Below are 40,521 nucleotides of genomic sequence, written 5' to 3' on the forward strand. Positions count from 1 at the left end.
GAGGTCGTCCGTGGCAACACCCGCAACGATTGGTGGACCTACCTGCCCGACCTCGACGGGTACATGCCGAACATCTTCTTCGAGTACCCGGACAACAGGCTGCCGGACGTGCCCATCTGCACCTGAGCGACAGCAGCGCATCGCTCAGAACCTACCGAAGCCGAGCGCTTGGTGTCAGCAACCAGCCGAGCCAGGCGGCCCAAACTCGCTGTGTCCGCTGGTGCCAGTCACGCCCGCCCGGGCATCGCCAGCGACCACTGCGGTGCCGGGCGCACAGCACGCTCGACCATGGCACCGACGGCGGGTCGGCGTCCACCGCCGCCGGGCCCTTGCCCGCCGGAACGCCCGCCGGCCCCGTCGACGTGCCGACGCTCACCGGCGTTGCGGCACAGCGCGGCCTGCGCACCGTGATCTGCGGCCGACCCGGCTACGCCGGTTCGCCCCCCGGCCGCAGCGTCGCCGACGTGGCCGGCGACGTGACCGCGGTCCTCGACCACCTCGGCGCCGACCGTTTCGTCACGCTCGGCTGGTCCGGCGGCGGCCCGCACGCCCTCGCCTGCGCGGCCCTGCTCCCCGACAGGTGCGCCGCCGCCGCGACCCTCGCCGACGTGGCACCCTTCGACGCCGACGGCCTGGACTGGCCGGCCGGGATGGGCCCGGAGAACGTCGAGGAGTTCGGCGCGGCCGTCGCCGGCCCCGAGGCGCTCGAGGCCTACCTGTCCGGCGCGGCGGCCGAGCTGGCCGCGGTGACCGCCGAGCAGGTGGCGGAGGCGCTGGGCGGCCTGGCCTCGCCGGTGGACGCCGCCGCCCTCACCGGGTCGTTCGCCGAGTCCCTCGCGGCGGGCTTCCGGGCGGCCCTTTCCAGCGGTACCACGGGCTGGCGCGACGACGACCTCGCGTTCGTGCGCCCATAGGGCTTCGACCTGTCCGCGATCACCGTGCCGGTCTCCGTGTGGCAGGGCGGCGAGGACCGCATGGTCCCACCGGCGCACGGCGCCTGGCGCCTGGCTCGCCGCACACGTGCCCGGCGCCCGCGCCCACCTCGACCCTGCCGAGGGCCACATCTCGCTGGTCAGCGCCGCCGGCCGCATCCTCGACGACCTGCTCACCACCGCCGCCGGGCCCGCCTGACCGACGCCGGGCCCGCGGCCGCTACGAGGCTTGTCGCCGCCGGGCCCGGTGAAACGGTAGATCTCGAGGCCGGGGGGTGCAGCGGTGACGGCGGAGTGGGTTCCGGCATGCGGGTCCTGGCGTACCGGCCCGACCATAGTTGTCCCGTGAGCGGTGTGGCCATGTGGAGCGCCGGTCGCGTTGCGGCTTAGGGCGGCCGGTAATAGGGCGTGAACTGGTCAGTAGATCGGTTCGGGGAGCAAGCGGGCACGGACATCAACGATCATGTGAGTTCTCTACGTTCCGTGATCGACAAGGTTGCCCGTGCCCGCGATCCCATCATCGCTGTTGGAACCCGTCTGGGTCGAGTTCACCGCGCAACTGCCGCAGCGCGGCGAGTTCGACCGAGGTGTTCGAAGACCATCCGCTCGGCTGTCACCGGCGCCGGATTCCCGACCGGGTGGTCTTCGAACACCTCGTTGCCGCGCTGGTGCACGGGTCGGGCTACGAACCCGTGGCCACCGCCGCCTGCTCGGATTCCACGATCCGCCGCCGGCTCAAGGACTGGGCCGCCGCCGGTGTCACCGAAGCCGTCCACGCTGTGGTCCTCGCGGCCTACGACCGCACCCTCGGGCGGCAACTGGCGGACGTCTCAGTGGACGGCTCTATCACGAAAGCCCCATGCGGAGGCGACAAGGCCGGACCGTCCCCAGCGGACAGACGCAAAGATGGCCTGAAACGGTCCACCGCCACCGACGGCGCCGGTGTTGCCCTCGGCATCGTCTCCGCGGGCGCCAACCGCCACGACTCACCACTGCTGTGCCCAACTCTGACCGCGGCCACCATCCAGGTCGGTGCGTCCTGGCCCGAGGACGTGACCGTGCACCTCGACTCAGGCTACGACTCAGGTGTGACCCGCGCCCTGCTCGACGGGCTCGGCCTGCACGGTGAGATCGCCCGCAAGGGCATCCTCACACCAATCCAGGCCAGCGAACGCTGGGTGTGCGAACGCACCACGCCTGGATGAACAGCTACGGCAAGCTCCGCCGCTGCACCGACCGCGACGGCAAGATCGTGGACTTCTTCCCCTACCTCACCGCCGCGTTCGTCACCGTCCGTGCACTGATCCGCGGAGCCCGAACCCGCTACCGCTGGGACACCCGGCCCACCACCCGCCGCCTCAAATGTCCCCTATTGCCGGTCGCTCTTAGTTCCAGGGGCAGACCTTGCTTCCACCTTGGCCGTCAGCGGGTTGCCCAGTGATCTTGCAGATCGTTACGCCGGCGCCAGGCGTGTACGACTGCAACTGCTGGGTGTACCCCCAGCGGACCTCCGCGCCCTGGGGGACAACGACGGACTGCCCGTATTCAGCAGATCCAGAGTCGAAGCCAGCCGCCTCGTACGTCATGGCGTAGCGACCCGGGTCGGGATGTGAAACGTTGACGTAGACGCAGTCGCCCGGGATGGAGATACTGAACACTGCGACGGGCCCGGCCGACGCTCCGATGTTGTAGCTTGGGTTGCAGTTGGTGTAGCTGGCACCGGGAACGTTTTCATCGTTCCACAGAAAGACGCCCGAATAGCCCGCTCCTGGGTAGCTGGACATGTACATTTCCTGGATCTCGGATGTCCACGTGTCAAGCGGGTCGATATAGCCGCGCCGCTTGGTCGCATAGTAGTTGTAGCTGCTGTTGCCGTCGTACTTAATCACCCATCGCTCCCAGGTGGCGTTCATGAGAGCCTTGCCGGCGACCTCGATCCGGTAATTCCCCGCGGCGGTCCTCAGGGGGTACGGCTGTGTGGCTACAGCAGCGCTTCCCTCCGCGAGCAGTGCCTGCTCGTTGGCGGGGACGTACGGGGAGTCCTCAACGTACGCCTCGTAGCCATCCTCGTAGACCTTGAGGCTGATCTTCTTGATCTCAACATCGCGGGGAGCGTACATCCGGAGGTCCGGGCCGAGTTCGAGCAGGTCAACATCTGCGGGCGCGTAGGTTTTCCCTGTTGCGGCTGCGGTGTCACGAACAAACTTGCTGCGCTTTTCCTGACGATCGTCTGCGTCGGCCTGGGACAGGCTACGGGTATGGGCCTTGAGGTCCTTCTCGCGCGAATCCTTGATTTTGGCCTTGATGCGGTTGCTGTCGAAGGTGAGCTCCCCGAGGAGAGCGCCCTTGTCTTTTTTGCTCGCCGGCTTGGGTGCCGCCGCAGCGGGCGTGGCAGCACCCGCTCCCACGGTAGCCAAGGCCAACACCAGGGTCACTAGCCATGCTCGGGTTTTGCGCACGTGAAATCCTTTCGTGAGGGGTATTCGCCGCGGAGTAGTGCCAACCCGGTCGAGCGTTATGCCGCCTAGTACGACAGCCCGGATTCGTTACGTTGACACTTGTTAATGGATAACGTGTCCTCGGCGTCGGTAGTGACTGGTCTTGGCGCGGGCATGGCGCACCTCCGTCGATGGGCTCGTACGCCGAGCACGTTTGTCCCGGCCGGTGTCACCTTGACAGCGGACCGTGGTCGGAACGTGGACGAAACATGGACGTGTTCCTATCCAATTTCCGACCGAAGAGGAGCGACCACAGGAGTTACCTCGCAGGATGGCGTCCAATGGTCGGCTGTCCGGGGGGAGGCACCGTGGAGTTCCGGGTCCTGGGCCCATTGGAGATCTACGATCAGGACCAGATGTTGGCGCTCGGCCAGCCACGTACGCGTGCTGTATGCGCGCTCCTGCTGGTCCGGCCCGGCAGTCTGGTCAATGTGGAGCAGTTCATTGACGAGTTGTGGCCCGACCGGCCTCCAGTGGATGCTCGGGCGTTGGTGCGCGGCTATCTCTCCCGGCTGCGCCGGGCGCTGCGACAGGGCCCGTCCGGGTCGATCGGGGCCGATCGCCTGGTCACCCACAAGCCCGGCTACCGGATTCGCGTCAATGACGGCGAGCTGGATCTGCACCGGTTTGAGCGCTTGGTCGCCGACGCCCGCAAGGCCAGACAGGCCGGTCAGCCGCAGCGCTGCATCGAACTGTTCGGCCAGGCCCACCAGCAGTGGCGCGGGGACCCGTTCGCCGACGCACCACGTACTGCCAGCATCGCTGCCGCGGCCGCCCGACTAACGGAACTGCGACTGGCGAGTTTGGAGGAACAGTTCGACGCCATCCTGGCGGCAGGACACGACGCGGACAATATCACCGAACTGACCGCGCTCGTCGCCGCGCACCCACTCCGCGAGCAGTTCGTCGCTCTGCTCATGCTGGCCCTGTACCGCAAGGGCCGTCAGGCCGACGCGCTGCAGTACTACCAGCACCTCCGGCTGCTGCTCGCCGATGAGTTGGGCGCCGACCCCAGCCAGCCGCTGCAGGACCTGTACCAGAGGATCCTGCGCGACGACCCAGCGCTAGCCTCCTCCGGCCGAGCTATTGTTCGCGCCGCGCCGGGAACTGCACAGATGCCCGTGCCGCACCAACTGCCAGCCAGGCCACCCCTGTTCGCCGGGCGGACCCACGAGTTGGCCCAACTCACCCAAACCCTCGACGCGGGAGCCCATCGGCCTGGCACCGTGGTGATCTCAGCAATTGGAGGCGCTGGCGGAATCGGGAAAACCTGGCTGGCTCTGCGTTGGGCCCACGACCACCTCAACCAGTTCCCCGACGGCCAGCTGTACGTCAACCTCCGCGGGTTCGACCCGTCGGACCAACCCGTACCGCCGACGGTCGCAGTACGGAACTTCCTTCAGGCCCTTGGCGCGCAACCCGCCGCGATACCCACCGAACTCGACGCCCAGGCCGGGCTATATCGCAGCATCGTCGCCAACAAGCGCATGCTGATCTTGCTGGACAACGCCCGCGACGCCGAACAGGTCCGCCCACTGCTACCCGGCTCGGCCGACTGTGCAGTCGTCATCACCAGTCGCAACAGCCTCACCAGCCTCATAGCCGCCGAGGGCGCCTACCCGCTGAACCTGGACCTACTCACCGCAGCCGAGGCGCGCCAACTACTGGCCCACCGCCTCGGCGACGACCGCGTTGCCGCAGAACCGGACGCGATAGACGACATCATCGCCAGGTGCGCGCGGCTGCCCCTCGCACTGGCCATCGCCGCCGCCCGCGCCACGACCCAACCCAACTTTTCCCTCACGACCCTCGCCGACCAGCTACGCACCGCCCACGACGGCGATGCCCTGGACGCGTTCGACGGCGGTGACGCCAGCACCGACATCCGGGCAGTGTTCTCCTGGTCCTACCGCGCTCTCAGTGCCGGCGCCGCGCGCCTGTTCCGACTCCTCGGCCTGCACCCCGGCCCGGACATCTCCGGACCCGCCGCAGCAAGCCTGGCAGGCATCCCCCTGCGCCAGACAAACTTGCTACTAGCCGAGCTGACCCGCACAAACCTCCTCACCGAACGCAGCCCAGGCCGGTACACCTTTCACGACCTGCTTCACGCCTACGCGACTGACCTGGTCAACACCGATGGCCACGACATCGGACAGCAGGCCGCGCTGCACCGGATGTTGGACTACTATCTCCACACCGCCCACGCGGCGGCCAAATTGCTGGACCCACATCGAGACCCGATTTCTCTAGCCCCACCCCAACCCCAGATCTGTGCTGAGACCCTCGCCGACTACGGGCATGCACTGGCCTGGCATACCACCGAACACCCCGTCTTGCTTGGCCTCGTCGAGGTGACAGACCGGTCCGGTCTCGACCAGCACACCTGGCAACTGGCCTGGGCGCTTGACACATTCTTCGACCGACGTCAGAACTGGCAAGGCTGGTCCACCACGCAGACTGTCGCCCTCAGAGCCGCCCAACGACTTTCACACCGGGACTGGCAGGCACACAGCCACCGCGCCCTCGCCCGCGCCACCATCCAAATAGGCCGCTATGACGCCGCCCACAACCACCTACAGCAAGCCCTCGACCTCTACGCCGAACTCAACGACGAGGTCGGTCAGGCCCACACCCATCTCCTGTTCAGCTGGCTCAATGACGCCCTCGGCCGCCACCGGGAAGCACTCCATCATGACCAGCTCTGCCTCACCCTGTATCAAGCCGCCCGCCACCAAAGCGGGCAAGCCAACGCACTCAACAACATCGGCTGGCACCACTCCCAGCTCAGCGAATACCAAGAAGCCCTTACCCACTCCCTGCAGGCTCTCGCTCTGCAACAAGAGATCGGCAACCGGGTCGGTGAATCCACCGCTTGGGACAGCGTCGGCTACGTGCATCAGCAACTCGGTGACTACCAGCAGGCTGCCGACTGCTACCGGCACTCCATCAAACTTGCCCACGAGCTTGGCCACCGTTTGAGCGCAGCCGAAGCGCTCACCCACCTCGGCGACGCCCACCACGCCACAAGCAACCCCGATGGCGCACGCCAGGCGTGGCAGGAAGCCCTGAACATCCTCAAGGAACTCGACCATCCCAACGCCGAAGACGTCCGCGTGAAACTCCGTACTTTGGATCTCGACCTCGGAGGGCATTCGAAGATCTAAAGTCCCCGATTTTTCGGCTTAGTCCGTCGTCCTGATCGCCCGATTTGACCAGTCTGGGACGATGTGTTCATCGCCTAGAAGGCGGGCGGAGTTGGCTACCCATCACCGCGGACGGGATCGAGGACCGGCGATAGCGGCCATCCCCGTGACCCGCTACCGCTGGTGCGGCACACGATCCCCAGCCCCTGGCCTGCAACCGACAACGCCTAACGACAGAAGCCGTGGAGAGCCCGTTGCGTGGAGACGCGCACGGCGGGTTCGGCGAGCGGCCTGGAGAAACGGACCAGCGGCAACACTGACACCGCACTCCAGGCCGACTCAACTAGCCCAACAGTCTGTAGCCACAGGCCACAGCCTTGATCAACGCATTGCAGAGGTCTGATTCCGACCAGATTTGTGGTTTGTTGTCGCGGTGACGCGCGACGACGGACTGCCCTTTCCCTGGGTGCCGCGTGTGGAATGACAGCATGGTGACTGACCAGGACTCTGTTGCGTTCGCCGATCGGCAAGATCGAGGCAGGCTTGAGCGGCGAAGCTTCCAAGCCGACGGCCGCCCTCGCCATCGCAGCCCGCATTCGTCGGGTTCCGGTTCCCGCCAGAGATGATCATGGTGGCGGTCCGGTGGAATCTGCGGTACGGCCTCTCCTACCGCGACGTCGAAGAACTCCTCCTCGAACGTCCGCCGCAGTCGCGGCGTGCAGGACGAAGGGGTGACCCCCACGCAACGTCCTCGGCCAGCTCGACGGTACCGGCAACCCGGCACCGGGCAGCCCGGTGTTCGCGGGTGCGGTGTGGACCGACGCCGGACCCGCGTGGTTGCACGGCGGGACGACGGTGGTGCCGCGTCGGCACCGGGCGGAGCCGGAGCAGTGGGATGCCGCGGACACCGTCGGCAAGGAGTTCGCCGCCGGCCGTCGGCTATCCGACGGCGCGCCGCTCACCAGCCAGCGAGAGCTGGACAAGCCTGACTTCAACGTGAAGAACGCGCTCGGGTTCCCGGTCATCTCCGAGTTTTCGCATGTCGCCCGGTCCCAGGTGAGCGAGGACCGGCTGCGGATCTTCCGTCGGCCGTACAACTACGACGAGCCACCCGGCCCGGACGGCACCGCCGACAGCGGACTGGTGTTCGCCGCGTACCAGCGCGACATCGGCGAACAGCTCATCCCCATCCAACGCAAGCTCGCCGAAGCCGACCTGATGAACGAGTGGATCACCCCGATCGGCTCCGCGGTCTTCGCCGTTCCGCTCGGCTGCGAACCGGGTGGCTGGATCGGTCAGGGCCTGCTCGGGTGACGGCAGCGCAGCCTGCTACCGCTCGGCGTCGGTAGGCTGCGGAGCCGGCCGCTGCACACCTGTCCGGCGAGCAGCTGCAGCGGGTCTTCCTGGCCCGAGCACTAGGCGCGGCCGCCGCTGGCGCGCAGGTGCTTCTCGCCGACGAGCCGACCACCGGTGATGAGCGTGCCGCGGGCGCCGAAGACGACCACAGGGTGGTGCTCTGGACGGCGTCGCCGTGGTGATCGTACTGCGGACAGCTGGGCGACGGACGCCTCGAAGGTGCCGGAGCGTTCGCCGTCGGGGCGGTCGCCGCGGTGGGCGACCAGTCCTGCGAGCTGTGCGCTGGCGCGTGTCAGCAGTGCGAGCGACTCATGTGGTTGTGAGCTGGGTGCGTACCAGGTGGGCGAAGCGTCCGTCGCGGGTGAGGAGTTCGTTGGGTTGTCCCTCCTCGACGATCTGTCCGTGTTCGAGCATCACCACCCGGTCGGCGGTGCGGATCGTGGTGAGGCGGTGGGCGATGACGAGTGTGGTGCGGCCGGTTTTGGTGGCGGTGATCGCGGCGGCGAGGCGTTGCTCGCTCTCGGTGTCCAGGTTGGACACTGCCTCGTCGAGGACGAGGATGGGTGTGTCGGCCAGCAGTGCGCGGGCGATCGCGAGGCGCTGGCGCTGGCCACCGGAGAGCAGGTTGCCCAGTTCGCCGGCGACGGTGTCGTAGCCGTCTGGCAGGTCGGTGATGAACTCGTGTGCCTGTGCGGTACGGGCGGCGGCCTCGACCTCCGCCGGGGTGGCGCCGGGCCGGCCGAGTCGCAGGTTGTCGGCGATGGAGATGTTGAACAGGTGCACGTCCTGCGGTACGTAGGCGATGAGCCGACGCAGGTCGGTATCGGCGACCGTACGGATGTCGTGGCCGCCGATGGTGATCACACCCTCGCTGACGTCCCAGAGGCGCAGCAGCAGGTGTGCCGACGTGGATTTGCCGGCGCCGGAGTGGCCGACGAGCGCCACGGTCTCGCCGGGCTCGATGGTGAAGTCGATGCCGCGGATCGCGGGTGGCAGGTCCGGTCCGTATCGGAAGGTGACCGTGCTGTACCGGACGCGTGGCTGGATGTCGCGGATGTCGGTGGGCTGGTCCGGGTCGGGGACGGCGCGTGGTACGGCGAGCAGGTCGAGCACGCGGACGGCCGCGGCGGCGACGATGCCGACCTCGCGGGCCACGTCGACGACCGCGGTGACCGGGGAGAGCGAGAAGGCGGCCAGTACCACCGCAGCGGGCAGCAGGTCGGCCGGAAGGCTTCTGGCGGCGACCAGCGAACCGGCGGTGACCAGGGCGGCGAGGACGCCGAGCGTGACGATCGCGTCGGTGGCGGCCAGCTCGATGCCGGCGCGACGGCTGTGCGTCGTACGGGCGTCGTCCAGTGCGCGGGCGCGGTCGCGCAGGCGTCGGGCCTGGGCTCGGCCGGCGCCGAAGGTGAGCACCTCGCGCAGCCCCTCCAGCGCGTCGACAGCTTCGGCGTTCAGCTCGCCGGCGGCGGCGCGTACGGCGGTACCGTCCGCCTCGGCGCGGCGGCGCAGCCAGATCGGGACACTGGCGAGCGCGAGCAGCACCGGCAGCAGCGCCAAAGCGAGCCACGGGTCGAGGAACGCGAGCGCGACCAGCGCGCCGGTCGGCACGACGGCAGCGGACACCAGCGGGCTGAGCGTGTGCGCGAAGAAGGTCTCCAGCAGCTCGACGTCGCTGATCGCTGTGGAGCCGAGCTCGCCGGAGCGGCGGGACAGCAGGTCGCCGGGCGACATCCGGGCGAACGAGTCGTACACGCGACCGCGGACGTCGACCAGCACACGGAACGCGACGACGTGGGCGAGCTGGGTCTCCGCCCAGGGTGCGACGACGAGCGGGATGACGAGGGCGAGCAGCAGCAGGAACCCGCCGCGCAGGTCGGCGGGAGGGGTGCCGGTCAGCGCCCGGCCCACGAGGATCGCGCCGAGCACCGCGCTGGCGATCGTGAACACGTGGTTGGCGATGCCGGAGAGGATCGCGACCGCGATGATGCGGCGATGTCCGCGGAGCAGCCGCAGCAGTGGGAGCAGGCGGGTCATGCCGATGCCTCCTTGGGTGGGCCGCCGGCGGCGACCAGGCGGGCGAACGCGCCGGAGCGGGCCAGTAGCTCGGCGTGGCTGCCGGTCTCGGTGATCGAGCCGCGGTCCAGGACGACGATCCGGTCGGCGGCGCGCACGGTGGACAGCCGATGTGCGATGGTCAAGGTGGTGCGTCCCTGGGCCGCGCGGTGCAGTGCCTGCGCGATGGAGTGTTCGTTGGCACTGTCCACACTGGAGGTCGCCTCGTCCAGGATGAGCACGGGCGCGTCAGCCAACAGCGCGCGGGCGATGGACAGCCGCTGGCGCTCGCCGCCGGAGAGTTTCATGCCGCGTTCGCCCACCACCGTGTCCAGGCCGTCGGGCAGGGCGTCGACGAACGTGGTGGCGTTCGCGGCCTCGAGGGCCTCGCGCAGTGCCGCGTCGTCGATGCCGGGGCGGGCGAGCGTGAGGTTGTCGCGTACCGAGCGGTGGAACAGGTAGGTGTCCTGCGACACGACGGCGACGCGGTGTCGCAGGTCGTCCAGCGGCCAGTCGGTGACCGGCACGCCGCCGAGGTGCACGGCGCCGTCCTGCGGGTCGAACCAGCGCAGCAGCAGCCCGATCAGTGTGGTCTTCCCGGCACCTGAGCGGCCGACGACGGCGACGTGCTCGCCCGCGCCGATTCGCAGTGTCAGGTCGCGGATGGCGGGTGCCGTGCGGCCGGGGTAGGTGAACGTGACCGCCTCGAAGTCGAGTGCGGCCGGACGGCCGGACGGCGTGCGCGGGTGGGTGGGTTCCTTGACCGGCGGGTCGGCGTCGAGGATCTCGAAGATGCCGGTGGCGGCGGACAGGGCGGGGTAGCCGGCGTGGAAGGCGTTCTGCAGGTCGCGCAGCGGCCGGAAGCATTCCCGGGTGAGCAGGAGGATCATCAGCAGCGACAGTGCGGGCAGGGCGCCTTCGGCGTGGCGTATCGCGCCGAGGCCGGCGGCGAACGCGGTGCCGAACCCGACCGCGAGCCCGACCACGCCGACGTAGAGGACGGTGATCGCGCAGAGCCGGATGGAGACGCGGCAGAAGTCCTTGGCCCGCTCGGTCAGCTCCCAGCCACGGCGCTCGGCGGCGCCGAACACCTTGAGCGTGGCCATGCCCTGGATCGCGTCGAGGTTCTCCGCGTACAGCGCGCGGTAGGCGGCCATCCACGGGTCCATCCGGCTGGCCAGAACCTTCTGCGACAGCTGCGGTACGAGCGGGACGACCAGCGCGCAGGCCAGCACGACCGTGCCGACGACGGGGTCGAGGGCGAGCAGGAAGCCGGCGACCGTGGCCGCGCCGATGACGGAGGCGATCGCCTGCGGCAGGAACCGTCCCACGTACGCGTCGAGCGCCTCGACGCCGTCGGCCAGGGTGGACTGTACGGCGCCGGTACGGCGGCGGCGCACGTCGGCCGGGCCGAGCCGGAGCAGTTGGGCGTACAGGTCGGCGCGGACGGCCTCCTTGACCGCCGCGGCCGCGCCTGCCGCGGCCACCTCCCGCCGCCACTGCGCCGCGGCCCGGGCGGCCTGCACCGCGACGAGACCGACCAGTGCGGGCACCGAGCCGCCGAGGCCGGCGCCGTTGATGACGTCATCGACGACGACCGCGAGCAGCAGGCCCTGCGCGGCGTACGTGGCGGTGATCGCGACGCTGAGCGCGACGAGCTCGGCCATCCGCCGCCGGGCCCGCAGCGACCAGCGCAGCAGGCGGGCGTTGGTGCTCATCGGACGGCTCATCGGACGGCGAGGAGGACCCGGTCGTCCAGGTCCTGCCAGATCGTGGCGATCTCCCGGAAGCCGGCCTCGGTGAGGGCGGTCACGTGGGTGGACAGTGAGGTGAGCCGGTCGCCGTCGCGAAGCCCGTACCGCTCGTCGGCCCGCGCGCGGCGCTCCTGGCGCTCCCGTGCCTCGTCGGCGAGCGCGTCGGCGGCCTGCGTCCACCACCGGTCCCAGTCCGGCACCCCGGCCACCGTGAACGCCTCGTGCGCAGCCCGCTCGTTGGCCTCATTGGCGAGCCGCTCGTGGATGGCCTGGCCCGGGTCGTACGGCATGTTGTCGCCGTTGAGCAGCACGCCGCCCGGCCGGACCAGCCGGCCCACCCGCTGGTACAGGGTGAAGAGCGCGCCGGGGTCGAGCCAGTGTAGTGCGGTGGTGGAGACGGCGGCGTCCACCCGCTCGACGCCCAGCCGCTCGGTCCACGACGGATCGCGCAGGTCGGCGTCGACCCAGCGCAGGCGTTCGCCGTACCCGATCAGGGCGTTGCGGCCGAGCCGCAGCAGCAGCGGGTCGGCGTCGACGGCGACAGCGGTCGCCTCCGGGTAGGTGTCGAGGATACGCCGCGAGAGCGAGCCGGGGCCGCAGCCGAGGTCCACCACGGTGAACCGGCCGCCGAGTACGGCGCCGAGTGTCCGGACGATCGCCGTGAAGCGCTCCTCCCGTCGTGGCAGGTATCCGGTCTGCTGGGCGTCCCAGGTGGACATCAGGTCGTGCCAGCGCGGTTCGGTGTCCACAGTGGTCATCTGGGTGCTCCTTCGACAGGGTGAGCGGTTGCGGGCTGGTAGCGGAAGAAGTCACGGGCGGCGAGCAGGTCGCGGGTGACCGGATGACGGTCCGGGCCGGGAGGCGCGCCGGGGCGCAGCTCGTCGACGATCCGGCCGGCGTGCATGATGAGGACCCGGTCGGCGACCCGTTCGACCACGCCGAGGTCGTGGGAGATGAGCACCATGCCCGGGCCGCGCAGCTCGCGCAGCAGGTTGACGAACTCGGCGCGGTGGACCGAGTCGAGCGCGCTGACCGGCTCGTCCAGGATGAGCAGGTCGGGGTCGCTGGCCAGGGCACGAGCGAGGACGGCCCGCTGGCGCTCGCCGCCGGAGAGCTGCCACGGCCGCCGCCCGCCGTGCGTGCCGGTGAGGCCGACCCGGCCGAGCAGTGCTGTGCGTCGCGCTGGCGCGTCGGCCCGCGGTACCCGGTGAAGATGCAGCGCCTCGTCGAGCGCGTCGCCGATGGTCTGGCGCCGGTCCAGCGCGGCGGCCGGGTCCTGGAAGACGAGGTGTACCCGCTGTGGTCGCACCGGCTGGCCGTCGAGCGTGACGGTGCCGCGCAGCCGCGGTTCCAGGCCGGCGAGGGCGCGGGCCAGGGTGGACTTGCCGCAGCCGGAGTTGCCGATGACCGCGACGACCTCCCCGCGCCGTACCGTCAGGTCGATCCCGGCTAGGGCGGTGACCGGCGGGCGGCGGCCGCGGCCCGGATAGGTCACGCGCAGCTCGTGCGCCGCCAGCAGCACCGGCCCGGACGGTACCGACGCGGCGGCCGCTTCAGGCAGGTCGGCGGCGGCGACCAGGCGTCGCGTGACCGGATGCTCCGGCCGGCTCAGCACCGTGGCGGCCGGGCCAGCTTCCACCACCTGGCCGGCGTCGAAGACCGCGATCGTGTCGGCCAGCCGCACCGCCATCCCGAGCTCGTGGGTGATGATCACCAGCGTCGTGCCCAGTCGGCGCTGGATCCGGCCGAGCAGCTCGACGATGCCGACCGCCGCGGTCGCGTCCAACGCGCTCGTCGGCTCGTCGGCGATCAGCACCTGGGGCCCGCCGGCGAGGGCAAGCGCGATCAGTACCCGTTGCCGCATCCCGCCGGAGAGCTCGCCGGGGCGCTGCCGAGCGACCCGGGCCGGTTCGTCGATGCCGACCAGCTCCAGCAGCTCCGCCGCGCGGGCGGCCGCGGCGGCGCCACGCGCCCCGTGGTGCAGGGCGATCGCGGCGGCCAACTGGGCGCCGACCCGCCGCAGCGGGTTGAGGGTGCTGCCGACGTCCTGCGGCACATAGGCGACGGCCCGGCCGCGGACCGCGCGCAGGCCGGCCTCGCCCAGACCGACCAGCTCGCGGCCGGCGATGACCGCCGAGCCGGACACCCGTGCGGTCAGGTGCGCCGGCAGCAGCCCCAGCGCGCCGAGCACGGTCAGCGTCTTGCCGCTGCCGCTCGGGCCGACGATCGCCAGGGTGCTGCCGGCCAGCGCGGTGAGCGTGGCGCCATCGACGATCCGGGCGCCGCTGACCTCGACCGACAGGCCGGTGATGCGCAGCCCGCCGTCGTCCGGCGCCGAGGCCGGTACCGCCGCAGCGGCAGTGTGGCCCCTGTGCCGGGGACTGGCGGCGCCGTGCGTGAACCATCCGCCGAGCCGGTCGGCGAGCAGGTTGCAGGCCACGGCGACGGCGATGACGGCGGCGGCCGGCGCGAGGAACAGCCATGGTGCCGCGGAGAGGTAGCGGCGTGACTCGACCAGCATCGAGCCCCACTCCGGGATCGGCGGCTGAGCCCCGAGCCCGAGGAAGCTCAGGGTCGCCACCGCGACGATCACCTCGGCGGCGGTGATGCCCAGCAGCACGACGACCGGGCCGCCCAACGACGGAACGATGTGGCCCAGCAGGATCCGGGCGGGCCGGGCGCCGAGCAGCCGCAGTGCCTGGTTGCTCGGCTCATCCCGGCGCAGGCGTGTCTCGGTGCGGACCACGCGGGCGTACGGCGGCCACAGCGTCAGCCCCAGCGCGAGGGCGACCTGCCACGAGCCGCCGCCCAGCAGACCGGCGAGGACCAGTCCGAGCAGCAGCGTGGGCACGCTGGTCACGATGTCGACGAGCCGCAGGACGACCCGGTCGAGCAGGCCGCCGTACCAGCCGGCGACCACGCCGATGCCGCCGCCGAGCAGCAGGCACATCAGCAGGACGACACCCACCGCGATCACCGAACCGCGCGCACCCGCCACCACTCGGGCCAGCTCGTCCCGGCCCAGGTGGTCAGTGCCGAGCCAGGCACCGAGGCCCGGCGGGAGCAGTGCCCGGCCCAGGTCGGTCTGCCGTTCCCGGCCACCGGTCAGCAGCGGCCCGGCGACACCCGCCAGCACGAACCCCGCCAGCACGAACCCCGCGACCGTGGCGGTCGTGAGGAGGTGCCGGGGCCTCATGCCGTGCTCCGGGCGCGAGGATCGACCAGCGCGGCCAGGGCCAGGCTCGCGCCGCGGGCGACGATCACCACCACGCACAGCAGCAGGACGCTGGCCTGCAACGGCTGCCAGTCCCGGAAGCTCAGCGCGTCGATCAGGTACGAGCCGAGGCCGGGCCAGCCGAACACCTCCTCGACCACGAGCGTGCTCGTGCCCAGCGCGGCGAGAACGTTGCCGGCCACGACCAGGCTGGTGACGGCGGCGTTCGGCAACGCCCAGCGCAGCAGGCACGCGACCCGCGAGAAGCCCTGAGCCCGGGCCATCACGAGGTACGGCTCGGCCATCTCCTCGCGCAGTCGACTGGACAGCACCCGGCCGAGCGCGGCCCCGGCCGGCAGGCCGAGCACCAACGCCGGCAGGATCAGCGCCCGCAGGCCGCCGGCCATGCCCTGGGTGGGAAACCAGCCCAGCCGCACCGAGAACTGGGCAACCAGCGCGAACGCCAGCGCGAACGCCGGCACCGACACCAGCACCAGGGACAGCCCACGGGACACCGACGGCAGCAACCGGCCGGTGGACGCGTTCTCCGCCAGCCCGACGATCAGGCCCACCAGCAGCGCGACAAGGCTGCCGGCGACCGCGAGTGTCACTGTCGGCGCCAGCCGCTCGGCGACCTCGCCGGCGACCGGGCGCCCGGTGCGGACCGACACACCGAGGTCGCCGGTCACCGCACGGCCGAGCATGTCGACGTACCGCTCGTGCGGGGGCAGGTCGAGGCCAAGGCGGTGCCGCTCGGCGGCGATCCGTTCCTGCGTGACCGGACCGCCCTGCTGCCGCACGACCGACGTCGCCGCGTCGCCACGGGCCAGGCTGAGCAGGGCGAAGCTGACCAGCGACAGCACCAGGACCAGCGCCGCCATCTCGGCGACCCGGCCGGCCACCGCCGCCGGACCGCCCCACCGCCCCCACATCGCTACCGGGCCACGCCGACTCTGGTCAGCGGCAGGTCGTACTCGGTGACGCCGAGTGTGAAGCCCCGGACGGCCGGGCCGACCGCCCAGACCCGGGGCAGCTCGACGACCGGGGCCACCGCCCAGTCGTCGTTCAGCCGGCTCCACACCTTCTGGTAGGCGGTCGCGCGCGCCTCGTCGGTCGTACCGGCGAGCGCGGTATCGATGAGCCGGTCCAGATCGGGCGCGGTGTAGAGGAACGTCGGCTCGGTGCTGCGGAAGTTGGCGTTGAGCATCGCGAACGGGTCGTACGGCGGGCCGTAGGTGAGGTAGAAGAGCAGGTCGTAGCCACGCTTGGCGGCGGTGTCCAAGTAGGCGGCCGAGTCGAACTGGTCGATCGTCACCTGGATGCCGACCTTGCCGAGGTCCGCCTGGATGGCCTCGCTGAGCGTGCGTGCCTGCGGCAGCATCTGCGGATCCAGGATCAGCCGCAGCATGAGCTTCGGCTGCCCGGCCTGGCTCAGCAGGTCCTTCGCTTTCTGCTGGTCCAGCGCGATATCGCGGGACTGCTGCGGCGCGTACGGGATGGACGGCGGAAACACCTGCGTCGCCGGCTTCGCCAGGTCGTGGAAGAGCGTCTTCGCGTACGCGCCGCGGTCCAGTGACCGGTTGATCGCCTCCCGCACCCGAGGGTCGGCCAGTGCCGGGTTGCCGGTCGTGGTGTTGAACGCCAGCAGCAGGTTCGTCGACGACGGCTCGGTCAGCAGCTTGATCCCCGACTGCCCATGCAGGTCGAGTGTCTCCTCCGGCGCCAGCGGGGCCAGGTAGTCGCCGCCGATGACGTCGACCTCGCCCGCCTTCAACGCCGCCAGCCGCGCCTGCGAGTCCGGCATCACGGCGAAGGCGACCCGGTCGAGGTTGGGCCGGCCACCCCAGTACGTGTCGTTGCGCACCAGCACGATCTCGGTCTGCGACGACGACTCCAGCTTGTAGGGCCCGGTGCCGATCGGCTTGACGAAGTTGCCCGCGGCGTCGAACGAGCCCGGGCTGCGGAACCGGACCGGCCGCATCAGCGTGAGCTCTTGCAGCGCCGGATAGTACGGGCCCTTCAGCCGCAGGATCAGTGTCCGCTCGTCAGACGCCTCGATCGACCGGGTCTGCCGCGAGATGCCGAGGAACGGGGTGTCGCCGATCCACCGCTCCATGTCGGTCCTGGCCAACGGAGCGGTGAACGCCACGCCGTCGGAGAACGTCACGCCGCCGCGCAGGTGGAACGTCAAGGCCAGCCCGTCCGGGCTCACCTCCCAACGCTCGGCCAGCCCGGGGAGGATCTCGCCCTTCGGCCCGTACCGCACCAGCGGCTCGTAGATCTGGTCGAGCACGTTGAACGAATGTGTCTTGTACTGCAGCCCGTTGAGGTCCGCCTCCGGCTGACCCAGCGCCACCCGCAGGGTGCCGCCCACCGGCACGGTCGTGTCGCCGGCTGCATCATCCCGGCCGTCACCGCTCCCGCACGCCGCAAGCGACAGGACCAGCGCGGCGCATGCCACCGCCGCCCGCCAGCGCCGTCGATCCCGACCACCCACGACCATCGCAGCCTCCGCCAGCTTGTTGAAAATGAAAACCGTATGCTGTTGCTGCACGGTAGCGGTCGATGGCGCCCGCCGACAAGATCCGAAGAAGCTGTTGATAACGATTGGCTATTGCCAGATAGTTGCAACTAGGCGGTAGGCTAGCCGTCGCGGATCACGGTGGACAACCGTGCGGTGAGCCAGATCACGCTCCACCTGGTGGGGTGGCCCGCCGCCATGAAGGGTCGCTCCGTGACCGGCGTGCCGTTCGTCGGTGTGGCCCGGCGCCTCGGCGCCGCCCGACCGCAGCCACCGCAATGGTGAACACGGCAACACGACCGCACCGGCTGCGACTGGCACAGCGGGCACCGGATACGCCACCACCGTGCCCGCCGGACCGGCATGGCCGGAACCCCGGACTACTGCTCCTGGAGTGCGGCGCCGATGGCGGCGAGGACCATGGCCGGTTCCGTGTTGGTCGGGTGCCCTGGGCGAGGGTGTCGGTGCCGGGGCTGCCGGGGATGGCGGTGGCGATGGCACGGGCTGAGGCGCCGCGGGTGATCGCGGCCTGGTTGGCGGCGATGGCGTAGGGGGTGGCGTCACCGGCGCGGTGGGTGACGGCGGCGATGCCGGGCTGGTCGGTGGGGAACCGGTCGCGGGCTAGTTCGGTGAGCTGGCGCGGGTCGGCGCCGTCGGTGACGGTGGTGCCGGCCGTAGGCGTAGCCGGCGGCGTTGACGAGGCGGCGGGCTTCGGCGTCGAGCAGAAGCCGCTGGAGGCGGTCGACGTGCGGGACCGGCGTGCCTACGGGTGTTCGCGAAGGCGGCCAGGATGATCTGGTTGGCCGAGCTGAACAGCGTGCCCGTGAGCATGTAGATGACCGGGTGAGCTGCCGTTATGGTTGTCATCAGGTCTTCATTGGGAGGTTTGCGTGCCGGATCCGGATCTGTCGGAACGTGCGCTGGAGACCGCTTTTCGCGTGCATCGGGACCTCAATGGCCCATCGAGGAAGCCGCCTGTGCTGGACGGCCTGTCGCTGGCCGCGGCTCGGGTGTCGCTGCCACCACCGGTGGTCGGGTTGGACGCTGCTCTGGGTGGTGCTCTGGCTTCGCGCCGATCCTGGTATCGGTTCGGCGTGGAGCAGCCGTCGGCGGAGCAGATGTCGTCGCTGTTGGGGTGGGCGCTCGGTCCGCAGCGTGAGGTGACACTGCCCGGTGGTGGTCGGCGGATGTCGATGGCACCGTCTGCCGGGGTCTGCCGTCGGTGGTGGCGTATTTGATGGTGCGGCCGGGTGGGGTGGTGCCGGCTGGTGTGTACCGGTACGACGCGGCGGGTCATGACCTGTCGGGGTTCCGGTCGGGGGATCCGGGTCCGGCGCTGCGGTCGGTGCTGGCGCAGCCGGAGTTCGCTGAGGTGGCGCCGATGGCGGTGGTGCTGGTGGCGCGGCTCGCGGTCGGTGTGGCGAAGTATCCGGCCCGGCATTACCGCACGGTGCACGTCGACGCCGGGATCGCGACCCAGAACGTGTATCTGGTCGCCACGGCGCTCGGCCTCGGCGGGTGTGCGGTGACCGGGTTCGACGACGCCGGTCTGGCGGCGGTGCTGGATCTGGACGAGGCGTCGTTTCCTGTTGTGGTGTTCCCGTTCGGTCGGCTGCCCGCACCCGGCCAGGGCTGATGGCTGGCTGATCGTCGGCCGACGGCGGCGCGGTCAGTGTGGCAGTGGCAGGTCACGGCGGGCGGCGGCGCGGGTGAGTGCGGCGGGCAGGCGGGTGCCGCCGAGCAACGGCAGTCCGGCGGAGGTGTTGGTGTAGAGGACGTGGACGACGCGCAGGCCGCTGGGGCGCACGTCGTCTGGCCACGTCGACCGACACCGGCGTGTGCCTGTGCCGGTCGAGGCGGGCGACCAGGTCGGTGAGGTCGTTGTCGGTGACCTGGTCGGGTGCCTGGTCGAGATCGCGCCAGTCGACCGTTGCGGTGACGGCGTCGTCGAGTTCGGTGGCGAACCGTCGGCGCATCCGTGGGTCGAGGTAGAGCTGCAGGTGGGTGCAGTGTTCGACGACGTCGGCGAGGTCGGCGCGGCGGTCGTCGAGGTAGCGGCGGTCGGCCCGCCATGGCAGGAACGGGCTGCCGGGCTCGTGTGCGGTGCGCAGGTAGGGTCCGTCGGGGTTGTCGAGGTCGGCGACGAACACCCGCAGCTGGAACGCCTCAGCGAGCGCCTTGAGCATGGCGGGTACCGTTCCGGCGCGTGCAGCGGCGCCCATGATCAGGTAGCGGTCGTCGTCATCGCCGACGACCGCGCCGATGACGGTGAGGCCGAACTCGTTGGGGAATTCGACGAACCGGGTGCGCAGCCGTCCGTCGGTGCCGGCCGCGAGGCGGACAAGCCAGTGGGGTGGTCGCACCTGCCGCAGTGGGCGTCGGCCGTGCCAGCCAACGGTGACGGCGGCGCGTTCGATGAGTTGGCACAGGGCTGACCAGTGGGCGTGGTCGATGCCGTCGCCGGCGGCGAGCCCGGCGGCGTGGGCCGGGCCGATGAACGGGACACCGCGCAGTGGTGCGGCGTGGGCGTAGGAGATCCAGACGAGCTGGGCCGGTACCAGGATCAGGTGTCCGGTGGACAGGCGAGTGCCAGGTGGCCCACTCCAGTTCCAGGTCGTCGGTGACCGGGGCGAACGGGAACCGTTCGCGGTGGTACTGGTCGGCGGCGAACAGGAGAACTGATCGGGGGTCGAGTGCGGCGAGGCTCTCGGCGCGCAGTTCGCGGAGGGTGGCGCGGCGTAGGCCGTCGGGGACGAGGTTGCCGCAGTAGTCGCAACGCTTGTCCGGCAACGGGATCCTGCCGTCGATGGGCTCAGTCGGCGACTCGTTCGACAACGCGCTGATGGAGAACTTCTGGTCCACCCTGAAGATCGAACTCGTCTACCGAACAACGTGGAAAACCCGCGACGAAGCCGAGAACGCGATCTTCGCCTACATCGAGACATCTCACCAACACAGCCTGTCAAGCCGCAACCGTTGCGGGTTCGGCGAAGGCTCTGGCCGTGTCGTAGACGGTTTTGTGCTGCAGGCAGTGATGCAGCTTGCCGAGCATGAGGTGGAACAGCCGACGCAGCGCGGCGACATGGCGGTCGCCGGCAGCCAGCACGGCTGGGAAGAACATCCGCAGCACCGTCCGGATCAGGTTGGTGAGCGTGACCTGGTCCCAGGCCGCGTCCTGCTGCGCCCTGGTCAGCACCCGCAGCGACTGCAACATCCCGCTGTCCTGCGGCAAGGGCCGGTGCGCCGCGGCATCGGTGGGCAGAATGTTGCCCAGCACCATCGCGTCGGACGCGTCCGACTTGCCCCGCAAGGACCGGTAGCGATCCCAATACCGTGACACCGCCAACGGGTTGATCGCGAAGACCTGCCGGCCAGCGGCACGCAGCCCCGCGACCAGCAGCCCCTGGCTCGTTTCGATCGCCACCGGCAGCCTACCGCCGGCAGGATCATGCTCGGCGCGCAGCGCCAGGACCTGGCCCAGCCCCGCCGCGTCGTCATGAATCCTGGCCGAGGCCACAACCACGCCGGCCTCGTCGACCAGCGCCACGTCATGATGATCCTGCGCCCAGTCGATCCCGCACGCCACCACCGCCACCGCGGCTCCTCTCTGCCTCGACCACAGCGAGGCGCGACGCCCTAATGGACAGTGCTTGCCGCACGACATCTCACGAGCCGTTCACCTCGCCACCGGCGGCGCCCGCGCTGGCGCAAGGCTTCAAGCCTGCGACCAAACCAAGGCTCAGCCCGCCGGCGAACCACGGGTGATCATCCTCGTCGATCACCGCCACCGCCGCATGCCCCACTCGATCCCCAGGGTCAAAGCCCTCACGTTCAACAGGGGTCAGCAGCGGCGACGGCCTCTCAACGAGGCACCGATCTCGATTCCCAGGCTCGACGGCCAACGGCTGGTACGGGCGTCCTCTGTTGCCATTACGGCTGGTACAACACCCACCGCATCCAGAAGGAACTCGGCTACTGCAGCCCGGACGAGTACGAGACCACCCGGCACACCCCAAGCCGAACCAGATAACGTCACGCTCGCCCCGACCGGAGGCAGGTAACCACCGCTCCATCAAAGCGGGGGAAACTCACACACTTACCGCGTCCTCGACCGTGCGCCAAACCACGGGGGTCTTACCTGCTCAACGGCGCGCCTTCTGGTCGGCGAAGCGTGTCACCAGACCTCCGACCGCCACCTGTTCATCCACACTCCCCAATAACACATGTCCACTGTGCATGTGCACCGAATGCTGGTAACAAGGCCCACGAGCTATAGCCAGCCGTCAATCTTGTGAAGGTCGCTCACTTTCCGACAGGATCAACCCACCACTTACCGCAACTGAAGTATTACAGAGTGTCACACTCGTTCATGAGGCGGCTCGCTGCCGCCACTGGCGCTGCGAGCATAGGGCTGCTGCTACTGGCTGCTCCGGTTCAGGCAGCACCTACGGGAGAAGCAGCCGTCGTCAAGCCGATCACCGCGGAACCCAGTGCAGCCGAGATCGAGGCGAATAATGCCGCCGCGAGGGCGGCGCTGCCGCCGAACGTGACCATGACGGTTCTCGGGAAGCTCCCCAAATACAATGGCCCGGCCGACTTCTACTCTCAAAACGGCTCAACCTTCCTTGCGGCGGCCTCAGTGCCGTACAACCACAACTTTAGTCATGTCCGGACCTTGTATGGCCGCGTATTCCAAATCACCGAAAGCAGCACAGTTTGTCAAGACGTCTATGCCAACTGGGAAGCCGGCTACCACGATGCAGGCCATAGCTTCCATGTCTCACTGAGGGGCGCGCAAGTCTTAGTGCCTGCTGACGGCATCACCCGGTCGTGGTGCTGGTCGCAGGTTCCCACCTACACAGACCACCAGTTCCATTACTACGTCGACGGCAATACGGAAGGGCATTACGCATTCACGTACGGCGGTGGCCGGGTTCGGTATTCCTGGCAATGATTCGGTACCGCTAAGGTAAGCGTGCGGGAGGCGAGTCGCCTCCCGCACGCTTTGTATGCGTTAGCAATCGCCGCCAGTGGACGACGTCATAATTGACACCTCGCGCACGTGGGTGAGGTCAACCGCCGGTGTCAGTTCCACACTGCTGGCTTCCGCCGCCTTGGCCGAGGAGGCTCGTCCAACCGTGACAGCGCCGACTTGGTCATTCGGCTGGCACGGATCCGGCATCACAACACGATTTCCGGCACTCACCGTATATTTCTGTTCACCTGTCGGTATGCGCTCCATGACGACACTTGTGCCGGTGCCACGCACCGAGCCCGGCACATCGCTGATGTCGGTATGAGCCGGGCCGGCGAATCCGGTACTGGTAACCAGGTCAATTGTCGCTTCGCCACGCGTGACGTCAACTGCGGTCACGCGTCCGACCAAACCCTCGGCCACAACAGCGAGCTGGCCTCGCCGTACCGCCTGGATTTGCTGGACAGCCACAACGATCTGCTGGCCGGTTTCAGCCACCACCTTGCCCTGCACCGCTCGCGCGTCGTCGTCGGCACCGCCGTCGCCTTGCACCACGAACACCTTTGTTGTTTTGGCCAGCGGTCGGTCCGGCTTGACAAATCCGGAGATGGTCGTTGATTGCGCTGTCGCGGCCAGTGGGAACCTCTGGACAACAAGGCGGCCGGTCGGCGCGTCGGGATCGCCGATCATCTCATCATCGATGATCGAATTCGAGACTCGCACTGTAGTGACACCTGGCATGGCAACAGCGATGGCGTAGGTACCAAACTCATCCGTACTGACCACTCCGGCCGGTCCGGACAGCCGGGGACTGACCAGGCTGATCACCTGAGTCGTGACGGGGTCGGGTGCGGGCCGATCCGCCCGTAGCCGCAAAGCCTTGGCCGCGCTCACATCACTGGTGAAGAACGCCAACCGCGCGTCACCCTGCTTGTCGTAACCCTGCAGGACCGCGATCGAGTGCAATTGTTGGTCGTTCCGCAGTGCGACGAAAGCCCGGACAGCGGTGTGCGGCCCTCCGACAGCGTCCCAGACGTCCGTGGCCTCACGTACCAGACCGGCATCGACGTCACCCACAGCAGACCAGCCCAGGAACGGGCCATCCGGGGGTGGTGCAGCAAGCTGTGGCGCCGGGCCGAATCCGACCACCCTGAACATGGTCACCAGTACTGCCACGCACACGGCGGCTGCCGCACCGGCGGTCATACGCCGCCGACGACGAAGCCGACGTGACCGCCGCATGACCTTGTCTTCGTAACCCTCGACAGGCTTCACCGGCTCGGCCAAGGCAGCAAGGCGGTCACGCAACTCTATCTGACTATGCATATCGCACCTCGTGTTCAGCTGTGGCGTCGACCTCGACCCAACGCTGGCGGAGAGTCCGCAGGCCCCTTGACGAAAGACTCTTGACCGTGCCCACCGAACAGCCCAACGCCACCGCCGCGTCCTGCTCGGACAGGTCTACATAGAAGCGCAGGACGACCGCAGCACGCTGTCGTGCCGGCAGAGCATCCAAAGCCCGACGGAGCCAGTCCCGCTGTTCCACCCCCACGTACTCGTCCCGAGCCTGCCTTTCCACCAACCGGCTGAAGGGCTGCTCCCACCAGGCCCGGCGGCGCCGCGCGCTGAGGTAGGTATTGATCAGGGTCTTTTGCACATAGTTGTCGATCCCCTCCGACCGCCGCAGACGCGACCACACCACGACCGTCTTCGCCAACGTGGTCTGCACCAGGTCTTCGGCTCGACCAGCATCCCCACAGAGCAGAAAGGCCTCACGAAGCAAACGACCGTAGCTAGCCCTGACGAAGGCCGTCACCCCCTCGTCGTCCTGCCTGTCCATGCTTCCTCACCATCCTCGCCAACACCGTCATAGCAACTACCTACGCAGTGACCGCATTGAAACGTTGCCGCCGGGAAAGATCTTCGTCCAGTTGCCGAGCATGTTGTGGATCCAGCGGCAGCAGTACGGGACGACCGCCACGTTTCGAACACCGATCGCGGCGGCGAACGGACCGGTCCAGTCGGGTCGCGACCTGAGCCGGCGTTCTCCGCGAACCAGGCCGTCAGTTGACGCTTCCGCCCCGAGCTGTACCTCTTCCCGTAGAGCCCGGCGGCCGCGGCGCGCGGTGGACCTCAGACGGAAGTGGCGATACGCAACAGAAGCCGCCGCTCACGAAGACGTCGATCAGCTGCCTGCCGAGACGACCTTAGCCCTGATCCACCGACGGGATTGACGTGAGTGTGGCGGGCTGGATGCGATGCCGCCCCCGCGAGCTGGAAAGATAGAGGTTCTTCAGGCTTCTATCGTCCAGTTCGAGAGGGCACCGTCGGGGTGAGGTTACCGTACGGCGCGGCACGGGTGCGCGCATCGTTCGATGATCCGAGTTTGACGTCGTGTGTCGGGTTGGAACCGGTGATGCGGCTGGCCGATTCGTGTGCTCTGCACGGCATCGTCGCTGCTCGGCTGCGCGTGCCGACGGACAAGGGAGCCAACGCGTCGGGCAAGGTCGCCGCGATCGTGGCGGACATGGTGACGGGCGCCGACGCGATCGACGACCTCGACCTGTTGCGCCACGGCGGTATGCCGACGCTGTTCGACGGGCTGTACGCACCCTCGACGCTGGGGTCGTTCCTGCGAGCGTTCAGTCACGGCCACGTCCGGCAGTTGCAGGCCGCCTCACGGCAGTTCCTGGTCCGGCTGGCCGGACGGGCACGGTTGCTGCCCGGTTCGGCTGCGGTCACGTTCGTCGGGGGTAATCGTCGAGGTCCACATCGCGGATTTGTGCGGGCTGGGTTCGGAGGCTCTCTCACGACGGACCCTGCTTTCGCGGCCCTCTGGCTGAGGCTGCGCCATCGCCATTCCGAACTGGGTGCCCGCCGCCTATGGCAGTGCCCTGTACGCTGCCGGCGTGAGCTGGGAGTTCTGGATCCATGCGTACCGTCCACAGCATGATCAGGCGCAGCCACTGCTGGATGACGGGCGAGCGCTGCCCCTGACGGAGTCTCACCTGCGGCCGACTGTGGCCCAACTCGTCGCAGCCTTCGCAGACGCCGGTCTACGCGGGCAACTCGGGTTCGAGATCGCCGGTCTGGACCTACCGCAGCAGGATTCGGACGACTACGACCACTCCCGGGATCTCGGGACCGTATACATGAGCGGAAACTCGCCTGCGCGCCATCCGGATGCTCCGGTCCGGGAGATCACGCTGTACAAGCCGGGTGAGTCGACCTTGGCAGCCACGTTGGCCGTCCGCCATCTTCTCGGCGCTGTCGTCGTCATCGCCTGTGATGACGACCTCGAAGACGGCGTGCTGTTGGTCCGTCCGGACGACGATCCGGCCGCGTTGGCGGCGGTGCAGCGGTGGCCCTGACCGATCAGATGCCACAGCGGCAGTGCTCTGGGTCGACCTGAACCGTGCTCGGATCTGGGCATAGCCGGTTCGGGCGGCTGAGGAGACACGGCGCGGCCACCGCGAGAGCATCGTCTGTTGTGGACACGTTCACCCCGGCCTTGCGGCAGGCCGACACCACCGCGCTGGAGCCGAACGCCGAATCGGCGCGGACCAGAATCCGGCCGGTCGCGCCGCACGCCCGCGCGGTGGCGATCGCCTGCCGGAGCAGGGATTGCGCGCCCCGGGCGGAGCCGGCGCTGCCGCCGCGCAGCCGGGTCGCGGCGATGACCAGGGCGGCCCGGTCGGTGCTGATCGTGGCGACCAGCGGGGACAGCCCGCGCAGCCGCACACTGTAGCCGCCGACCTTGGTGTGCCCGAACCCGGCGCCCTGCTTGGCGTGACCGTACACCCGCCGCAGCAGCGAATCGATGTCGACGTACACCGGCGTGGACGCGCCGGGCAGCAACGGCGTGCGCGCGGCGAGGGAGGCCAGCAGGTCCCGGGCGGCGGCCTCCAGCTGCAGAGCGTGGCCCCAGGTAAAGAACCGCAGGAACGAGCCCAGCGTCGAGGGCGCATACACCCCGCCGAACAGCGCGGCCAGCAGCGCCGGCTCGGCACCGGGACGGAGCCCGGGCAGCGTGACTGCCGCACCCAGCACGTCCACCGCGGCCCGCGGGTCGCCGGCGTGCAGGGACTCGCGGCCAGCGGCGGCCTGCCCTTCGAACCGCAGCACGTCGACGTCGGCGTCCCGGACGGCCAGCCGGTACCCGTCGGACACCTGCGTGACCGCGTCGGCCGAGCCGAGGACCTTCCGCAGCCGCCACACCAGCGTCTGCAGAGCGTGCACGGGCTCGGCCGGCGGCTGGGCGCCCCAGATCGCCTCGACCAGGACGCCGGCGCCGACGGTCCGGCCGCCGGCCAGAGCCAGCCGGGCGGCCAGGCACCGCAACCGCGCACCGGGAACGCTCAGGGCCTCGCCACCACGGGAGACCGCGAACCCGCCCAGAAGGTCGATGCGCAGCGCGCAGCCTCGTCCATCCCTCGATCATCCCGCGCGACGGTCGACACCGTGTCGCCGCCGTCCGGACGCCGTGCCTGCGGCCCGTCTCTGCTTCGGCAGGGCGGGCCGTTGAGCTGGGCGGACCTGTGCGGCGGATCTTGTCGCGGGGAATCCCGGATCTAGTTTGCTCGCCGCCGCGACGGCGCTGCGCCGCAGCGTCTCCCGATGCTGGCGGGCGGCCTTGAGGACCACCTTCGCGGGCGCCTCCGCCGCGCGGCGCTGGGTGACCGGAAGCACGCTCGTGTGTAGGTGTCGGCGCTGGTCATGATGATGGCGTGCCCGATCTGGTCCTGGATCACCCTTCGGATCGACGCCGGCGGTGAGGGCGGGGGTCGCGGCGCCGTGGCGCAGGTCATGTAGCCGTACCGGCGGCGGCCCGGAGGCGACATCAGGCCGGTGAACCGGTGGGTGAGGTGGGCCGGATGCAGCGAGCCGCCGTCCGGGCCGGTGAACACGTAGCCGCTGTCGTGCCAGGCCTTGCAGGCGGCGACCCACGCCTCCAGGCGGGTGTGTTGTCGGCGCCGGTGCGCGCGCAGCACGGCGACGGTTTCGTGCACGGTCTCGGGATGAGTCCACTGTCCACAGTGGAGTTCGACGGCCCGCCGCGGCCGCGTGGACCGGACAGGTCAACACCGTCACCGCCAGCACGGACCGGGTGGACGTCGACGCGTTGCTCATCCGGCCCGACGGCTGTGTCGCCTGGGCCTTGCCTACCGGGCAGGACTTCGACGCCACCACGCTGGGCACCTGGTTCGGCCAGCCGGCCTGAGCGCCGTTTTAACGGTCGTCTCAGGTTCGCTCGGTATGAAGTGGGCGTCAGACAGGCGATGGAACCCGTATGTAGGAGGCTAGTGATGGCAGTCAACGCAGCGCCGTCCGGGGAAGCGCCGGCCGGTCGGTTGGCAGGCCGGTGGGTGCCGTGGTTGGTGATCGGCTTGTGGGTGGTGCTGGCGGTGGTCATGGTGCCGCTGAGCGGAAAGTTGAGCTCGGTCACCACCGACAGAGCCGTGGACCTCCTGCCGGCCGGTGCCGAGTCCACCAAGGTGGCCGCGCTGGAGGACAGTCTCCCCGGCGGTGAGGACAACACGTTCGTCTTCGTGTACCACCGCGCCGGCGGCGTGACCGACGCCGACCGCGCGACGGTCGAGCGCCACTACAACACCCTTGCCAAGCGGTACCCGCCGAAGGTGGCGGCCCCGGCCGGCGAGGAAGACGAGGGCCCACCGACGAGCCGCTCCACCGACGGCAAGGCGATGATGTTCACCCTCGACGTGAGCACGACCTACGGCGCACCGGAGGACCTCGTCGGCCCGTTGCGTGACGCCGCGAAGGACCGCCCCGCCGGCCTGGAACTCGAGGTGACCGGCCCGGCCGCGATCGACGGCGACATGGACGCCGTCTTCGACGGCATCGACCTGCAGGTCTTCCTCACCACCGTCATCGTCGTCACGCTCCTGCTCATCCTCACCTATCGCAGCCCGGTGTTGTGGTTCATCCCGCTGATGGCCGTGAGCGCGGCCGCACTGACCTCGATGGCGACCGTCTACCTGCTCGTCAAAGGCTTCGGCATCGTGGTCAACAACCAGAACTCGGCGCTGCTGACGATCCTGGTGTTCGGCGTCGGCACGGACTACGCGCTGTTGCTCATCTCTCGATATCGGGAGACACTGCACCACCACGAAAACGTCCGGGTCGCGATGGTCCACGCGCTGCGCGGCGCGGCGCCGGCCATCGTCGCGTCCGCGGCCACGGTGGTCGCCGGCCTGCTCTGCCTACTCGTCGCGGACCTGAACAGCACCAGCGGGTTGGGCCCGATCGGTGCGGCCGGCATCCTGTGCGCGCTGGTGGCCATGCTGACGCTGTTCCCGGCGGTGCTCGTGGTGCTCGGCAGGCGGATCTTCTGGCCGGCCATCCCGCGGTTCAGCACGGCCGTGGAGGAGAAGGTGGGGCTGTGGGGACGACTCGGCGCCGCCATCAGCCGCCGCCGGTGGGTGGCGACGCTCGGCTCGCTCGGAGTCCTCGGCGTGCTCGCCATCGGGCTGGCGGGCAACACCGGCGCCCTGCGGGAGCAGGACCAGTTCCTGTCCGCGCCGGAGTCGGTCACCGGCTTCACCGTGCTCCGCCAGCACTTCCCGGAGCTCGGCGGCATGCCGATGACGATCTACACGCGGCCGGCGTACCAGGTGCGGGTCCTCAACGTCGTCAAGGGCACCCCCGGTGTGGCTCAGGCCTTCCCGGGTGAGATCAAGGCTGGCTGGGTCGACATCTCCGTGTTCCCGAAGGATGCGCCGGACACCGTCGCAGAGTACGACACGATCGAGCGGGTGCGCACCGCCGTGCACGCGGTGAGCGGGGCGGAGGCGATCGTCGGCGGGCCGAGTGCCGAGAACCTCGACACCGAGGTGACCACCAGCCGCGACGAGAAGCTGGTGATCCCGCTGGTGCTCGCCGTCGTCCTGATCGTCCTCGGGCTGCTGCTGCGCGCGATCGTGGCCCCGCTGGTCCTGATGGCCACCGTGATCGTCTCATTCGCCGCGGCCTTCGGCGGCAGCGTGTTCGTCTTCGACACGATCCTCGGGTTCAAGGGCGTCGACTATTCGGTGCCGCTACTGGCGTTCCTGTTCCTGGTGGCGCTCGGCGTCGACTACAACATCTTCCTGGCCAGCCGGGCCCGGGAGGAGACCGTGCGTCTCGGCACCAGAGAGGGCATGCTCAAAGCCCTGAAGGCCACCGGTGGCGTCATCACCTCGGCAGGCCTGGTCCTGGCGGCCACATTCGCGGTCCTCACCTCACTTCCGCTGGTGATGCTGATCGAGGTCGGGTTCCTGGTCGCCTTCGGCGTGCTGCTCGACGCCCTGCTGGTGCGGTCGGTCCTGGTGCCCGCCCTCACCCTGCTGATCGGCCGGCGGATCTGGTGGCCGAGCCGGCTGTCCCGTCCGACGGCGGAGCGGCCGAACGGTCAACAGTCGCTCGCCGACGACGAGGAGCCCGCGCTGCAACGATGAACGCGGCGGCACGGACAAGCTCCGGGGACGGTGCCATCGGACTGTTCGTGCCCAGGGACGTCATCAGGCAGAAGTGCGCGAACTACATGCGCGGCGGCAAGCCGGCCCAACGGGGCCCGTTGCTTCACGACCAGGACTTCACCATCGTCGCGAAGTACGGCTCCGAATACCGAGGTCCAGTACTACCTGCTCGCCCAGGACGTGTTCCGCCTGGAACGCCTGCGCTGGGTCATGGAGACCTCGATGCTCAGAACCCTCGCCGGCAAGCACAAGTCCACCGTCACGAAGATGGCCGCAAAGCACCGGACAGTCATCGAGACCCCCGACGGGAAACGGACCTGCTTCCAGGTCACCATCCCCCGGGACAAGGGAAGGAAATCACTGGTCGCCCGCTTCGGCGGGATCCCGCTCAAACGCCGACGCACCGCGGTCCTCACCGACCTGTCACCGGTCATGGCCAGCATCAAGCGGAACGAACTGGTCCTTCGGCTCCTCGCCGAACGCTGCGAGATCTGCGGCTCGCGGACAAACTTCGACGTGCACCATGTCCGCAAGCTCGCCGACCTCAACCGTCACGACCGGCCCGACAGGCCCGCCTGGGTCCACCTCATTGCCAAACGGTGCCGCAAGACCCTTGTCATCTGCCGCGACTGCCACGAGGACACCCACGCCGGCCGCATCAACGCACCCACCCGGCACCGACCACTGGAGAGCCGTGTGTTGCGAAAGTGACCAGCACGGTTCGGGAAGGGGCCGACGGAAAAGGACCCACACCACGGGCACCTCGCCGGCGGCCTACTTCACTCGGCGAGCGGCCTGGAGAAACGGACCAGCGGCAACACTGACACCGCGCTCCAGGCCGACTCAACTAGCCGGCCCGACGGCTGTGTCGCCTGGGCCTTGCCTACCGGGCAGGACCTCGACGCCACCACGCTGGTGCGTGTGCTGGGCAGCTGGTTCGGCCAACCGGCCTGAGCGGCCGTATTAACGTTCGTCTCAGATTCGCTTGGTATGAAGTCGGCGTCAGATAGGCGAGGTAACCCGTGTAGGAGGCTAGTGATGGCATACCGCACCACACAAACACCTGAAAAGAGACTGACATGAAGTCCATCGCAGACCCTCTGAAGCGCCTCACGATGGGACGCCGCGGCTTTCTAACCGGCACGGCACTTGGCATTGGTGCTGGCTTGTCCACGCATGCCGTTGTCTCGGCAGCGAACGAGAACGAGACTTCGGGCAAGACTTCGGACAGGACGTCGGACATTTTCCGGCGAGACCGGGACCTGCCCTTCATCGGCACGGAAGAGACCTTTTCCACCCATGAGTTGATGGTGCTGAACGACAGGCTGTTCCTTGAGGATACTGGTCTTGCCGAGCTCGGCCAGCGCCGCATCGGTGCAATGGATGAGGCGGGGATCAACGTTCAAATCCTCTCCGCGCATACGCCAGGTGTGCAGAATGTCCCAGGCAAGAAGGGCATCGATTTTGCGTATCGTCTCAACAAGATGCTCGTCGATGGACCGATGGCCACCTATCCGGGGCGGTTTAAGGCATTTGCAACCTTGCCGCTGCAGAGTCCGGAGGCCTCGGCAAACGAACTGGAACGCACAGTTCGGGAAGATGGCTTCCTGGGATGTTTGATCAATGGAATCATCGGGAAGAAATTTCTCGACCATCCTGACTTTGAGCCCCTGTTGGCGCGCGCCGAAGCCCTTGATGTGCCGATATACATCCATCCAGGCCTGCCGCCCGACGAGGTTTTCCAAATCTACTACAGCAATATGCGGCCGGAATATCAGAAGGAGTTCCAGGACCAGGTTATTAGCATCTCTGCATATGGATGGCACCAGGAAGTCGTTACTCAGTGCATCCGAATGATCACCTCAGGGGTATTCGACAGGCATCCCAAGCTCCAGATTATCATCGGCCATATGGGAGAGGGCCTTCCGTTCTTCTACAAACGCATCGTGGAGAAGATGAGCGAAGTGACCGAGAGTAGCCTGAAAAAGCCGTTCGAGCAGTATTTCCATGACAATTTCTGGTTCACAACCAGCGCATTCCCCCAGGACGAACTGCTCGATCTCCTGCTGATGTGCATAAGTGTGGATCGAGTGATGTTTGCAACCGACTACCCGTTTGCAAATATGAAAGTTCAAACCGACTGGTTCCGGGCAGTCGATTTGCCACGCGAAGACAAGGAAAAAATTGCGTTCCGAAATGCGGAAAAACTGTTCGGAATGAAAGTCTGACACGTCCCGACGGGCAGAATGATGCCCGTGAAGTGACGCGCCAGCGTCGGCAGACGTGGAGAATGCTTTGGCTGTAAGGCGAGACTACAGCCAAGGTATGCGATGCGCGGCTGCCGCATCACGCGGTCTTCATACACCGGCGCATCGCATGCTCTTCTAGAGAGATCGAAGTGTCGCGCTAGTTCGCTGTAGGCAAGCAAGACGAGCGTAGTAGCGACTCTCTTGAGATCCTCAGCGCGCTGACCCGCCTTGTGATTAACGGCGCGGTTCGCAAGGATCTGCTGCGGGGCCCAGTAGCAGACCCTTGCCAGCGTGAAGCGCCAACGACTGGGATGGGCCAACACCGGACATTGGCTATCGGCTCAGTCCCGCTTCCGGCTGAAACCCCAATCGACACCGCCGTCGCCCCGGGCGACACCGGAGACATGCTGGCCCAGTCCAGGGCACGAGTTGGAAGCCGAGCCCGTCGTCGATCATTGCGAACCTGCATGATTGCGCGACGCTCTAATCATGGCCTCAGGTTGGTCGGGGAGAATGAGCGGCAAAAGCATCGACTGGAGGGGGCGGGCCGGCGTGCGGATCATGATCGCGGATGATGACGCGGCCATCCGTGAGTCGTTGGAGCGGGTGCTCCAGGTCGAGGGTTACGACACCAGCACTGTGGCCAATGGTCTCGCCGTGCTTGACGGGGTCGGTGAGGCCGGCGGTGACACGCTGGATCTGCTGATCCTCGACGTGATGATGCCCCGCCTCGGCGGGTTGGAGACCTGCCGGCGGTTGCGGGCGGCGGGTCGGGATCTGCCGGTGCTAATGCTGACCGCTCGTGACCAGGTCTCCGACCGGGTCGCGGGGCTGGACGCGGGCGCCGACGACTATCTGCCCAAGCCGTTCGCCACCGAGGAGTTGCTGGCCCGGGTGCGGGCCTTGCTGCGCCGGCGCACGCCGGGCGACGGGGAGTCGCAGATCCTGTCGTTCGCCGACGTTCGGCTCGATCCCGACAGGTTCGAGGCGTGGCGTGGCGGGCGGCCGCTCCATCTGACCCGGACCGAGTTCTCCCTCCTGCAGGTCCTCGTGCGCAACGCGACCCGGGTCTTGACCCGCGACGCGCTGTTCGAGGCGATCTGGGGCTTCGACATGAGCGCCACCGCCAACAACCTCCAGGTATACGTGAGCTACCTGCGCCGCAAGATGGAGGCCGAGGGTGAGCCGCGACTGATCTACACGCTGCGCGGCCTGGGATACACGTTGCGGGAGACTCCTCCGTGAGCAGGCACGCCCGCCGGGAACCGCGCCGGCTGACCCGATGGTGGCGCCGGCGGTCCCTGCGGACCAGGCTGACGGTGATCGCGGCGACGGCCATCGCGGTCAGCGTGTTCGTGGCCTTCCAGGTGGCCAGCCAGCTACTGGACTGGGAGCTGCGGGACACCGCCGAGGATCAGCTGCGCGCCGACTCCCGCGTCCTGGCGACGAACGCGGAGCGCGCCGGCCTGGCGCAGCTCCAGCTACCGCCGTACACCGGATCCGGTCCGCTGGTGCGGATCATCCTGCCCGACGGCTCGACCCGGACGCCGGCCGGCCAACCCGCGCTGCCCCCGGTCAGCGAGCACGCCAGGCGCGTGGCGCAGGGCGTGTCGGCCGACCTGATGGAGTCGAACGACAGCGACGAGGACGGCTACCACATCTACACGCTGCGGGCGGGCGACGGCGCGGTCCAGGTGGCCCGCGTCGCCGACGACAGCCCGATCAACCAGTTCGGGTTCGGTATGCTGCTGATCGGGCTGCTCTGCGTGGTCGGCGGCGCCCTTGTCGGGCGGACCGTGGCGCGGACCGGGCTGGCGCCGATCGACCGGCTGACCGCCGCCGCGGAACGTGTCGCGCACACCCGGGATCTCGACGCCGACATCCCGGACGAGGGCGGCGGGGAGATCCGGCGGCTGATCCAGTCGATCAACGACATGCTCGCCGCGCTCCGTGACTCCCGTCGGGCCCAGCGGCTGCTCGCCGAGGACGCCGCCCACGAGCTCAAGACCCCGCTCACCAGCCTGCGCCTCAACGTCGAGCTGCTGATCCGGCTCGATCGGCGCGGCACCCTCGACACGGCCCTCTCGGCGGAGAGCCGGACTCGGCTGCTCAACGATCTCGGCGCCCAGGTGGCCGAGTTGAGCACCCTTGCCGCCGAGTTGACCGACCTGGCGCGCGGTGACGTCAGCGACGAGAGCACCGAGGTGCTCGACCTCGCCGATGTGGTGGTGGCCGCCGCGACCCGGGCGCGTTCCCGTGTGCCCGACATCGAGATCGCGGTCGACGTGACCTCCGTGTGGGTGAGCGGGCGTCCCGCCGGCCTCCAGCGGGCGGTACTCAACCTCATCGACAACGCCGGCAAGTGGTCCCCCGCGGACCAGCCGGTCCAGGTCCGGCTCCGTGCCGAGGGCGCGTCGGCGGTGCTCGAGGTCGACGACGCCGGGCCCGGCATCGACGCCGCCGACGTGCCGCGGGTGTTCGACCGGTTCTACCGTGCCGGCAGCGCCCGGGCGCTGCCGGGATCCGGTCTGGGGCTGTCGATCGTGCAGCGGGTCGTCGACGCCCACGGCGGCCGAGCCACCGTCGCCCGCTCCGCACGCGGTGGCGCGCTGCTTCGGGTCAGCCTTCCGACCGCTGCCTCGCCCGCTCGGATCGCGCGGCTCACCGCCGGGGAGGATACCGCGGTGCGCTGACCCGTTACCTCTTTGATCGTCCCCAGCCGGGGACTCCTCGGTCGCCCGGCCTGGTATGACTTACTGCCCCTGTCGCGCAGATGCTCCGGGGGTGTTGTCGCCAGGTCGGGTGGCGTCGGCGGACCGCTCATAGGGACAGCTCGGCAACTGTGGCACCGGCTCCGTTGCGTTATGCGTTGGCAAGATCCAGGCAGGGTTGAGCAGTGAAGTCATCGATCCGCTCGCTCTCGTGGCTGCCGCCGAAGTCGGCGTTCGCTGGCTTCCGGTTCCCGGCTGAGGTGATCGTCGTCGCGGTCCGGTGGTACCTGCGCTACGGCCTCTCGTACCGCGACGTGGAGGAGTTGCTGGTCGAGCGTAGCGTCGAGGTCGACCACGTCACCGTCTACCGGTGGGTGCAGCGGTTTACCCCCGCTACTGGCCGACGCCGCCCGATTCGCCCGCCATGCACCAGGCGACAGATGGCATGTCGACGAGACCTACGTCAAAGTCAACGGCGTCTGGCGGTATGTGTTCCGGGCGGTCGACCAGTACGGACAGGTCATCGACGTGCTGGTCTCGGCGCGCCGCGACGCTGACGCGGCCCGGCGGTTCTTCCGCCGGGCACTGTCCGCCTTGAAGGTCAAGCCCAGAGAGGTGGTCACCGACGCCGCCGCAATCTACCCGCCGTCCTGGACGAGCTCGTCCCGTCTGCGTGGCATCACGTCGAGCGGTACGCCAACAACCCGATCGAGGCCGACCACGGCCAACTCAAGCACCGGCTGAGACCGATGCGCGGGCTACGAACCGACAAGACAGCACAGGTGATCATAGCTGGGCACGCCTTCATGTAGAACCTACGCCGCGGGCATTACGAACTCGGACTTGACGCCCCAAGTGGTCTCCGAGTCGCCGCAGCGTTCACCCAACTCGCCCGCGCCGTCTGAGCCTAGGGCGCGGTCACGGCTCCACCGCACCTCGCGATCAAGTAACGCAACGGCGCCCGCAGGAATCGTTCTAGACCCTTCCCAGTGGGCTGCGATCCGGGCGATCTGGGGTGCGGCCGATTCCATCGCGTTTTCCGGGGTGTGGGGAAGTAAACCTTTCGGGGTCGGCATGGCTCAAAGAGGGTGGACTGCCCAGGGAGGGGGACTCACCACGTGCGCCCGGACAGGGAACATGACTTCTCGCAGTACATTGCGAGCCGGAGACAGCGGCTGCACCGCGTCGCGTATCACCTGCTCGGCGACCGTGACCAGGCCGACGATGCGGTGCAGCACGCGCTGACCGTGCTGTACCAGCGGTGGAATCGCATGCACGACGTCGACAACCTCGACGGCTACGTCCACACGATGGTCGTACGGCAGTGCCTGCGGGACCGGCGGCGGTGGCTGTCGCGCGTCCATCTGTGGGGTGCCGCGCCGGATGTGGCGGTCGCTGCCACCGACCCGGAGGTCGAGCAGCGGATGCTGCTGCGGGCCGCGTTGCGTGAGCTGCCGCGGCGGCAGCGGACCGTGCTCGTGCTGCGGTTCCTGTGCGACCTGCCCGTGCTGGAGGTCGCGCAGCTGCTCGGGCTGGCCGAGGGCACCGTCAAGGCGCACACCGCCAAGGGCCTCGACGCCTTGCGCCGACGCCTGGACAGCACGACTGCGGAGCGGAACTCGAGGAGCGTGGTATGAGCGAGAACCCGTTCGCGATCCTGACCCGTGAGCCGGTCCCGGACAGCTGCCTGGATGTGGAGGCGGTCATCGCCGGTGGCCGTGCCCGGGTACGCCGGCGCCGTGGCGCGTCCGTGGTCGCCGCCGCCGTCGCCGTGGCGCTCGTCGTGGGGGCCGTGGCCGTCGCCCAGCAGCGGCCCGGGCCGCGGCCCGATCCGGTGGGGCCGGCGCCTTCGCCGTCTCAGTCGCCCTCGTCGAGGTGCGCCCCGGCGCCGCTGACCCAGCTCGGCCCGTCGGTGTACGTCACGGTCGACGCGTCCGGCCGATACATCGTGGGTATCCCGGACACCGCCGACGGCACGGTGATCCTGTACGGCCCCGGCGGCACACAGACGCTCACCACCGTGCCGAGGCTGCTCCCCGACAGCGTCAACGGCAGCGGGACGATCATCGGCAATGTTGCGAACGACGTCGACGCCGACGGGTACGTCGTCGACGGGGACACCACGACCGCCCTCGGCAAGCCGCCAGGCGCGCTGAACGTCCGGGCCAACGGGATCAACGACGCCGGCGATATCGTCGGCGATGCCCGCATGCCGGGTGGGAAGTTCCGGGCTGTCGTGTGGCGGCACGGGAAGTGGAACCAGCCGCAGCTGCTGTCGACCCCGACCGGCGGGCAGGCCGGTGGACAGTCCGCCGCCCACGGCATCAGCACGGACGGGAGGATCGTCGGCAGCGTCGGCAACGGCGCCCAGCCGTACCTGTGGCAGGCCGACGGCACGGGCCAGGCCCTGCCGACCCCGCAAGGCAAGCCTGGCGGGCTCGCGGCCCGGGTCGTCGGGGACTGGGCCGACGGCCCGGTTGACTACCTCGCTGGTACCACGGTGCGGCCGAGCGGACGGCGGGTTGCCACGGCCCCGCTGTCGTGGGCCCGGTGGAACCTGCGCACCGGAGAGGTCCGGGAAGTCCAGACCGGCCCACAGAGTGCGGGCGCATCCGGCCTGCTGCCCGACGGCACCGTGGTACTCAACGTCACCGACGGCACCACGCTATGGACGGAAACCGGGACCACGAAGCTGCCCGTCCCGGCCGGCTACGACCGCACCATGGTCACCGGGGCCGGCAGCAACGGCCTGCTGGTCGGCACCGCACTCCAACGCAACGGAAAGTCCGCACCGTTCCGCTGGGCCTGCCACCAGGCCAGGTAGCACACCACCCCGGGCGGCCGACCCCACAGCCGGGCCGCGGCGGTCAACCGCCGCGGCCCCAGCATCCCACAAGGCGCCGCGACCACCCGCCCCGTGATCCGATGCGCGCTCACGGCCGATGTGCATGCGACCGGTCCAGATCAACAACAGGCGAAGCGCGGATGCTGCGCGGAACCGCTGAGCTTAGGACCATCTCTTGCGCCGGCCGAACCAGGCGAAGACGGCCTGCCACGCCTGGATCATCCACGTGGGGTCGCCGCCCCCCCTCAAGGGAGTGCGTGCCAACGAAGTCCGCATTCGGATCCCTGCGGCCTTCGTACTCGGCGTTGCTCTGACCCGGCAGACGCTTCTCCGGCGCGGCCATCTCATCATGGTGGATGCGCAACGTCCTGGAGGTCAAGTCCGTCGCGGCCGACAGCAACGACCCCTTGATCATCGGCCAGCCCGAGGATGCGCTTCACGCCACGTGGATCGAGGAATATCTGGTCGCGAAGTTTCGCGACCTGCGCGGCGGCCGTACATCTCCGCCACCCGCGTTCCGGGAGAAGGCGCCCGAATGAATCGGCACCGACCCGGCCGACCTGGAGAGTAGCGGCATAGAACCTGGGACGCAGTAGGTGCCACCCACCGTGTGGTGCCTGCTCAGATCTGGTTCGCGCCTCCGTCAACGTAGAAGTTCGCGCCGACGACGTAGCTGCTCTGTTCCGAGGCCAGGAAGGCCACGACTGCGGCGGCCTCCTCAGGCTGACCCATGCGGCCCCTGGCCACGGTCGCGGTGACATTCTCCTTGACGGCCCGAGCGGTCTCCTCGTCGCCGAAAGCGGCGGTGCCGCCGGGAGTCTCGATCCATGCCGGCGAGACGACGTTGACCCTGATGCCACGGCCTTTGAGCTCGTTGGACCACGTCCGCGCGAAGGACCGGACGGCCGCCTTCGACGCCGCGTACGCGCCGAACGCCTCTACCCCACGGTCGCCGGCGGTCGAACCGAGCAGGACGATCGAGGCTCCGTCGTTGAGCAGCGGCAACGCCTTCTGCACGGTGAACAGCGTACCTCGGACGTTCACCGCGAAGGTCTGGTCGAAGTGCTTCTCGGTGGTCTGCTCCAGCGTCATGAATGTACCGACCGCGGCGTTCGCCACAAGCACGTCCAAACCCTTGCCCCGGGACCGGACCGCCTCGTAGAGCCGGTTCAGGTCCTCCGGCTTCGAGATGTCGCCGACGACCGCAGTGGCCCGGTCTGCTCCGATGGTCTTGACGGCGGCCTCCAGCTCGGCCTCGCGCCGCCCGGTGATGAACACATACGCGCCCTCGTCCGCCAGCCGTACGGCGGTGGCCAGACCGATCCCGCTGCTTCCTCCCGTGACCACCGACGTCTTGCCATCCAGCTGTCCCATGTGGGTGTCTCCATCGCTCTGTCGATGCCGATCCGTTCGACATCGATCCTGCGTGAGATCGCGAATACCATCCATAATGCAGAATCCGGCATTCTTTACGTATCGTCCAGGAGGTGTCGTCAGTGCTCGGCTTTCGGGATCCAGTGGCTGACGCGATCGGTCTGCTCCGGCCCCGCACGGTGGTCGGGCCCAGCGTCCGGGCCGCAGGAGCGTGGGCGTTGCGCTTCGACCCGTTCCTGCACGTGCGGATCGGCGGCCTCGTGCGCGGCACGTGCTGGTTGACTCTCGAAGCGCACGAGCCGGTGCTCCTGCAGGAGGGTGACACGTTCATGCTGGGCAACCCGCCGCCTTACGTGCTGGCCAGCACGCTCGTCGCGAGCCCGCGCCCGGCGGAGCCGGTGTGGGCGGGTGCCGAAGACGGGTTCGTGCGGATCGGTCCGGAGTCTGAGGAGGACCTCTACCTCTGCGTCGGGCACATCGCGTTCGACGACAGCAACGCGGCCCTCCTGACCGATCTTCTGCCGCCGCTCGTGATCGTCCGCGCGGCCGATCCTCACGGCAGGCGGCTCGCGCAGCTGATCGATCTTTTGGCCACCGAGGTCGGGGTCGCCGCCGCCGGCGGCCCGCTGGTGCAGAACCACCTCGCACAGATCCTGCTCGTGCACATGCTGCGCGCACACGCCGGTCAGACAGACCGGCCCACAGGCTGGCTGGGCGCCCTGAACGAGGACGGCATCGGTGCCGCCCTGCGCGCCGTGCACGCCGACGTGGCCCACCCCTGGAGCCTCAAGGAACTCGCCGAGATCAGCCACATGTCGCGTTCCGCGTTCGCCCAGACCTTCAAGAGCCACGTCGGGGTCCCACCCCTGGAGTACCTGATCCAATGGCGCATGAGCCTCGCCCGCGACGCCCTCGCCCGCGACACTCTGTCGATCTCCGAGCTCGCACGGGCCACGGGCTACCTGTCCGAGAGCGCGTTCAGCACCGCGTTCCGCCGCGTGGTCGGCTCATCGCCCGCACAGTTCCGCAACCAGGCACGGCAGCCACCGCGCTCGGCCGCGAACGGAAGCTGAAGGAGGAAGTCAACGGCGGCTTGAAATTGGCTCTGGCACGGATTCCGTGATCGTCCTTGGTGTGCTGGTTAGGGGCGGTTGAGGATGCGTTTGCGGAGTAGGTCGAGTTTGGCGCGGCCGAACATCTGGCGTTTGATCGTTTTGATCCGGTTGACGGTTCCTTCGACGGCGCCGGAGCTCCGGTGGTGGGTGAGGCCGGCGACGACGGCGTCGAAGTCGCGCATCAGTCCGGTGGCGAAGCCGCTGATCTGCGGGAATGGGCTGTTGGTGGCCTCGTTGATCCAGGTTTCGAGGCGCTTCCCGCCGCGGTTGCGGACCAGGTGGGTGAAGCCGTGCGCCAGGT

30 protein-coding genes and 8 pseudogenes are annotated in these 40,521 nt (G+C 68.8%); 23 read left to right on the forward strand and 15 right to left on the reverse strand.

All coding sequences use genetic code 11. The annotated features are described in order from the left end of the window. The first annotated feature begins 329 nt into the window (after nt 1–329). Together ABZS66_RS35870 and ABZS66_RS35875 are read left to right on the forward strand one after the other, a co-directional pair. Nucleotides 330–914, forward strand: coding sequence for an alpha/beta hydrolase (locus tag ABZS66_RS35870; RefSeq protein WP_354765649.1), 585 nt, complete (start codon nt 330–332; stop codon nt 912–914). A 520-nt stretch (nt 915–1,434) separates the two neighbouring features. Beyond that, a pseudogene (locus ABZS66_RS35875) lies at nt 1,435–2,295 on the forward strand (IS5 family transposase); the annotation flags it as partial. A 22-nt stretch (nt 2,296–2,317) separates the two neighbouring features. On the opposite strand, the gene ABZS66_RS35880 reads toward ABZS66_RS35875, so the two are convergent. Continuing rightward, nucleotides 2,318–3,367: a hypothetical protein gene (locus ABZS66_RS35880; protein ID WP_354765651.1), complete on the reverse strand. Its 1,050-nt coding sequence runs from the start codon at nt 3,365–3,367 to the stop codon at nt 2,318–2,320. Between the two features lie 371 nt (nt 3,368–3,738). Between ABZS66_RS35880 and ABZS66_RS35885 the strand changes: the two genes are divergently transcribed. The 3 genes and pseudogenes from ABZS66_RS35885 to ABZS66_RS35895 all read left to right on the forward strand — a co-directional run. After that, nucleotides 3,739–6,594, forward strand: coding sequence for a BTAD domain-containing putative transcriptional regulator (locus ABZS66_RS35885; RefSeq protein ID WP_354765653.1), 2,856 nt, complete (start codon nt 3,739–3,741; stop codon nt 6,592–6,594). A gap of 601 nt (nt 6,595–7,195) precedes the next feature. Further along, a pseudogene (locus tag ABZS66_RS35890) lies at nt 7,196–7,273 on the forward strand (IS6 family transposase); the annotation flags it as partial. Nucleotides 7,274–7,323: 50 nt separating this feature from the next. Beyond that, nucleotides 7,324–7,887, forward strand: a pseudogene (locus ABZS66_RS35895) (Dyp-type peroxidase); the annotation flags it as partial. A 351-nt stretch (nt 7,888–8,238) separates the two neighbouring features. Here the strand turns inward: ABZS66_RS35895 and ABZS66_RS35900 are convergent. Genes ABZS66_RS35900 through ABZS66_RS35925 form a run of 6 tightly spaced genes read right to left on the reverse strand, consistent with a single transcriptional unit; the run spans nt 8,239 to nt 17,326 of the window. Next, complete coding sequence (locus tag ABZS66_RS35900) at nt 8,239–9,966, reverse strand: ABC transporter ATP-binding protein (protein WP_354765655.1); 1,728 nt, start codon at nt 9,964–9,966, stop codon at nt 8,239–8,241. After that, nucleotides 9,963–11,702, reverse strand: coding sequence for an ABC transporter ATP-binding protein (locus ABZS66_RS35905; RefSeq protein ID WP_354765657.1), 1,740 nt, complete (start codon nt 11,700–11,702; stop codon nt 9,963–9,965). The genes ABZS66_RS35900 and ABZS66_RS35905 overlap by 4 nt, the downstream gene beginning before the upstream one ends. Before the next feature lie 8 nt (nt 11,703–11,710). After that, nucleotides 11,711–12,496 carry a class I SAM-dependent methyltransferase gene (locus tag ABZS66_RS35910; protein WP_354765659.1) on the reverse strand — a complete coding sequence of 262 codons (786 nt, stop codon included), beginning with the start codon at nt 12,494–12,496 and terminating at the stop codon, nt 11,711–11,713. Next, nucleotides 12,493–14,934 carry an ATP-binding cassette domain-containing protein gene (locus tag ABZS66_RS35915; RefSeq protein WP_354765661.1) on the reverse strand — a complete coding sequence of 814 codons (2,442 nt, stop codon included), beginning with the start codon at nt 14,932–14,934 and terminating at the stop codon, nt 12,493–12,495. The genes ABZS66_RS35910 and ABZS66_RS35915 overlap by 4 nt, the downstream gene beginning before the upstream one ends. Beyond that, nucleotides 14,931–15,884, reverse strand: coding sequence for an ABC transporter permease (locus ABZS66_RS35920; RefSeq protein ID WP_354765663.1), 954 nt, complete (start codon nt 15,882–15,884; stop codon nt 14,931–14,933). The genes ABZS66_RS35915 and ABZS66_RS35920 overlap by 4 nt, the downstream gene beginning before the upstream one ends. A gap of 2 nt (nt 15,885–15,886) precedes the next feature. Next, entirely contained in the window at nt 15,887–17,326 is a 1,440-nt protein-coding gene (locus ABZS66_RS35925) for an ABC transporter substrate-binding protein (RefSeq protein WP_354765665.1), read from the reverse strand. A gap of 1,037 nt (nt 17,327–18,363) precedes the next feature. Here ABZS66_RS35925 and ABZS66_RS35930 point away from each other — a divergent pair. Next, nucleotides 18,364–18,711: a hypothetical protein gene (locus ABZS66_RS35930; RefSeq protein ID WP_354765667.1), complete on the forward strand. Its 348-nt coding sequence runs from the start codon at nt 18,364–18,366 to the stop codon at nt 18,709–18,711. Nucleotides 18,712–18,731: 20 nt separating this feature from the next. Beyond that, on the forward strand, nt 18,732–19,109 hold the full coding sequence (locus tag ABZS66_RS35935) for a SagB family peptide dehydrogenase (RefSeq protein WP_354765668.1): 378 nt from the start codon (nt 18,732–18,734) through the stop codon (nt 19,107–19,109). Nucleotides 19,110–19,161: 52 nt separating this feature from the next. Here the strand turns inward: ABZS66_RS35935 and ABZS66_RS35940 are convergent, their stop codons facing one another. Continuing rightward, nucleotides 19,162–20,289 (reverse strand): YcaO-like family protein, encoded by a 1,128-nt coding sequence (locus ABZS66_RS35940; protein ID WP_354765702.1) that lies wholly within the window; start codon nt 20,287–20,289, stop codon nt 19,162–19,164. A 2-nt stretch (nt 20,290–20,291) separates the two neighbouring features. On the opposite strand from ABZS66_RS35940, the pseudogene ABZS66_RS35945 reads away from it, so the two are divergent. After that, nucleotides 20,292–20,414 (forward strand): annotated as a pseudogene (locus ABZS66_RS35945) (IS3 family transposase); the annotation flags it as partial. 21 nt (nt 20,415–20,435) lie between these two features. On the opposite strand, the gene ABZS66_RS35950 reads toward ABZS66_RS35945, so the two are convergent. Both ABZS66_RS35950 and ABZS66_RS35955 read right to left on the reverse strand, forming a co-directional pair. Next, nucleotides 20,436–21,068 (reverse strand): IS110 family transposase, encoded by a 633-nt coding sequence (locus ABZS66_RS35950; RefSeq protein ID WP_354765670.1) that lies wholly within the window; start codon nt 21,066–21,068, stop codon nt 20,436–20,438. Between the two features lie 70 nt (nt 21,069–21,138). Next, complete coding sequence (locus ABZS66_RS35955) at nt 21,139–21,261, reverse strand: hypothetical protein (protein ID WP_354765672.1); 123 nt, start codon at nt 21,259–21,261, stop codon at nt 21,139–21,141. A 581-nt stretch (nt 21,262–21,842) separates the two neighbouring features. Between ABZS66_RS35955 and ABZS66_RS35960 the strand changes: the two genes are divergently transcribed. Further along, nucleotides 21,843–22,427 (forward strand): hypothetical protein, encoded by a 585-nt coding sequence (locus tag ABZS66_RS35960; RefSeq protein ID WP_354765674.1) that lies wholly within the window; start codon nt 21,843–21,845, stop codon nt 22,425–22,427. A gap of 60 nt (nt 22,428–22,487) precedes the next feature. On the opposite strand, the gene ABZS66_RS35965 is transcribed toward ABZS66_RS35960, so the two are convergent. After that, nucleotides 22,488–23,774, reverse strand: coding sequence for a rod shape-determining protein MreC (locus ABZS66_RS35965; protein WP_354765676.1), 1,287 nt, complete (start codon nt 23,772–23,774; stop codon nt 22,488–22,490). Beyond that, complete coding sequence (locus ABZS66_RS35970) at nt 23,767–24,288, reverse strand: SigE family RNA polymerase sigma factor (RefSeq protein WP_354765678.1); 522 nt, start codon at nt 24,286–24,288, stop codon at nt 23,767–23,769. Before ABZS66_RS35970 ends, ABZS66_RS35965 begins: the two co-directional genes overlap by 8 nt. A gap of 576 nt (nt 24,289–24,864) precedes the next feature. On the opposite strand from ABZS66_RS35970, the pseudogene ABZS66_RS35975 reads away from it, so the two are divergent. Both ABZS66_RS35975 and ABZS66_RS35980 read left to right on the forward strand, forming a co-directional pair. Further along, nucleotides 24,865–25,173, forward strand: a pseudogene (locus tag ABZS66_RS35975) (IS1380 family transposase); the annotation flags it as partial. 184 nt (nt 25,174–25,357) lie between these two features. Continuing rightward, nucleotides 25,358–25,819, forward strand: a complete 462-nt coding sequence (locus ABZS66_RS35980; RefSeq protein WP_354765680.1) for a hypothetical protein — start codon at nt 25,358–25,360, stop codon at nt 25,817–25,819. Nucleotides 25,820–25,952: 133 nt separating this feature from the next. Here ABZS66_RS35980 and ABZS66_RS35985 read toward each other — a convergent pair. Then, a pseudogene (locus ABZS66_RS35985) lies at nt 25,953–26,432 on the reverse strand (transposase); the annotation flags it as partial. 1,075 nt (nt 26,433–27,507) lie between these two features. Here ABZS66_RS35985 and ABZS66_RS35990 point away from each other — a divergent pair. The 11 genes and pseudogenes from ABZS66_RS35990 to ABZS66_RS36040 form a co-directional block, all read left to right on the forward strand. After that, nucleotides 27,508–27,669 (forward strand): annotated as a pseudogene (locus ABZS66_RS35990) (hypothetical protein); the annotation flags it as partial. A 157-nt stretch (nt 27,670–27,826) separates the two neighbouring features. Next, nucleotides 27,827–29,905, forward strand: a complete 2,079-nt coding sequence (locus ABZS66_RS35995; RefSeq protein WP_354765704.1) for an MMPL family transporter — start codon at nt 27,827–27,829, stop codon at nt 29,903–29,905. A 30-nt stretch (nt 29,906–29,935) separates the two neighbouring features. Next, nucleotides 29,936–30,637: a group II intron reverse transcriptase/maturase gene (locus ABZS66_RS36000; RefSeq protein WP_354765682.1), complete on the forward strand. Its 702-nt coding sequence runs from the start codon at nt 29,936–29,938 to the stop codon at nt 30,635–30,637. 84 nt (nt 30,638–30,721) lie between these two features. Continuing rightward, nucleotides 30,722–30,880, forward strand: a complete 159-nt coding sequence (locus ABZS66_RS36005; protein ID WP_354765706.1) for a hypothetical protein — start codon at nt 30,722–30,724, stop codon at nt 30,878–30,880. Between the two features lie 125 nt (nt 30,881–31,005). Next, the gene (locus tag ABZS66_RS36010; protein ID WP_354765684.1) at nt 31,006–32,154 is read left to right on the forward strand and encodes an amidohydrolase family protein; all 1,149 of its coding nucleotides are present in this window, start codon (nt 31,006–31,008) and stop codon (nt 32,152–32,154) included. 582 nt (nt 32,155–32,736) lie between these two features. After that, nucleotides 32,737–33,420 carry a response regulator transcription factor gene (locus tag ABZS66_RS36015; RefSeq protein ID WP_354765686.1) on the forward strand — a complete coding sequence of 228 codons (684 nt, stop codon included), beginning with the start codon at nt 32,737–32,739 and terminating at the stop codon, nt 33,418–33,420. Then, entirely contained in the window at nt 33,417–34,868 is a 1,452-nt protein-coding gene (locus ABZS66_RS36020) for a HAMP domain-containing sensor histidine kinase (protein WP_354765688.1), read from the forward strand. The genes ABZS66_RS36015 and ABZS66_RS36020 overlap by 4 nt, the downstream gene beginning before the upstream one ends. Before the next feature lie 233 nt (nt 34,869–35,101). Beyond that, a pseudogene (locus ABZS66_RS36025) lies at nt 35,102–35,791 on the forward strand (IS6 family transposase). 213 nt (nt 35,792–36,004) lie between these two features. Beyond that, nucleotides 36,005–36,523 carry a SigE family RNA polymerase sigma factor gene (locus tag ABZS66_RS36030; RefSeq protein WP_354765690.1) on the forward strand — a complete coding sequence of 173 codons (519 nt, stop codon included), beginning with the start codon at nt 36,005–36,007 and terminating at the stop codon, nt 36,521–36,523. Continuing rightward, nucleotides 36,520–37,710: a hypothetical protein gene (locus ABZS66_RS36035; RefSeq protein ID WP_354765692.1), complete on the forward strand. Its 1,191-nt coding sequence runs from the start codon at nt 36,520–36,522 to the stop codon at nt 37,708–37,710. Before ABZS66_RS36030 ends, ABZS66_RS36035 begins: the two co-directional genes overlap by 4 nt. Nucleotides 37,711–38,087: 377 nt before the next feature. Beyond that, the gene (locus ABZS66_RS36040; RefSeq protein WP_354765694.1) at nt 38,088–38,270 is read left to right on the forward strand and encodes a hypothetical protein; all 183 of its coding nucleotides are present in this window, start codon (nt 38,088–38,090) and stop codon (nt 38,268–38,270) included. Between the two features lie 82 nt (nt 38,271–38,352). On the opposite strand, the gene ABZS66_RS36045 is transcribed toward ABZS66_RS36040, so the two are convergent. Next, nucleotides 38,353–39,180, reverse strand: coding sequence for an SDR family oxidoreductase (locus tag ABZS66_RS36045; protein WP_354765696.1), 828 nt, complete (start codon nt 39,178–39,180; stop codon nt 38,353–38,355). Between the two features lie 68 nt (nt 39,181–39,248). On the opposite strand from ABZS66_RS36045, the gene ABZS66_RS36050 reads away from it, so the two are divergent. After that, entirely contained in the window at nt 39,249–40,178 is a 930-nt protein-coding gene (locus ABZS66_RS36050; RefSeq protein ID WP_354765698.1) for an AraC family transcriptional regulator, read from the forward strand. Nucleotides 40,179–40,246: 68 nt separating this feature from the next. Here ABZS66_RS36050 and ABZS66_RS36055 read toward each other — a convergent pair. Then, the coding region (locus ABZS66_RS36055; RefSeq protein WP_354765700.1) for a transposase at nt 40,247–40,521 on the reverse strand (275 nt) is incomplete at its 5' end.

The organism is Dactylosporangium sp. NPDC005572 (assembly GCF_040605515.1).
In the GTDB taxonomy this organism is placed as follows: Bacteria; Actinomycetota; Actinomycetes; order Mycobacteriales; family Micromonosporaceae; genus Dactylosporangium.

What these genes read in the sequence shown, in the direction of transcription:
- ABZS66_RS35900 (WP_354765655.1), bottom strand. Translation starts at nt 9,966, where the DNA reads ATGACCCGCCTGCTCCCACTGCTGCGGCTGCTCCGCGGACATCGCCGC.
- ABZS66_RS35905 (WP_354765657.1), bottom strand. Translation starts at nt 11,702, where the DNA reads ATGAGCACCAACGCCCGCCTGCTGCGCTGGTCGCTGCGGGCCCGGCGG.
- ABZS66_RS35910 (WP_354765659.1), bottom strand. Translation starts at nt 12,496, where the DNA reads ATGACCACTGTGGACACCGAACCGCGCTGGCACGACCTGATGTCCACC.
- ABZS66_RS35915 (WP_354765661.1), bottom strand. Translation starts at nt 14,934, where the DNA reads ATGAGGCCCCGGCACCTCCTCACGACCGCCACGGTCGCGGGGTTCGTG.
- ABZS66_RS35920 (WP_354765663.1), bottom strand. Translation starts at nt 15,884, where the DNA reads ATGTGGGGGCGGTGGGGCGGTCCGGCGGCGGTGGCCGGCCGGGTCGCC.
- ABZS66_RS35960 (WP_354765674.1), top strand. Translation starts at nt 21,843, where the DNA reads ATGAGGCGGCTCGCTGCCGCCACTGGCGCTGCGAGCATAGGGCTGCTG.
- ABZS66_RS35965 (WP_354765676.1), bottom strand. Translation starts at nt 23,774, where the DNA reads ATGCATAGTCAGATAGAGTTGCGTGACCGCCTTGCTGCCTTGGCCGAG.
- ABZS66_RS35970 (WP_354765678.1), bottom strand. Translation starts at nt 24,288, where the DNA reads ATGGACAGGCAGGACGACGAGGGGGTGACGGCCTTCGTCAGGGCTAGC.
- ABZS66_RS36010 (WP_354765684.1), top strand. Translation starts at nt 31,006, where the DNA reads ATGAAGTCCATCGCAGACCCTCTGAAGCGCCTCACGATGGGACGCCGC.
- ABZS66_RS36015 (WP_354765686.1), top strand. Translation starts at nt 32,737, where the DNA reads ATGATCGCGGATGATGACGCGGCCATCCGTGAGTCGTTGGAGCGGGTG.
- ABZS66_RS36035 (WP_354765692.1), top strand. Translation starts at nt 36,520, where the DNA reads ATGAGCGAGAACCCGTTCGCGATCCTGACCCGTGAGCCGGTCCCGGAC.
- ABZS66_RS36040 (WP_354765694.1), top strand. Translation starts at nt 38,088, where the DNA reads ATGCGCAACGTCCTGGAGGTCAAGTCCGTCGCGGCCGACAGCAACGAC.
- ABZS66_RS36045 (WP_354765696.1), bottom strand. Translation starts at nt 39,180, where the DNA reads ATGGATGGTATTCGCGATCTCACGCAGGATCGATGTCGAACGGATCGG.